Here is a 56,618-nt window from a genome sequence, read left to right as displayed (position 1 = left end):
GCCCTTGAACCATTCGACCACCGCGTCCGCGCCGCCCGCGAGCGGGTGGTGGTAGACGGTGCGCCACACGTCGACCCGCGCGCACAGCGGTTCGAGCAACGCGTAGTACCAGCCGGCGCCATAGCGCATGGTGCGCTCGACGCCCTTGAGCTGGTGGGCCCAAGGGCCGTCAGCAGCGATTTCGCGCAGCAGACGGTGCGCGGGTTCGTCCAGATTGTCCGGCATCTGCACGGCGAGGCTGCCGCCCGGCGCGAGCTTCGTCACGAGCGACGGAAACAGCCGCTCGTGGTCGGGTACCCATTGCAGCACCGCATTGGCGAGGATCAGGTCGTACGGTCCCGGCGCGTCCCACGTGGAAATGTCGCTCACGTCGAACTGCAATTGCGGCAGACGCTTGCGGGCCGCCTCGATCATGTCGGGCGAACTGTCCATGCCGCTGACCGCCGCGCCCGGCAGGCGCGCGGCGAGCGCCTCGGTCGAGTTGCCGGGTCCGCAGCCGATGTCCACCGCGCTCTTCACCTCCGTCGGCGGCACAGCCGCCAGCAGATCCCTGACCGGGCGGGTGCGCTCGTTTTCGAACAACACGTACTGCTTCGCGTGCCAATCCTTCTTCGACGTCATCTGATGCTCCTTGTGTCCGTGGTGGCCGGATCGGTGGGCGGCGATTGCGTCTCTTCGACGGTTCGAACCGGTCCAATGCGCTCATTCTCAGCGCCCCCAAGGGCGGAGTAAAATGAATTTATCATTCCGATTCCTTCATTTTTCTAATGAAAATCGACACGCTCGGCGTTCAGGCGTTCGTCGCCATTGCGGATCGCGGCAGCTTCCAGAGCGCCGCCGATTCATTGCATGTCACGCAAACGGCCATCACGCAGCGTCTGCGCAAGCTCGAAACCTACCTCGGCGTCACACTGATCGAGCGGACCACACGCTCCACGGCGCTCACCGAAATCGGGCGCAGTTTTCTGCCTCAAGCGCGCCGCTTGCTCGGTGAACTGGCCGACGCGCTGGTCGAAATCCGCGAGACCGGCGTGGCGCGTCGCGGCGATGTGTCGATCGCCTGCGTGCCGACGGTGGGCGTGCAATATTTGCCGCGCATTCTGCAGGCGTATTCGGCGCGGTATCCGCATAACCGCATCAGGATTCTCGATCACGCGTCGGCGGCGGTGGAGGCGGCGGTGTTGCGCCGGGAGGTCGAGTTCGGCATCAATATCGCGCGCGAGCATCATCCGGATCTGGCCAGCGTGCCGCTCACGGAGGACCGCTATGTGCTGATCTGCCACGAGCATCATCCGCTGGCCAAGCGGCGCCGCATCGCCTGGCAGCAGCTGCAGGCTTATCCGCTGATCTTTGCGGGCGAGGTGAGCGGCAACCGCGCGTTACTGGACCTCGCGCTGGAAACGAGCGAACTGGCGCTGCGCTCCTTTTACGAGGTGCAGCGCAGTTCGACGGCGGTGGGGCTGGTCGCGCAAGGCGTGGGCGCGGCCGTGGTGCCGGCGCTCGCGCTTCAGAAGGGCGCGTATCCGAAGGTGCGCACCGTCGAGCTCACGCATCCCGCCGTGTCGCGCACGCTCGTTCTCGTGGCGCGCAAGACCGCGCAGTTGTCGCCGGCGGCGCAGGCGCTTTACGACATGATTCTCGAGCAGGCGACGCTAAAAGGCTGAGCGCGGCCAGGTCACTCCGGTGCTTCAAGTCGGAACGTCCTCAGGCTCGGCAAGCGCAAATATGTTGTCGCGTGGCGCAGGTCGCGTTCAGTCACCGTCGCACGGTTCAGAGTGAGCATCTTGGGCAATGCGCCCGCACACACATCGCTGCAAGACTCGGAAGATTGCGCCCGATCACCCATCGCATGCCTACAAGCACTGCGCCCGCAAGCACGTCGCAGCATGATTCAGGTCACGCTCGATCGCCCGCCGCACGCCGGCAGCGTCGCGCGCTCTGGCAGCGCTCAACAGATCGTCGTGCGCATCATTGAGCGAATCGGCAAATAGCGCCTCGCCGAACAGCAAATTCGAAATCGGCCCGACTTGCAGCCACACGGTTTCGATCAACTCCAGCAGCAGCGGCGAGCCGGCCGCCCGGTACAGAACCAGATGGAATGCCTCGTTGGCGTCGAGATAGCCTTTAGTGTCGGCACTGCGCAACGCCTGCGCCATCTGCACATTCAGTTTTTCCAGCGTGGCGATGTCGTGCGCCGTGAGATGCGGCACGCCGAGTTCGGCGGCCTGGCCTTCGAGAATCAGGCGCACGCGCAGTACATCGTCGAACTGTTGTTTCGACAGATGCGGCACCGTCACGCCGCAATTGGGCACGTTGACGAGCGCCGATTCGGCCGCGAGGCGCTGCAAGGCGGACCGCACCGGCATTTCGCCCACGCCGAGCTCGGCGGCGACGTGGCGGATCTTGATGCGCTCGCCGGGCACAAAGCGTCCGATCGTCAGCCACTGCCGCAGCGTGTCGTAGGTCTGGTCCTGCAGCGTGTGATGGCGCGAAGTTTTCATAATGCTCGATGCAAAACCCCTTCAAAAAGGGTGCAAAAAAAGTCGACGCGACTTTAGGTCAGTTCGCCAAGACAGGCGTCGAACGCGGCGACCAGCTTGTCCACGTCTTCTATCGACGTTTCCGGGCAGACCAGGATCATGTTGTGAAACGGCGTGATCAACACGCCACGGTTCAGCAAATAAAGGTGCAAGACGTGTTCCAGTTCGGGATCGAGCTGGCGTCCGGCTTCGCTGCCGTTGCGCGGCGGCGTCGGCATGAACTGGAATTCGTTGCGGGCGCCGACACGCGTCACGCACCACGCAAGTCCGTGCCGCCCAATCGCGTCCCGCAGTCCGCTCTCGATGCGCTCCGCCAGCGCGAACATATGCTCGTATGCCGCGTCGGTCATCACCTCGGCGAGCGTGGCGCGGATCGCGCTCATGGCCAGCATGTTCGCGGTGAGCGTCGTGCCGATGCCGGAGTGTCCCGGCGGCGCACCGCGCTTGGCCTGCTGGGCACGCGCGGCGAATTCGGCGCTAAAGCCATATACAGCGCACGGAAAGCCGCCGCCGACCGGTTTGCCGAGCACGAACAGATCGGGTTCGAGCCCGTGCGCCTTCGTATAACCGCCGGGGCCGCAACTGATCGTGTGCGTTTCGTCGATGGCGAGCAGCGTGCCGAAGCGGCGCATCAGCGCTTGCGCCTCGCGCCAGTAGTCCGCCTCGGGCAGCACCATGCCGATGTTGGTCATCGCGGGTTCGGCGAGCACGCAGGCCACGTCGCCATCTTTTAGCGCGTTTTCCAAGGCGGCCAAGTCGTTGAATTCGATTACGCGCGTGCTGCCGAGCAGGTCGTGCACCTGGCCGATCAAACTGTCGCGCTGTTGCGGCTTGCCGTCGACCAGATCGACGAAGACGTCGTCCACGGTGCCGTGATAGCAGCCGTTGAAAATCACGATCTGCTTGCGCCCGGTCGCCGCGCGCGCCCAGCGCAGCACGAAGCGGTTGGCGTCGCTCGCGGTCATCGCGAACTGCCAGTACGGCAGCCCGAAACGGCGCGCGAGTTCTTCGCCGACCCATGCGGCGTCTTCGCCCGGCAACATGGTCGTCAAACCGCGTTGCGCCTGCGCGGCGAGCGCTCGCGCGACGGGCGCCGGCGAATGGCCGAACATCGCGCCGGTGTCGCCGAGGCAGAAGTCCGCATAGCGGTGACCGTCCACATCGGTGAACGCGGCGCCGCGCGCTTCTTCGACGTATAGCGAGAAGGGTGTCGACCAGTCGTTCATCCAGTGCAGCGGCACGCCGAACAGCAGGTGGCGCGCCGCGCGTTCGGACAACGCGCGCGACTTCGGCATGGCCTCGACGAACGCGCGGCGTTCGCGTTCGACGAGCGCTTGCGCGCGCGCCCAGTTGATGCCGTGACGGGTATTCAATTGCAATTGCACGCTCTCCAATCAGGTTGTCGGCCGCGGCCCACGCTCAGACGAGCAGTTGCAGATGCTCGCGTTCCCACGCGGTAATGCCTTGCGAGAAGGTCTCGAATTCCTTTTCCTTCACCGCGCAATACGCCTGCACGAAGCTGTCGCCGAGCACCTCGGCGAGTTCGCTGCATTTCGATAGCGCCTTGAGCGCGTCTTCGAGACCGCGCGGCAATTCGTACTCGAGGTCGTAGGCGCTTTCGATCATCGGCGTCGACGCTTCCTGCTGCTCCACCATGCCGAGATAACCGCAGGCGAGGGTGGCCGCCATGGCGAGATACGGGTTCACGTCGACGCCCGGCACGCGGTTTTCGAGCCGCCGGCCGTCCGGCCCGGAGTTCGGCACACGGATTCCGCAGGTGCGGTTGTCGTAACCCCAGCGCACGTTGATCGGCGCGGCGGTGAAGCGCGACAGGCGCCGGTAGGAGTTCACGTACGGCGCGAACATGGGCATGGCTTGCGGCATGTACTTCTGCAAGCCGCCGATATAGTTGAAAAACAGCGGGCTGGCCGAGCCGTCCGGCAGCGAAAAAATGTTCTGGCCACTTTCCCGATCGACGATGCTTTGATGAATATGCATCGCGCTGCCCGGTTCGTGCTCCATCGGCTTGGCCATGAAGGTGGCAAAAATGCCGTGACGGAAGGCCGTTTCGCGCACCGCGCGTTTGAACAGGAACACGCGGTCGGCGAGGTCGAGCGCGTCGCCGTGCGAAAAATTGATCTCCATCTGCCCGGCGCCGACTTCATGCACGAGCGTCTCGACGCCGAGCTGCGTCATCTCGCAGAAACGCGACAGGTCCTGGAAGAACGGATCGAATTCGTTGACCGCGTCTATCGAAAACGACTGGCGGCCGGCTTCGTGGCGCCCCGCGCGGCCGAGCGGCGGGCGCAGCGGTTCATGCGGATTCTTGTTCTGCGCGATCAGATAGAACTCCATCTCCGGCGCGACCACCGGGCGCCAGCCGCGCTCTTCGTAAAGCTGCAGCACGCGGCGTAATACCGCGCGCGGCGAGATGCCGATCGGTTTGCCGTCCAGCCCGACGCAGTCGTGAATCACCACGGCCACCTGTTCGATGGCCCACGGCACGAGGCGCACCGTGTTCGGATCGGGAATGCAGACCATGTCGGGATCGCTCGGCCCGACAAAGCGCTCGAAATTCGCGAATTCGCCGTTGACGGTGATCATCAGCAGCGCATTCGACATATGCATCTTGCCTTCCGAGAGAAACAGGTTCTTCGGCACGATCTTGCCGCGCGCGACGCCGGTCATGTCCGGTATCACGCACTCCACTTCATGGATCCGGTGATGTTCGAGGAATTCGCGCAAGCCGCCGTGTAGGTCGCTTTGCAAGGTTGACTCCAGTCGGTTGATGACAGCGGCGCGAGGCGCTTTCGACAACGGAGCGCGATGAGCCGCCTGTTCGGAAAAGCTGGATTTTTTTTGCATTGTGGGATTTGATCAAATCATGCCACGAATTCTGCCTTTGTGAAATGGGATGAAACCCATGCGCGCGGCGCCCGGTTCCACCGTTCCCTGGGTTGCTTTGCCGCAGGCTTTATGCGACGCGGTGTCACTCTCGTGGCGTCGAGCTATGCGGAACAATCGATCGCATGGCACCTTTTCACGTAGCAGCCGGGCACGAAGTCGAATCGCATCGCGGGGCAGTTCCCGGTGACCGCGGGCTTGCCGCTGAGCACGAAATATATCCAGTCCGAGCAATCCGTGGTCGGCAAGGGCTATAGCGAGTTCGTGGTCAACAACATTGCTGAACACGGCGAGAAGGACAAGCTGGTCGACGTTCTTTCGCTTGGCCCGATCAACAAGCCGGCGCGCGGCGCCGAACGGATCGATTGGGAGCCGGTGAAACATCAATGGAAGTCGGCGTGGACCAACGCTACCGCGGTGTCGATCAGCATGGCGCCGACAATGAGCGGCACGTCCAACATCGTGATGATCAACGGCTACCATGAGAAGGACGGCTGGGAGATGTCCGGCCTCGACTGGAACCCCGGCAAGGTCGTGTATCGCGCGATTTTCGGCACGTCCAACCGGGGTAACGGTGGCTACGCGCAGCCGCAACTTCTCCCGAACGGCGACTTGTTGTGCAACAGCATCGGCGGCCCGATTCGGGTTCGCAATCAGTAAGCGGTCGAGTTAGCCGAGGCGCCGCTTTTCACCGTGCCCCTCACGCGCCCATGGCGGCGCATGAGGGCCATTGCTTCAAGCGAAGTCTGTGGAGCGCGACAGTGGTTCCCACTGTTCGATCTCCTCGTTCAGCGCCGCCAGCTTCGTCTTCACCAGGTCGAGCGCATCGTTGCCGAGCAGCAGATGCACCGGCGGATTCTTTGCCGCAACGATTTCCAGCAGCGCCTGCGCCGCTTTGTGCGGATCACCCGCCTGCTTGCCGCTCTTTGCTTCGCGCGCCTCGCGGATCGGGTCGAACAAGGTGTCGTAGTCGGCGACGCTGCGGCTTGCCCGGACCATCGAGCGGCCCGCCCAATCCGTACGGAACGAGCCGGGCGCGACGGCCGTGACCTTGATGCCGAAGCCCGCCACTTCTTTCGCCAGCGCGTCGGTGATGCCTTCGAGCGCGAACTTGCTGCCGCAGTAGTACGCAATACCGGGCATCGTGATGAAGCCGCCCATCGACGTGATGTTGATGATGTGACCCGAGCGGCGCTCGCGCATGACGGGTAGCACGGCCTTGATCATCGCGACCGCGCCGAAGACGTTGACATCGAATTGACGGCGCAGATCGCCGAGCGGCGATTCCTCCAGCGTGCCCTCGTGTCCGTAGCCGGCGTTGTTGACGAGGACGTCGATCGGGCCGACCGTTTGCGTGATCGCGGCGACAGCAGGCGCGATCGCCTCGAAATCCGTGACGTCGAGCACGACGGCATGCGCCCGTTCGGCCGCCAACGCCGTGAACGCATCGCGCGCCGCTTCATTGCGCACCGTGCCGACGACGGTATGGCCCGCGTCGAGTGCCGCCTGTGCGAATGCGCGGCCAAAACCGGAACTGACGCCGGTGATCAGAAACGTTTTGCTCATGGTGATCCACTCCTTTGTTTTGTCCGTCATCACATAGCGCTTTCGGGCGAAAACGCGTGGCATCGACGGAAACCAGCATAGGACTGAATGGTAGGAGCGGCAGGGCTGGGCGCAAATGCCGGTTCGTCTGCGGTGATTGCCTGATTCTATGAGCGGATGGATTTTCCGGCGCAGCGATGGCAAAGTGCAATCTGCTTAGCCATGTCGACGGGGCCCGCAGTGAAGCACAAACACCACGATCCGAGCGCGCGTCAACGCATGGTGGCCTTGCTCGAAAATCTCGCGCCGCTGGAAGGCTACAACCTCACCGCGCTGCCCGACGTGCGCTTTCTGCGCTCGAACCGGCCGCTCAGCCGCACACCGGTGCTGTACGACCCCGGCGTGGTGATCGTGTGCCAGGGGCGCAAGCGGGGCTTTCTCGGCGAGACGGTCTATGTGTACGACGCGCAGCACTACCTGGCCGTCTCGGTGCCGGTGCCGTTCTCCATGGAAACCGAAGCAAGCGAGGCGGAGCCCTTGCTCGCCATCTATTTCCGCCTCGACTTCAAGCTGGCCGCCGATCTGATGCTGCAACTCGACGAGCGGGAGGCCGGCGTGCCGGCCGAGCCGCGCGGCATGATGTCGACGCCGCTTGACGCGAAGCTGAGCGCTTCGGTATTGCGCTTTCTTGAGGCAATGAGCGTGCCGCTCGAGGCCGAGTTGCTCGGCCCGGCACTGGTGCGCGAAATCTACTTCCACGTGCTGACCGGCGAGCAGGGCGGATCGATGCGCGCCGCGCTGACCGCGCAAGGCCAGTTCGCCCGAATCGCCAAGGTGATCCGCAAGATTCACGCATGCTATCGCGAGCCGCTCGACATCGAGCAACTCGCGCTGGAAGCGAACATGAGCGTGCCCAGCTTCCACTCGCATTTCAAGGCGGTGACGCGCACCTCGCCGATGCAATATCTGAAGTCGACGCGGCTTCACCAGGCACGCCTGCTGATGGTGAGAAACGAGGTGACGGCGGCGCTCGCGTGTGTGCAGGTGGGGTATGAAAGCGCCTCGCAATTCAGCCGCGAATTCAAGCGCCTGTTCGGTCGCAGTCCGGTCGAGGAGGCCGACCGGATGCGCAAATCCTTCGCCGTGCCACCGCCTGCGCCGGGGTCGATCTTCGTCGCGTCGCACTGAACGGCGCTGGCCCGGTGCGCACGGCGCAAACTGTGCCTGTCCGTTTCATCGAGCCGTCGATACGCTTTGAACCCATGCTACAGATACTCGGCAAGACCTCATCCATCAACGTCCGCAAAGTGTTGTGGACGTGTGCGGAACTCGCGCTTCCATTCGAACAGGAAGACTGGGGCTCCGGTTTCCGCGCGACCAACGTGCCGGAATTTCTCGCGCTGAATCCTAACGCGATGGTCCCCGTCATCAAGGACGGCGAGTTCGTGTTGTGGGAGTCGAATTCGATCATCCGCTACCTGGCGGGCCGCTATCACGGCGAGTCGTTATATCCCGCCGAACCTGGCGAGCGCGCCCGCTGCGATCAGTGGATCGACTGGCAGGCGAGTGAACTGAACCGTTCATGGAGCTACGCGTTTCTGGCGCTGGTCCGGCATTCGCCGACGCACCAGGATCCGCAGCAGATCGAGCTGTCGTGCGCGAACTGGGCGAGGCATATGGCCATGATCGAAGACCAGTTGCGGAAAACCGGCGCGTTCATCGCGGGGGACGCATTTTCACTCGCGGACATTCCGATCGCGCTGTCCATCAACCGCTGGCTGGAAACGACGTTGCAGCACGGCGAATTGCCCGCGGTCGCGGCGTATATGGCGCGTCTTTCCACGCGCGAAGCCTACCGAACCTATTGCCGCAATGGCACGCCGTAGCGCGTTCGCGCATAGCCGGGACGCTTACAAGAATCCGTATGCGATGCTTACGGACTCCTGCTCATGCAAGCGCTTCTGCGCGGTACGCCCCGACTCGCCTACAATGGCCGCTTTTGCGACACCGATTGAAGGTTCCATGATGCGGGTATCGAAAGTTGCGCTGGCGTTTGTGGCCGCGTGTTTCACTCTGAATGCGAGCGCCGAGATGACGGCCGCCCAGTACAAGAAATGGGCGCATGCCGATAACAACTCGGTCTACGCCGCGTACATTACCGGCACGATCAACGCGTTCGGCTGGGCCAACGGCGAGCTGGTATCGAAGAAGAAGCCGCCGCTCTTCTGCCCGCCACAAAATCTCGCCATTGGCAACCAGAACGTCTATCCGCTGCTCGACGAGTTCTTCAACAATCACCCGGGCATTTCGGACGACTTTCCGATCGGCCTGGCGATTCTTCGTTCGCTCCAGGCCGCGTTTCCCTGCTGAAGTGGATCGTGACGGCGCGGCGGACGCGGCTCAGGCCGCCGTCAGCGCGTCGCGGTGGTAGTTCTTCGCGTAGGCGTTCTCTACGCCCGGCAGAATCTCCACGATGTCGAAGTAGCGGTCCCAGAACGGCGTCTCGCGCAAGGCTTCGACCACCATTTCATACGCGTGATGGCTCGTCGCATTCCACACCCAGATATCGGTGACGCGCGCCGAATAAAACTCGATGTCGTAAAAGCGCATGCTGACTTCGTCGGCGTGACGCTTGAGGATCGGCTCGACGTGTTCGGCCAGCAGACGGAAGCGTTCGTCGACGGCAAAGCCGAGCCATTCGGGCGTCGTTTTGACGAGCATGAATACGGTCAGTACGGGGGCTTTGGCAGATGAAGTCATGAGGCTCGAGTCCTGTTGAATGTCGAAGGGCTAATGGGGTTTTCGCGAAAACAGGATTAGAATACGAGCGAATACTCACATTTGAAACTCGCATTCCGGACATGGCCAGATCAGCTTCCACGCAGCGTCTGAAGCCCCGTAAAGCGCCGCTTCAGCGGCGTTCGGCGCAAACCGTCGAGACCGTGCTCGAAGCGGCGGCTCGCATTCTGGAGACGCGCGGACTCGACGGCTACACCACCAACGCGGTCGCGGAGCGGGCCGGCGTCAGCATCGGCTCGCTTTATCAATACTTTCCGAATCGCGACGCGTTGACCGTTGCGTTGATCGAGCGCGAAACCGCGCAACTGGTGGTGGACGTCGAGGCGGCGTCGTTACTGGAGAACTCGCGTGACAGCGTGCAGGCGATGGTGCGCGCGTCCGTCTCGCATCAGATGCGCAGGCCGGTGCTGGCGCGCATCATCGATGCCGAGGAGCGCCGCTTGCCGGTCGACGAGCGCAATCAACGCATCGCCGACACCATTCATACGGCGCTGGTCAGCGCGCTGACGGAAAAGGCGCAGGTGCCCGAACTGGACGATGTGGATCTGGTCGCGCGCGATCTGCTGGCGATCGTGCGCGGCATGGTCGACCAGGCGGGTGAGCGCGACGAGCGTGACGCCGCCGCGCTGGAAGTGCGTGTGATGCGCGCGGTGGACGGCTACGTGGCGCAGTCGAGGAGGGTGGACGGCGACGCGATTTAGCGGCGCAAGAGACTGAAGCGGGGCCACCCAAGGCCCCGCGCTTCATCAAACCTGCACGAGTTTCGGAATCTGCACGTCCGGATTGACGTCCGCTTCATAATCCACGCCCTCGATTTCGAAGCCGAACAGACGCAGGAAATCCGTCTTGTAGCCGCTGAAATCGGTGAGTTCGTAGATATTGTCGTTGGTCACCTGAGTCCAGAGTTCCTGCACGCGGTTCTGCACCTCGGGATCGAGTTCCTTGTAGTCCGCGCGCAGACGTCCTTCGTCGTCGAGATGCGGCGCCGCGCCGTACATGCTGTCCTTGTACAGGCCGTAGACCTGTTCGATACAGCCTTCGTGCGTGCCTTTCTCCTTCATCACCTTGAAGAGCAGCGACAGATACAGCGGCATCATTGGGATCGCGGAGCTGGCCTGGGTGACGACCGCCTTGAGCACGGAGACGCGCGCGTCGCCGCCCTTGGCCGCCAGCTTCTCGCGAATGCCCAGCACCTTCTGGTCGAGATCCTTCTTGGCCGCGCCGATCGAGCCGTTCCAGTAGATGTCGTGAGTGATCTTCTCGCCGAGGTAGGTGAACGCGGTGGTCTTCGCGCCGTCCGCGAGCACGCCGGCTTCGAACAGGGCGTCGATCCACATCTGCCAGTCTTCGCCGCCCATCACCGCGACGGTGTCGTCGATTTCTTGCTGGGTGGCGGGTTCGAGCACGGTCTCCTTGATGACTTCCTTGTCCGTGTCGATGCCGCGCAGATTCACGGCACGGCCGACCGGCTTGAGCGTCGAGCTGAAGACTTCACCGCTTTTCGGATGCGTGCGCTTGGGCGCGGCAAGGCTGTAGACGACCAGATCGACCTGACCCAGATCGCGCTTGATGACTTCGATGGTGCGCTGCTTGACTGCGTCGGAGAAGGCGTCGCCGTTGATGCTGGTCGCGTACAGGCCTTTTTCCGTGGCGAATTTCTCGAAGGCGGCGGTGTTGTACCAGCCGGCCGTGCCCGCCTTGGTTTCACTGCCGGCGCGCTCGAAGAACACGCCGAGCGTGGCGGCGTCCGAGCCGAACGCCGCGCTGATGCGGGCGGCAAGGCCGTAGCCCGTGGATGCGCCGATCACGAGCACCTTCTTCGGGCCGTTGGCGATGGGGCCGCGTGCCTTGACGTAGTCGATCTGTTCGCGGACGTTGGCCTCGCAGCCGGTCGGATGGGTGGAAACGCAGATGAAGCCACGCACGCGCGGTTTGATGATCATGAAGCACCTCTTGTCGGAATTGGCGACATTATAGTGGGCCGCGATTGTTGCGGGCGCGCCGCGGCGGTTTGGCGGATTGCGAGGCGCTTGCAGCGCGTTCGCTGCAAAAAATCGGCCGCCGCCGCGCATCTTGGTAGGATTGCGCCTTTCCAAGCCGACGGTAAGCTAGTGTGAAGCGCTTCATCCCCTCATTTCTGGCGGCCCTTGAAAAAGGGCTGACTCTCGCGAACCCGCTCGTTGCGCAGGCCCTGTGGCACTTGCGCCATCCTACGCGCCGCGGCGTGCTGAAGGCTTGCGCGGCGCTTCCGCTGCTGTTCGTGCTGTATGTGCTGATCCTGATTCCGTTCACACCGAGCATCGGCGATATCCGCAAGGCCAAGATCGAGCAGCCGGCGCAGATTCTTTCCGCGGACGGCAAGCTGCTGGCCGAATTCAAGCCTTCCAACCGCGAGTGGGTCAAGCTCAAGGACATCTCGCCCAACGTGGTGAATGCGCTGATCGCCACCGAAGATCACCGCTTCTACGAGCATTGGGGCCTCGACTGGCGGCGTACGGCGTCGGCCGCGCTGCATACGTTTTCCGGCGACCGGCAGGGCGGCTCGACCATCACCCAGCAGCTCGCCCGCAATCTGTATCCCGACGAGATCGGCCGCGCGCCGACGCTCACGCGCAAGCTCAAGGAAGCGATCACGGCCTTCAAGATCGAGGCGCTCTACACCAAGGACGAGATTCTCGAAACCTACCTGAATACGGTGCCGTTCCTCTACAACGCCTACGGCATCGAGATGGCCGCGCGCACCTATTTCGACAAATCGGCTTCCGATCTGACTGTGCTGGAAAGCGCCACGCTCACCGGCATGCTCAAGGGCAACAGCTACTACAACCCGGTGCTCAATCCCGAACGCGCGTTGCAGCGGCGCAATACCGTGCTCGGGCAGATGGTCAAGTACGGCAAGCTGACGCCGGCGGCCTACGCGACCTTGAGCCACCGGTCGCTGCGGATCGATTTCGAGCGCCAGACCGAGCCGCCCGGAGCCGCGCCGCATTTCGCGCAGCAATTGCGCAAGTGGCTGGCGTCGTGGGCGGATCGCAACGACTACAACATGTATGCCGACGGCCTGGTGGTGCGCACCACCATCGATTCGCGTCTGCAGACCATGGCGACCCAGGCCGTGACTTTGCAGGGCAATCAGTTGCAGGGCATCGCCAATTCCGCGTGGGGCACCCGCGCGGGCTGCTCGAACGGCAAGGATCTTCTGCAGACCTTCCTGCGCGAAACACCCGACTACCGCGCCGCCAAAGACGCCGGCCTGAGCGATGACGACGCGCTCAAGCGCGTCTCGTCCGACCGCGATCTGGTCAAGTCGGTTTGCGAATCCAAAACACGCGTGCAGGCGGACTTTCTCGCAATGGACCCGCGCAACGGCCAGATCCGGGCGTGGGTGGGCAGCCGCGACTTCAGCCAGGACCCGTTCGACCACGTGCAGCAGGCGCGGCGCCAGCCGGGTTCGACCTTCAAGCCGTTCGTCTACGCGGCGGCCTTCGAGTCGGGCGCGAAACCCGCCGACACCTTTGTCGACAAGCCCGTGGAGATTCCGCTGGCAGGCGGCGAAGTCTGGCGTCCGAGCGACGAGGACGAGCCGAGCGAGCGCAAGATCAGCCTGCGCGACGGCCTCGCGTATTCGCGCAACCGGATCACCGCGCAACTGATGGAAACGGTCGGCCCGAACAAGGTCGCGCGCCTCGCTCGCGCGATGGGCGTGCGCGATAGCGAACTGGACCCGGTGCCGTCGCTCGCGCTCGGCACGAGCCCGGTCACGCTAAAGGAAATGGTCTCGGCCTACGGCACGATCGCCAACCTCGGCGGCTATGTGGAGCCGGTGATGGTGACGCGCATCGAGAACCGCAAAGGCGAAGTGCTGGCCGAGTTCGCGCCGGCGCCGTCCAAACAGGAACTGTCCGCCGACGCCGACCGCGTGCTGATCGACGTCATGCGCGACGTGGTGAACCGCGGCACGGGCTCGAGCATTCGCAGCCGCTTCGGCGTGCGTGGCGACGTCGCGGGCAAGACCGGCACGACGCAGGGCAACGCGGACGGCTGGTTCATTCTGATTCATCCGCAGCTCGTGGCGGGCGCGTGGGTCGGGTTCAACGACAGCCGCGTGACCTTGCGCAGCGACTATTGGGGCCAAGGGGCGCACAGCGCGCTGCCCATCGTGGGCGATTTCTTCCAGCGCGCGCAGCGTTCGAGGCTGGTGGACAGCCGCGTCAAATTCGCGACCGACCAGGAACCGGGCTGGTTCGCCGAACGCTCGGAGCGCTTGCGCGGCTGGTTCCAGAACCTCTTCGCGAAGTCGCCGGCGAAGCAGGAGGCGCCGGTTGTGCCGCGCAGCACGACGCGTCGTGCGCCGGCTACTACGCCGGTCGAGCCGTCAGTTGAGCCGTCGGCGTCGGCTGCGGCCGCGGAGCCGCGAACCTTGCCGCAACCGCCGATGCTGCCGACGCCGGGTTCCGCGCCGGTGGCGGCGAGCGGGGCGGTCGACGGTGAAGCGCGCGGCGGCGGTGAGCCGGCCTTGGCGCCGACGCCCACGCCGGACGATGTGGTCCCGCCGGATGCCGGCAGTCCGGCTAACGCGCTGCCGGAAACGCCGACGGGCGGACGCGGCTCGCCGTGAGCGGTGTGGTCTGGCCGCGCTGCGCGGTTGAGCCGGGTCGGCGCTTTTCGCAGGCGCGGCTGAGCTCGTGCGGCGCTTTTCCATCGACGCGGCTGAGTTCGTGCGGCGCTTTCGCCAGCGCGACAAGACTCGCGGCGCTTTCCGCAGGCGTGGCTGCGCTCGTGCGGTTTCTTTCCATAAGCACGGCTCAACTCGCGCGGCATTTTCCACAAATGCGTCTGAGCGACGCATCTCTTTCCAGAGGCACGGATGCGCGCGCCGCGCTTTCCCACGGATGCGGCGGTCCACGCAATCCGCATTAGCCGCGGCACCAGGCCCCTACGACCTCACCGCCTCGCTCCCGCTCGCCACGTCAGGGTCCGAAAAACCCGCTCCCGCTTCGAGCGAAGCATCGTGATGCAGCAATAGCACGGCCGCGACTCCAACCAGACCGGCGCCCGACAGACACAGCAGACCGGCGCCGAAACCGCCGGTGCTGTCCTTGATCCAGCCCATCGCGTACGGTCCGAAGAAGCCCGCCAGATTGCCGAGCGAGTTGACCGCGGCAATACCGCCCGCCGCCGCCGCGCCTGACAGGAACGCGGCTGGCAAGGTCCAGATCACCGGCAGGCAGCCGAAGATGCCGAACCCGGCGATCGACAGCGCGATCATCTTCTGCACCGGATTGTCGAGCCCGGCCGCCGCCGCGATGCCGGCCGCCGCCACCAGTAGTGCAATCGCCACATGCCGTTTGCGTTCGAGCTTGCGGTCCGAGTGACGTCCCCAGAACACCATGCTGATCACGCCGACGATATACGGCAGCGACGTCACGAAGCCCGTCTGCAGATTGGTGAGCCCGAACGATTTGACGATCTGCGGCAGAAAGAAACTCAGTCCGTAGTTGGTTGCGTTCGCACCGAAGTAGATCAATGCGACGGCAAGCACGCGCGGATTGAAAAGTGCTTCTTTCACGCTGAAAGCATGCACCGCTTCGCGATGCGCGCGCTCCTGCTTCTGGCGCGCGACCAGCCAGCCGCGTTCCTCGGCGGCGAGCCAGGTGGCGTCGGCGGGCTTGTCGGTGAGGTAGTAGAGCACGACGAACGCGAGCACCAGCGCGGGCGCGGCTTCGATCAGATAGACCCATTGCCAGCCGGCCAGTCCGCCGAAACCGTCCATCGACAGCAAGGCGCCGGAAATTGGGCCGCCGATCACGGTGGACAGCGGAATCGCCGCCATGAAATAGCCGACCACGCGACCGCGATACGCCGCTGGAAACCACAGCGTGAGCAGGAAGATGATGCCGGGAAAGAAGCCTGCCTCGGCCACACCGAGCAGAATGCGCAGTCCGTAAAACACGTGCGCGGCGGAGAGTCCCGTGAAGCGCGCAATATCTGGGATATACGCCATCGCGCCCGCGAGAATGCCCCACGTGAACATGATCCGCGCGATCCAGCGGCGCGCGCCGAATTTCTCCAGCAGCAGATTGGAGGGGACTTCAAAGAAAAAATATGCGATGAAGAAAATCCCGGCGCCAAAACCGAAAGCGCTCGCGGACAGGCCGAGCGCCTTGTTCATCTGCAGTGCAGCAAAGCCGACGTTGACGCGGTCGAGATAGGCAATGAAATAACACAGGATCAGGAACGGCACGAGCCGAACCGTTACACGTTTCATAGTGCGTGCTTCGAGCTCCATCGATGTCTCCTCCGGTTCAGCGTCCGGCTGGTTTAAATGGTGTTGTTACAGACTAGACGCTGAAATCCGATTCCGGAAGATTTTTGCGCTGTCACGATGCAAGTGATGCAGCGTGCTCAGGTCCACGGAACGTGAACCTTGTCCAGGTTGCGGTCGAGCTGATAAGCCGCGCTGATCAGCGCGAGATGCGTCAAGGCCTGCGGAAAATTGCCGAGCGCCTCGCCGCTGGTGGCCACTTCCTCGGAAAACAGGCCGACGTGATTCGCATACGCGAGCATCTTCTCGAACACGAGGCGGCCTTCATCGACGCGTCCGGCCCGCGCCAGCGCTTCCGCATACCAGAACGAACAGGCGCTGAAGCCGCCTTCGACGCCGAGCAGTCCGTCGAGTTTCGTGCCGCGCGTGTAGCGGAAGATCAGCGGGTCCACTTTCAGTTCGCTGCCGATCGCGTCGAGCGTGCCGAGCCAGCGCGGATCGGTTGGGCCGATGAAGCGCACGAGCGGCATCATCAGCGCGGACGCATCGAGCCGCTGCGAATCCGGCGTCTGCACGAACGCGTTCAGTTCGTCGTTCCAGAAGTGCTCGTGGATATCAGCGTGGATCGCGTCGCGCGTGTCGAACCAGCGCTTGAGCGGCGCGGGCAGCGAACGCTTTTCCGCGAGACGCAGCGCGCGGTCCACGGTGACCCAGCACATCAGCCGCGAATGGAGCAGGGGCCGCAGGCCGTTGCGGAACTCCCAGATGCCGTGGTCCGGTTCGCGCCAGTGCTCGACCACATAGTCGACGGTGCGCGTGACGTCGCGCCAGCCGTCGTGCGAGATCGCGGCGCCGTACTTGTTGTACAGATAGATCGCGTCGAGCAGCGCGCCGTACACGTCGAGCTGGATCTGGTCGCGCGCGGCGTTGCCGATGAGCGGCACGCCCGCCACGCCGTTTTCGTTCGATAGCGCCGCGATTTCGGTTTCTTCAGGCGGCACTTTGCCGTCGACGGTGTACATGACGCTCAGCGAGCCGTCCGAGTCGCAATGACGGCTGCGCCCGGCAATCCACGTCATGAAATGCCGCGCTTCGCCGGTATAGCCGAGGCGCAGCAGCGCGTATACGGAGAACGCGGCGTCGCGAATCCAAGTGAAGCGGTAGTCCCAGCGGCGCGAACCGTCGAGCGCTTCGGCGAGGCCGAAAGTCGGCGCGGCGACGATCGCGCCATGCTCGCTGGAACTGAGCAGCTTCAAGGTCAACGCCGAGCGCATCACGACTTCGCGGTAGCGGCCGCGATACGTGGATTGCGCTGACCAGCTTCTCCAGAAACGGATCGTATCGGTCAGCGCCGCTTCGCAATCGAACGACTTTTTTCGCAAGCCTTCGGCATCGCCGAAAGCGAAGCCGGCCGACTCGCCATTGCGCAGTTCGAATTCGGCGTGCGCCGCGCCGTCGTCGAGCGTGAGCGGCAGGGTGCTGTTCAGGCGCAATTGCATGCTGCCTTCAATGCCAGCGTCTGCGGCGGCGTGGAATTCCACCGCGCCTTCCTTATCGATGTGAGCCGTGTGCGAGCCGCGCGCATAGTCGAACTGCGGCTCGCAATGCATCCTGAACGCCATGCGCCCATGCACGACCCGCACGACGCGGATCACGCAGTTGGGCAGCGGCGCGTCGGCGCTGGCGCCGCTGCCGTCCTCGGGCACCGGCATGAAGTCCATCAGTTCGCACACGCCTTCGGGCGTCATGAAACGCGTCAGCAAAACGTTGGTGTCGGGCAGATACATCTGCTTGACGTTGGCGGTGTCGAACGTAGGTTCGATCGAGAAAGCGCCGCCGCGCGACGGCTCGAGCAGTCCGGCGAAAATGGCCGGCGAGTCGATACGCGGAAAGCACATGAAGTCGATCGAGCCGCGCAGCGAGACGAGCGCCGTAGTTTTCATGTTGCCGATCATGCCGCGCGCGTCGGTCGGCAGTGCCGGTCTCGGTGGGATAGGTCGGTGATCGGGCATGTCTGCACACTCCGTGAAGCGAGCCGCGATGCGCTCACACGAAACCCTTTAGCAACGACTGTGCCGCGCCGTTCGTGCGGACTGTACGGCGCATGAAGAACGCCGTCGAATGTTAAGATGCGGGCGGAATTCATGGAGCAATCGATGCGCGAAAGCAAGCGCCAGCAGGTCGTGGACAAGGCCACTGAACTCTTCTCGAAGCACGGCTTTCACCCTGTCGGCGTGGACTGGATCATCGACGATTCGGGCGTCGCCAGAATGACCTTGTACCGGCACTTCGCGGGCAAGGACGATCTCGTCAGGGAAGTGCTGGAACAGCGCTACGACTACATCATCGAAAGCATGGGGCAGCGTGTTCAAAGTGTGGGCGAACCGCTTGCGCGCGTGAAAGCGATATTCGACTGGTACGAAGCCTGGTTCCGCACGCCGGAGTTCGCCGGTTGCCTGTTCGAGCGCGCGCTCGCCGAATTCGGCACGTCCTACCCGAAGGTCTCCGAAGTCGCGATCCGTTACCGCGAAAAAATGGTGGACTGGATCGACGAGATCCTGCGCGACAGCGTGCCGCCCGACACGGCGCGGCATTTCGCCAGCGTGTGCATGATGCTGCTTGACGGCGCGACGGTCGAAGCGCGCGCGTTCAACGATCCGTCTTCAGCAAAGCGCGCCTGGCAGGCGGTCGAATTGATGCTGAGCCGGAGCAAGGTGGCTTCGACCTGAGCGATTGTTTAGGCGCCAGCAACAGTGTTTTCAGATGGTGAGGCTGATCTCTTACGCGTGATTGCGGATAATTTCATGATTGGTTAATCCGCAAAAATGTGCAGGTGATACATGTTCAATACTGTCGCAGGCCGCATGCCCGAACGGGAGGGCGCAACCGGCGCGCCCGTGGCGCGAAACGCTTTGTCGAGACGGGCGCGCGCCTTCATTGCGGCCGTGGCGGCGTGCGCGAGCCTCGTGGGCTGCGCCAGCTCCAGCGACGTGGTCGCCACCAGCAAAGCCAATACTTATACGGTCGCGGCAAGCGCAACCGGCGGACGCCTCGCCTGGGCCCGCGCGCATGAGCACGCCATGAACGAGGCGCGCGATTACTGCGAGCGTCGCGGTATGCAGACCAGCGTGACGACGGAAACCGTCAGCGGCGTCCAAGGGCTGACGGAGCACGGGTCGTCCATGAGTTTCGAATGTCATCCGAAGTTCTAGCGCCGAGCCCGATCGGCCAGCCGAGTGCGGTAAATTCTGGATCGCCTTTGATTTTCAAACTTTGAAAACGGAAAGAAAGATTCGCGGCCGCGTTATTCGCGACCCATTGCCACAGTAAAAATTAACAACTGCGGCGCACTGACCCGATACAGTGCAAGTGAAAATTAACCGCAGAGCAACTCGCTCGATTAAAATCCCGCTTGATCATTCCCGCCGAAAAAAACGTATCGAACATTCTAGTTTAAGACCGCCGCGAATATCATCGTTTATGAATGCCGGCGCGCTGAATGAAGGCAATCGCAAGCACTCGCAGGCAATCCGGCATTTCAATAGTCCGCGTGCCGAAGCTCAATAAAAAGGATTCGATTGTGATCACGGCGTCGAAACGACAGAAACATGCGGTTATCGCCTCGCGTTACGCCGCATGGACACGGCGCGCGCTGCTCGCCAGCTTTACCGTCGCGGCGCTGGGCGCCGTTCCGTGCGAAGCGGCTTATATCGTCGTCGACACCGGGCACACGCCGCAGCGGCCGGGCGCGACCGGCGCAAGCGGTCGTGTCGAATATCTCTACAACCTGGATCTGAGCGCGGCTGTCGCGCAAGACCTGCAAGCGTATGGCGATCACGTCGCGCGCACCTCCGCCGACGGCAAGGAGATCGCGCTGCAGGATCGCTCGACGCATTCGCCCGGCGCCGATCTGTTCGTGTCGATTCACCATGACTCGCTGCAGCAGGCATGGATCGATGCGGGGCGTCGCCGCGACTATCGCGGCTACGCGATCTTCGTGTCGCAACTGAATCCGCATTACGAAGAGAGCCTGCGCTGCGCGAAGGCCATCGGCGAACAGATGCTGGCCGCAGGGGAAAAGCCCTCGCTGTATCACGCCACGCCGATCAAAGGGGAGAACCGGCCATTGCTGGATCAGCGCCTTGGCATTCATCGTTTCGACGATCTGATTGTGCTGAAAATCGCGCCGATGCCCGCCGTGCTCGTCGAAGCCGGCGTGATCGCGAACCCCGACGAGGAAACCCGGCTGCGCAATCCGGCGACCATCGCGCGTATCGCGCAAGCAATCAGCAAGGGCATCGAGGCTTGCCGCTGACGCGCGTCGAGTCCGCGCGCGGCGGCGAGGACGAAACGCGTAAAAGTCCAGAACGGCTTTCGGTTACGGCACGTACAGATAACGCACGAGGTGGAAAAACACCGGCGCGGCAAAACAGATCGAGTCGACGCGGTCGAGCGCGCCGCCGTGCCCCGCGATCATCGCGCCCCAGTCTTTCGCACCGAGCGAGCGCTTGACGGCCGAGAGCACCAGTCCGCCGACAAAAAAAACCCGCCAGCACGATCGCAAGCGACATCAGAAACGCCGCACCGAAACTGAACGGCGGCGGCTGGCGGCAGCCGGTGTGAGCGCCAATGCGACGGAGCCGGCAAGCAGGCAACTCGGGCGTGAAAAGCCCCGCGCTCACCTGCATGCCGCTCACGCGTCCGTGTCAATCCCGATTCAGTTCTTGTCGAACGTAACAAGATTCTTGTCTTTCGTATCAGCCACGAAGATCGCCAGCAGCTTCGCCGGTTCGGTATCGCTCGCGTTTTCGCTGACCGTGTGATGCACGCCGGGCTTCTCGGTCCAGTGCTCGCCGGCATGGTAGACGCGTTCTTCGCCGTTGTTCACGCGGCTGCGGATCGCGCCCGACAGCACATAGCCGACCACGAACGCCTGACCGTGCCGATGCGACGGCGACTTGGCGCCTGGCGCATAGTCGACGACGAGCGCCGTGATCGTCTTGCCGGGCACGTTGGCGATCGCCTCGGCGAACGCAGGCGTGATCGTCTCGTGCTGCGCGGTTGTGTCAGCGGCGAATGCGGACTGCGAGGTCCCCAGAATAGAAAGGCTGGCGAGTGTGGCCGCCGCGATCAGTGTGCGAATTTTCATGCTGTAACTCCTGACAAGAGATCCTGGGTTTCCTTGCTCGAATCCGACGACGCCCAGCCCGACGCCACCGCGTCGAGTTCGGCACGGGCGCGCCGAAGCGCTTCGGTACGCGCTTCGGGATCGGCAAACTGCAGCGGCTGAGCATCGACAAAGGTCGGATCAGCGACGCCGAGAAAGCCGAACGCAGCCTTCAGCGAAGGCGTGAGCGCATCCATGCCTGCGTAAGGCGAGCCCGGACGCAAATCCGCGCCGCGGCTCGTGATGAAGAGCACCTTCTGACGTGACAGCTGACCAACCACGCGGCCGTCGTCCGCATTCACATAGGTCAGGCCCGTACGCGTGACGCTGTCGATAAACGCCTTGAACGCGGAGGGCATCGACCAGTTGTACATGGGCATGGCGAAGACGAACGCGTCGGCGGCGAGCAGGCGTTGGCACAGCGCATCCGAGCCGGCCAGCGTCGCCTTCATGGCAGGCGTGCGATCCTGCGCGGCCGTGTAGGTGGCAATGGCGAAAGCCTCGGTGACGTGCGACGGCGTGTCGATCGTCACATCCAGATAATCGACTTCGAACTGCCCGCCTTCTTCGCGCAGGCGTTCCAGAAAATAGCGGCTCAACGCGCGGGAGTTGGATCGCTCGCGTTTGGCGCTGGCGTCGACGTGCATGATCTTCATGGTTTCCGTCCTTCCATTTGTGATTTAGCGTGAGGGCAGATTAAACGCTCGAGTGGCTTTGTGAAATGACCGGTTTTGGCTAATTCAAGGTGACCACTTTTCACGCTGTCGGTAGCCGCGAAGAGGCGCGATTGTGCGCGTGACTGAAACAGTCATATGCCGAAATCGATCTTTGACAATATCTGACTTTGCAGATAAAGTTCAAGCCATCGAACAGGAGGCATGAATGAACCATTACACGCCGGAAAATTTCAGCCTGACGCAGAGCGTGGGTTTCTCGATCAACAAAGCACGTAACTTGCTGATTACTGAAATGGACACTGCGCTGAAGGATCTGGACATCACCAGTCAGCAGATGGGCATTCTGCTGTCCGTGCACTGGAACGTCGCGACCACGCCGTTCGAACTGTCGCGGCTGCTCGGCATCGACACCGGCCTGATGACGCGCATGCTCGACAAGCTGGAAGCCAGGGGGTTGCTGGAACGCTCACGCAGCATCGAAGACCGCCGCGTCGTCAACCTCGAGTTGACAAAAGAGGGCAACGCGATCGCCGTGCAGCTTCCTTCGATCGCTCCGGTGGTGCTGAACCGGCGCCTGAAGAGGTTTACGAAAGCCGAGTTCGAGGAGTTTCGCCGTCTGCTGAACAAGTTTCTCGCCGAGTAGGCGAGGCCAGCCAAACATGTCGCGGACGCTCGCGGCGTTTTTTTCAACCATATATCTGACAAGTCAGAAAATGAAACCACAGTTAATTCCACGGATAGCCGGCTCGCGGGTCGCGAAGGCTGGTGTGACGGTGATCGTCGCGGCCGTGCTCTCCGCTTGCGCGAATTACGCCGGTATCTCGAGCGACAAGCAGATGGCGCAGCCGCAGACTTACGCGACTCAACAAAGCATTCCGCAGGACAATGGTCATTGGCCCGCCGCCGATTGGGCCGACCAGTTCGGCGACGCGCAGCTGAAGGCCTTGCTTGCCGAAGCGCTGAAAGGCAATCCATCGGTCGAGCAGGCCCGCGCCCGCGTCGCAGCGGCCGCCGCGTACAGCGACACGGCGAAGGCGAGCACCCTGCCGAAAGTCGGCGCGGACTATTCGTTGACGCGCCAGCAGTATTCGGGCACGGCGCTCGTGCCGCCGCCGTACGGCGGTTCGTGGCAAACGGAGAACAAGGGCTTGCTGTCCGCGTCCTACGATCTCGATCTGTGGGGCAAGAATCGCGAAGCGCTGAAGGCTTCGCTGTCGCAGTTGCAGGCGACCCAGGCGGACGAGGAAGTCGTCAAGCTGTCCCTCACGTCGGCCACCGCGCGCGACTACAACCAGCTTGCGCGGCTCTATGCATTGCGTGACATCGCGCAGGAAGAAGTCACGCAGCGCGAACAGATCGATCGCATTACGGCCGGCCGCATTGCAACGGGCCTCGACACGCAAGTCGAACGCAAGACGGCGCAGGCGAATCTCGCCACGAGCCGCGGGACGCTCGCGTCAATCGACGGCAGCATCCTCACGACGCGCTATCAGTTGGCCGCCTTGCTCGGCGCCGGACCGGACCGCGGTCTCGCCATCGCTCGGCCGACGCTCGGCGTAGGCGACGAAGTGCGTCTGCCCGACAACCTGCCGGCCGATCTGGTGAGCCGCCGCCCGGACCTGGTCGCGGCGAAATGGCGCGTCGACGCGCTCACGCACGACGTGAAAGAGGCCAAGGCCGAGTTCTATCCCGACATCAACCTGAGCGCCGCGATCGGTCTCGACGCATTCGGTTTCGGCCGTTTCCTGACGGCGGCGAGCCGCACGGCGTCGGTCGGCCCAGCGATCCATCTGCCGATTTTCGACGGCGGTCAATTGCGCGCGCAATTGAAAGGGCGTTACGCCGATTTCGACTACGCCGTCGCCACGTATAACCAGACGCTCGTCACCGCCTTGTCCGAAGTGGCGACGCAACTCGCGCAAATCCGTTCGACGGACGAGCAACTCACCGACGCGCAAGCCGCCCAGGAAGCTGCCCGCGGCGCGGATCAACTGGCGCTCACGCAATACAAGGCCGGCCTCACGAATCAGTTGACCGTGCTGAACGCCGACACCACCGCGCTCGCCGCGGACCAGCAGGTCGCGAATCTGAAGATGAACCGGCGCGACCAGCAGATCGCGTTGGCCGCGGCGCTCGGCGGCGGTTATGTCGACAACGCCGATTCTGTCGCCAGCAGCGGCGCCGCCGTTCCAGCAGCATCCGCCAACCCCGTCGTCGCCGCCGCTCGCTAAAGCGCCATCGCGACACTTTGCCAATCAGTCAGGACTCCCATCATGAGCGATACGATCGACACCAAGCGCGCGACGGCGGACGCGGACCAACCCGTGCAAGCCCAGACCCCCACGAAGCGCAAACTACTGCTCTCCCTGCTCGCGGCCAGCGTCGTGCTGGCCGGCGCGGGCTACGGCGCGTACTACTTCACGACCGGCCGCTACTATCAGTCCACCGACGACGCATACGTGAGCGGCAACCTCGTGCAACTGACACCGCAAGTGAGCGGCACGGTGGTCGCGGTCAACGCGGACGACACGCAGATCGTCAAGCAGGGCGCGCCCATCGTCACCCTGGATAACGCCGACGCGAAGGTCGCACTGTCCAACGCGGAAGCGACGCTCGGCCAGACCGTGCGGCAGGTGAGCGGCCTGTACGTGAACAACGATTTCTATGCGGCGACCATCGCGCAACGTCAATCGGATCTGGCCCGCGCCAACGACGACCTGAAACGTCGTCAGGCGGTGGCCGAAACAGGCGCGGTGTCCGGCGAGGACATCGCCCACGCTCGCGACGCCGTCAGCTCCGCGCAGGCCGCGCTCGACGCCGCCCGTCAGCAGGCCGAGGCCAACCATGCGCTGACCGACCGCACGTCGATCGAACAGCATCCGAACGTGCAGGCCGCCGCCTCGAAAGTGCGCGACGCCTACCTGAGTTACGCGCGCAACACCTTGCCCGCGCCGGTGACCGGCTATGTCGCGCGCCGTTCGGTGCAGGTCGGCCAACGCGTCGCGCCGGGTAACCCGTTGATGGCGATCGTGCCGCTCGACGGCGTGTGGGTCGACGCGAACTTCAAGGAAGGCCAACTGAGGCACATGCGCATCGGCCAACCCGTCACGCTCACAGCGGACGTGTACGGCTCCAGCGTCAAGTATCACGGCCGGGTGGTGGGCTTTTCGGCAGGCACGGGCGCGGCGTTCGCCACGCTGCCCGCGCAGAACGCCACCGGCAACTGGATCAAGGTCGTGCAGCGTCTGCCGGCGCGGATCCAGCTCGATCAAAATGAATTGAATGCGCATCCGTTGCGGATCGGCCTGTCGATGCAGGTCGATGTCGACACCCACGAGGAAACCGGCGCTCAACTCGGCGCGGCGGTCAACACCTCGTACCACACGGACGTATTCGCGCAATACGGCGACGAAGCCGACGCGGAGATCGCGCGGATCATCGCGCAGAACATGCCGGCGAAGCACGAGATGGCCGCGAGCACCGCGCAGAAAAACGCCGCACGCAAGGCAGGCTGAACCCGCGGCCACCGAGCGTTTTTTTGCGTATTTAACTGATAAGTCAGATTATTTTACCGTTCCCGACAGGTGATGAAATGAATGGATCGACGAAGCCCACCACGCTGCCGCCGCTGACTGGCGGCAAGCTGGTGCTGGCGACGCTTGCCGTGGCGCTCGCCACGTTTATGAACGTGCTGGATTCATCGATTGCGAACGTGGCGATTCCGACCATCGCCGGCAATCTCGGCGTCTCGGTGGACGAGGGCACGTGGGTGATCACGCTGTTCGCCGCCGCCAACGCCATCGCGATTCCGTTGACCGGTTGGCTCGTGCAGCGCGTCGGGCAGATCAAGTTGTTCGTGTGGGCGATTCTGTTGTTCGTGCTGTCGTCATGGTTGTGCGGGATTGCACCCAATCTGCCGGTGTTGCTCGCTGCGCGGATTCTGCAGGGCGCGGTGGCCGGTCCGTTGATTCCGCTGTCGCAAGCGATTTTGCTCGGCTCGTATCCGAAGGAAAAATCTTCGACCGCGCTCGCCTTGTGGGCGATGACCGCGACGGTCGGTCCGATTGCGGGCCCGGCGCTCGGCGGCTGGATCACCGACAGCTACTCATGGTCATGGATCTTCTACATCAACATTCCGGTGGGCCTGTTCGCGGCCGGCGTGACGTGGGCGATCTATCGCACCCGCGAAACCCCGACGAAGCGTTTGCCGATCGACAAGGTCGGCCTGCTCTCGCTGATCGCATGGGTTGGCTCGTTGCAGATCATGCTCGACAAGGGCAAGGATCTCGACTGGTTCAACTCGCCGGTGATCGTCGCCCTGACTGTGTTCGCGGCGATCAGCTTCGCGTTCTTCGTGATCTGGGAGTTGACTGAAAAGAACCCGATCGTCGACTTGCGGTTGTTCGGAAAGCGCAACTTCCTCGGCGGCACGGTTGCGATTTCAGTGGCGTACGCGGTGTTTTTCTCCAACCTCGTGCTGTTGCCGCAGTGGATGCAAGAGTATCTGAACTACCGTTCCGTCGATGCCGGTCTGGCCACCGCGCCACTTGGCATCTTCGCCGTGATTCTCGCGCCGGTCATGGCGAAGATCATGCCGAAGTCGGATGCGCGGGTCCTGGCGACGCTGGCTTTCGTCGGTTTTGCCGGCGTGTTCTTCATGCGCTCGAACTACACCACGGGTGTGGATACATGGACGCTGGTTTTGCCGACGCTGTTGCAAGGTATCCCGACGGCCCTTTTCTTTGTGCCGCTGACCGCGATCATTTTGTCCGGCCTTGCGCCCGACCGGATTCCGGCCGCGGCGGGCCTGTCGAATTTCGCGCGGGTGTTCGCCGGCGCGGTGGGAACCTCGCTGGCTTCGACGGGATGGAACGACCGGACGATCCTGCATCATTCGCAACTCGCCGAGCAGACGAGCGTGAACAATCCGACATACACGTCGGCGCTGGATGCGCTGCAAAGTTCGCTGGGAGGCAGTCACGCCCAGGCGATGGCATTCTTCGAACGTTCGATGAATGCCCAGGCGGCCATGCTGGGACTGAACGATATTTTCTGGCTGTCGGCGGTGCTCTTCGTACTGATCATCCCGCTGATCTGGGTGACGAAGCCGGACCGCGCCAGTTCGGCGGCGGCGGCGGGAGCAGGTGGCCATTGAGGGCGGCGCAGGCGGCGAGCGGCATGGTTACCCGTATTTACTATTGCCCGTTCGCCGCCTACGATAGATTGAGGTTTCCGGCTGACGACGCACGTGATCGCCGTAGCCGAGATTCGATAACCGGCTGACAGTCCGGCTTATAAACTGACTTGCAACGGCTTCAAGGCGAACCGACGCAAGCTTTCCGACAGGCATCGTTGAAGCATGAGCGCACCGGCTCATCGCGATGACCCGAGCGGAAGACCCGGCTGCAGCGCGCAACGCTGGTTGCCAGAAAAAATACTGCGCGGTTCGAGGTCTTCCGTTGTTCCTGTGCGTCTTACGGCACCAACATCTTGCGGGAGAGCGCCATGATTCGCGCTGAACGTCGGATCGTATTCGCGGCCATCGCGGTGTTCGTCGCGCTGGGCGGCATGGCGATGGTCATTCACGGTGTGTTGTTCGACACGCGCAATTCCACGCTCTATGGCGGGGTGTTACTGGTGCTCGGCGTCGCAGTGCTGGCGCTGATGCTGACGCCGCGACCAACGGATAAGTCGTGAAGTGAGGCTCGCAACGGCCGATTGAAATATGGCCGCGCCAACCGATGTGGCGCGCCACCGGCTTTCCGGTTCGGCGCGCCCTGAGTCCTGCAGCGGCCGGCACGCAAAGCGCCGGCCGTCTTGCGCAAGCAGTTATTCCGCCGCTGCGCCGTGACTGCATCCAGCGTGATGGACGTGACCTGCCTTGCTGTCGTCCCATGCCGAGCCGAGAATGATCTTGCAGAAATTCAGCCGCTTGTAATTGGGATCTTTCATCTCGAGGACATCGGCTTTGACGTTGCCGAACGTGGTTTCGGGTTTGCTGATCGTGCCTTGCGCAAACGCATCGATGATCAGGTTCTTGAAGTCCTGCTCGCGCGGATGCGCGGCCACCACGCTGACGCGTTGCGCGTCGTCGAACTCGTGATACCGCATGCCGAGCACGTCCATTTCCACGCCCGCGGTCACCAGCGAGACGACCGGCTTCAGATGCTCGGGCACACCCGGCGTGGTGTGAAGCGCGATCGACAACCAGACCTGTTCGATGTCGTACTCGTTGACGCCGTGGCTCTTGAGAAAGTCGCGCGCGGCATTGGCGCCGTCAACTTCGAAGCGATCTGTTTTGCTGCTGTAGTCCGGCGTGAGGCCCATGTCATGAAACATCGCGCCGATGTACAGCAACTCGGGGTCGTACGCGAGGTTGCGGCGCGCTCCCGTCAACGCACCCCACAGGAACACGCGGCGCGAGTGATTGAAAAGCAGATCGTTCTCGGTGTCGCGGACCAGATCGGTTGCTGCCCTCGCGAGACGGCTGTCTGGAATGTGAATGCCGGCAATGGTCGTACTCATCGAATTTCTCCTGGACAAAGATAGTGCCTCGTGAGGCGATGGACTTCGTGTCGTTCGGGCAATGCCCGGACAGCGTTCTGGATTCGCTGTGAGCACCGCCCGGTGATGTCCAAGTATCCGTCGGAGTCGCCTCTAGGTGAGGCGCAATCGACCGGTAAAGCGTGCCAGTGATACGCCGTTTTCTGCCATCCGCGCCCGTTGCGCAGTAGCCGGTGCTTGACGAGGCGCTTGTGGCGCAACCGCCGGGTTTGATTTCGCTAGTTCACTGGCGAATATGGATCGATGGATTTGTTCGTGGCGAGAAGCGTGAGAGGCGCCGATAATCCAGTGAGCCGCGCGAGAATTCTGGTATCGATATGTCGGCACAGACTAAAGGCTTGCTGACACAGAAGATGAGTATCGACCCTGATGCCTGTATTCAATCCAGTCTCTTCAGGTATTCCCACGGGTAAATCCCCTGCGCGTGCCCATCGCTGAACACGATCTGCACGCCGTAGCCCATCGGTTGCATGTCGACGATCGCGACGCGCGGCGAATCGAGTCGCGCCTCGCCCGAATGCGCCAGGCGACGGCATGTCGAGCAAGGGCAGCGTTCTCTCAACGTTGTGTTGTTGATCGATTGCGTGCGTCCGTCATCCCACGTGAGGGACAATCGCCCGCTCGCGGCGTGGACCGTGATCCGCCGAGGGGCGTTCATCGCCGTGCGCTTTCGATTTGAGTCGAGGCGATCCGCGCCGCCTTGCGGACTTCCGGATCGGGATCCGTCGCGGCTGCCTGCAAGGCCGGCAGCGACGCTGCGTCGCCCAGTTCGCCCAGCGACAAGGCCGCTTCCTTGCGCAAATTGCTGATCGCGTGTGTCAGTAGCGACGCGACCGCCGTGCTCGTGCTCGCGTCGCGTAACTTGCCCAAAGCGCGGACCGCTTGCAGCCGGACTTGCCAGTAGTTGTCGGCAAGAGCGTCGATTAGCGCATCTCTTGCGGCCGTCGCGCGCAGTTTGCCGAGCGTGGCCGCCGCTTCTTCACGGACCTGCCACGCGGCATCGCGTAAGGCGCCGAGCAACGCGACAACGGTGTCTTCGGTCGACGCAGCGCCGATCCCCAATGCGCCGATCGCCGCGCGCCGCACGGCGGCATTCGGATCCTGCGCGGCGATGCTGGTGAGGGGTCCAAGCGCGCGCTCGCTTTTCAGCCAGCCGAGCACGCTCACGGCCTCCAGTCGCACGAGGTCTTCGCTCGCTGTCAGCGCGTCCAGCGCGGGGTCGAGTGCGCCCGCATAGCGTAACTCGCGTAGCCCGCGAAGCACCGCCTGGCGCACGAACGGATCATGATGCGTGGTCCAGGCTACGAGCAGCGAACCCGATTGCGAGTCCTTCAAACCGGACAGGCTCTGCGCGGCCGCCTCGCGGACTTCATCATCAGGATCCGCCAGCGCCTCGCAGAGCGCCGCTACCGCATCGGCGCGTTCCCACGCACCGAGCACCTGAGCGGCCTGCGCGCGAACTTCCGACGACGTGTCCTGACGCAACGCGGCGGCGATCGGTTCGAGCACGGTTTCGTCCTCGAGATCGGCGAGCGCGAGCAGGGCGATGCGGCGCACCGCGGCGTCCGCGGATGTCAAACGCGGCAGCAGTTCGGCGGCTTCCGGATCGAGAGAGTCGGGGTCGAAGGTCAGCGGAAGCGAAATATCGGTCATGAGTGAAGTGATGTATGGAGTGGAACGGATCGGGCCATTACGCCGCTCGGGCAGGCAAAGTCGTCATGCCGCCGCCGCTTCGCGCAGCAATGCGAGGCAGCGCCGCTTGATCTCGACGAATCGCGCTTCGGTCGTGGTCTCGTCGTCGCGCGGACGCGGCAACGTCACGCGCAGATCGGCGACGATGCGCGCGGGCCGCTGCGAGAGCACGAGAATGCGGTCGGCGAGAAACAGCGCTTCGTCGATATCGTGCGTGACGAACAGCACGGTCGTGGGGACCTGCGTCCACACGTCGAGCAGCAAGGCCTGCATCATGCGGCGCGTTTGCGCGTCGAGCGCGCCGAACGGTTCGTCCATCAACAGCACGCGCGGCCGGTTGATCAGCGCGCGTGCGATTTCCACGCGCTGCTGCATGCCGCCCGACAACTGTGCCGGATAGCGTGTGCCAAATCCGCTCAGGCCAACCAGATCGAGCAGGTCGCTCGCTTGGCGGCGCCGCTCGTCGGCGGCGAGGCCCTTCATCTTCAGGCCGAACGCGACGTTGTCGATCACGCGCTTCCACGGAAACAGTGTGTGCTGCTGAAACACGAGGCCGCGTTCCGGATGCGGACGCAGCACTTGTTCACCGTCGACGGCGATCTCTCCCGCGCTGGCCGACACATGACCGGCGAGCGCGGCCAGCAGGGTGGATTTTCCGCATCCCGACGGTCCCAGCACGCAGACGAATTCGCCCGGTTCGACGCTGAAGTCCAGTTGATCGAGCGCGGTGAAACGCTGCTCACGCAAGCCCACTTCGACGCTCAGAGCCCGCACGTCGATGCGGCCCGCCGGTTTCGATTGCAATTGCGTACTCATCGCTGCGACGCCTCCATGCGGTACCACGGTATCAGCGCGAGGCCGGCACGCCTCACCAGCAGACTGCTGCCCATGCCCAACGCGCCGATCAGCAGCATGCCGACGACGATGTCCGCGTAGTTCTGCAACGTGTACGACTCCCATGTGAAATAGCCGATCCCGTATTGACCCGCGATCATCTCGGCGCTCACCAGACAGAACCAGGCGGTGCCCATGCCGATCGACAGCCCCGTGACGATGGCGGGTGCGGCGCCCGGCAGGATCACTTCGCTGAACAGCGCGCCGCCTCGCGTGCCGAGCGAACGCGCCGTCGCGACCAGCCGTGGATCGACGCCTTCCACGCCGTGAATCGTGTTGAGCAAAATCGGAAACAGCGCGCCGATAAAAGTGATGAACATCATGCTCATCTCCGATGAAGGAAACATCAGGATGGCGAGCGGGATCCACGCGACCGCGGGAATCGGCCGCAATACTTCGAGCGGCGGCAGCAAGGTGTCTTCGAACGCGCGATAGCGGCCGATAGCGAGCCCGAGTCCAATGCCGACGACGCTCGCCGCAACAAAGCCAACCAGCACGCGCGTGAGGCTCGACAACAGATGCATCGGCAGCTTCGGCGAGTGGAGCAGGGCCCACGCCGCCGGCACGACATCGCTCGGCGCCGGCACATTGGCGAAGGTCACGAAGCCCAACGAGACATGATGTTCGGCGAGCACTTGCCAGATCCCCACGCACGCCAGGACGGCGGCGATCCTGGCCAACGCGCGGATAAGGCGGGCTGGTCTCCAGATCTGCTGACCGGCAGCGGCGCGCCGGATGCTTGCGGTTTGCGCTGCTTCAAGAATGGCTGACATCGACGACTCTCCTGAGTGAGGCAGGCCGCGGCTCGGCGCTCAGCGCGCCGCGACGGCTTGTGTCGCGTCGGTTTTGGCGGCCGCGAAATCCACGACATTGCCGTTCACCTGTTTCGCGTAGCTATCCGCGTTTTCTTTCAGGAGGAATCCGGCGAGGTTGCCCTTGGCGTCCTTCACGTACCAGGCCTGATTGGCAAAGAGTTTGAGTCCGCTCGAATGATCCTGGATGTAGACGACGCGCACTTTCTTGCCGCCTCGTTCGAGCGTATTGACCGCGGCGAACGCTTCCTGGGCCGACGCGTAGTCGCGCACCTTGCCTTCGCCATCGACCCAGACCTGCGTGACGCTGCGCAGATCGGTGATGCGCTTGCCGGTTTGCGCGTCATCGGCGACGAGCGGTTGCTTCGCGTAGTTCTTGAGCGCCGCGTCGTAGTTCAGGCCGGATTGCTTGAACGCTTCGCGGATATAGCGATCGTCGATGAAGGTGTTCACATCCAGATCGACGTCGGTCTTCTTCAGCAGCTTGAGCGTGCTGATGGCCGTGACCGTCGCCTGGCGGTATTCGGGCTTCCACGTCAGATCACGCGTTTGCAGACCGAGCGGCCCGTGGAACAGATAATTGACTTCGGCGTCGATGCCGGTCACTTTCTGGATCAGCTGACTGTACTTCTCCGGATCTTGCGCGAACAGCTGGTTGGCTTCGATCACCGCGCGCAGATACGCGACCACCACCTCCGGATAGCGCTTCGCGTAGTCCGCATCGACCAGCGTGCCGTGGAAGGTCGGCGCATGCGTCTGCGCGCCGTCGTAAATCTTGCGCGCAAAGCCGCGGAACGGGAACAGTTCGGCGAACGGCACGAAGTCGGCATGGGCGTCGATCTTATGCGCTTTTAGCGCGCTGCCTGCCACTTCCGGCGACTGCGTGATGATGTTCACGTCGGTGTCGGGATTCCAGCCTTGTGCCTTCACGGCCCGCAACAGCATGCCGTGCGCTGCCGAGGCGAACGGCACCGAGATCGTCTTGCCTTTCAGGTCGGCGACCGAGCGGATCGGCGAGTCGTCCGGCACGACAATGCCGTTGCCGCTACCCTCGATGCTGCCTGAGAGCACGGTAATGAACACGCTCTTCTTACCCGCCTTCTGGAAGGCCGTGCCGTTCAATGAACCAGGAAAGTCCGCCATCGATCCGAAATCGAGCTTGCCCGCGACCATCTCATTGGTGATCGGCGCGCCGGACGTGAAGTCTTTCCATTGCACGTCGTATTTGACGTCCTTGTACTTGCCGTCGTGCGGCAGATACTTGTCGAGCAGATTCAGTTCGCGGATCAGCAGGCCGCCGGTGGCGCAATTGATCGTCGTGTCCTGAGTGCCGATCGCAATGCGGATGGTCTCGGCACGCGCCGCGCCGGCGGTGAACGCCAGCAGGCCGCTCGCGAGGAGCGTCGTGGCAAGCAGATGACGGATATTCATGAGTTAAACCCCGGTTGATAAGCGGCCGTGTTTCAAAGTGGATGGTTCGTCGCGATGCTTCGTCGTTACCGCAGCAGATAGGGAATCTCGACCCTGACCACATCGGTCGGGCAATCTTTTTCGCAAGGCATGCAGTACCAGCATTCGTCGAACTTCATATAGGCCTTGCCTTTGCTCAGATCGATCGCGAGCAGGTCTAGCGGGCAGACATCCACGCAGACCGTGCAGCCTTTGTCGGCAATGCACTTGTCCTCGTCGATCGTGACGGGTGCGGCGCTGCGCTGGAAAATGTTGTGCGGTGTCGTCGGCATGGTGGCTCCTCAGGCGTCGGCAAGCGCGGGCTCGGCGATGCGCAAGTTCTGATAGGCGTGACTGTCGTGAGCGTCGAGTGGCACCACGTAGGGTTCGACGGCGCGTTTTTCGCTGCGCATGCGACCCGTTGCGTCCTTGCGCAGATGCGTGTGGCAAAACCAGTCCGCGTCGTTGCGCTGCGGATAGTCGACTCGATGGTGGTACAGCCCCCAGCGGCTCTCTGTGCGATACAGCGATGCGTGCGCGGCCATTTCGGCGCAATCGCGAATCGCCCGCACTTCGGCAGCGCGCATCAGTTCGTGCGGATTGTCGGCCTTGATCCGGCCGATGTCGTCGGCAATTTCGGCAAAGCGCTGCTGGCCGATTTCCATCTTGCGCGTGACTTTCGGCGGTTGCAGATAGTCGTTCACCATGCGGCGCAGCTTGTATTCGACTTGCGGCGGCGCGAGACCGGTGTCCCGTTCGAGTGGGGCGTAGATGCGTGAGCGCTCAGCTTCGATCTGCTCGTCGTCCAGCGCGGCATGCTCGCGGCCCTCGATGTATTGCGCGGCGTTGTGGCCGGCGAACCAGCCATAGGTAAACGCGCCGAGCATGTAGTTGTGCGGCACGGCCGCCATGTCGCCGGCAGCATAGAGACCCGCAACCGTAGTTTCCGCGCGCGCGTTCACGTACACGCCGGATGCACTATGACCGCTGCAAAAGCCGATCTCGGAGATGTGCATCTCGATCATCTGCTCGCGATAGTCCGTGCCGCGTCCCGCATGAAAACGTCCGCGGCTCGGCCGCTCGTTCGTATGCAGAATCTGCTCGATGGTCTGAATGGTTTCTTCCGCGAGATGGTCGAGCTTCAGAAACACGGGGCCATTGCCGCTCTGCAGTTCCTGATAGAACTCCCACATCATCTGCCCGCTCCAGTAATCGCATTCGATAAAGCGTTCACCCTTGCCGTTGGCCGTAAAACCGCCGAGCGGTCCCGTCACGTAGGCGCAGGCCGGGCCGTTGTAGTCCTTGATCAGCGGGTTGATCTGGAAGCACTCAAGATTCGCCAGCGCGGCGCCGGCGTGATAGGCCATCGCGTAGCCGTCGCCGGCGTTGGTGGGGTTCTCGTAAGTGCCCATCAGATATCCCGACGACGGCAAGCCGAGCCGGCCCGCCGCGCCGCAGCAGAGGATCACCGCCTTGGCGCGCACCACGTAGAAATCGGCCGTGCGGCAATCGAAGCCCAGCACGCCGCAGGCGCGCCCTTGCGCATCGGTCAACACGCGAGTGACAACGATCCGATTGGTGATCGCAATGCGCGCGCGTTTGAGCTGCCGGTACAGCACTTTCTTGATGTCGTGGCCTTCCGGCATCGGCAGGACATAAGAGCCCATGTGATGCACTTTCTTGACGGCATAGTCGCCGGTGCCGTCTTTTTCGAACTTCACGCCCCAGCGGTCCAGTTCCTCGATGGTCTTGAAGCTGTGCCTCGCGTAAGCGTAGACGGCCGACTGATCGACGATGCCGTCGTTTGCGATGGTGATTTCGCGCGTGTACTGCTCGGGTGTCGCGTGACCGGGGATGATGGCGTTGTTCAGGCCATCCATGCCCATCGAAATCGCGCCGCTGCGCTTGACGTTGGCCTTTTCCAGCAGCAGTACCTTGAGGTTCGGGTTCTGTTCCTTGGCCTTGACGGCAGCCATAGGGCCGGCCGTGCCGCCGCCCACGACGACCAGGTCGTACTCGATCACATGTGTATTCATTTCGTCTTCCTTGTGCTCTTCTTCTCTTTCTGACGATCGATGCGAAAGCGGTACTGGAATGCATCGCCGCGGAAATAGAGGTATTCGTAGTCGATCGGCGTGCCGTCCGCGCTATGGGTGAGACGTTCGATCCGCAGCACCGGGCTGCCTTCCTCGACGTTCAATGCTTCGACGATGTCTTCGTCGGCGAGAATGGCGTCGATGGAAACGTCCGCGTGGCCGAGCGGCACGGCGCAATCGTTCTCGAGAATCAGAAAGATGTCGCGCGTGACGAGGTCGGCATTGGCGAGGCGCTTGCCTAATGCTTCGGGCACCCATGTGATTTCCAGCGACACCGGTTCGCGATTGAGCAGACGCACCCGATGGATCTCGGCCACTTTCGCGCCTTCGGGCAACTCAAGGCGCTGAGCGATCTGGGCGGTGGCCGGAATGAAACGGATGTGCTTGAGCTGGTTGACGATTTCATAGCCCATCGACGACATCGCTTCGGCGAAGCCCTGCAGCGCGCTGACGTTCTGGAATGCTTTCGGCTTGGAAACGAAGGTGCCCTTGCCGTGCAGTTTGAAAACGAGGCCTTCCTTCTGCAGATCGCCGAGTGCTTGCCGCACGGTGATGCGGCTGACGTCGAACATCGCGCACAGATCGTTTTCGGAGGGCATCTGCGAATGGGCCGCATACGTGCCGTTGAGAATGCGCGCGCGCAACTCCGTCTTGATCTGCTCGTAGAGCGGAGCAGCGGCAAGCGGCAGCACGTTGGCGAGGTCGGGTTTCGTCATGGTTTTGCGGGGTTGTCTGTACTTGTTATGACAAGTTGAATCACAGTCTAGTGATGGAGTCGTGCCGGGCGAACGAAGATTTTGTGCTTTGTATTTCTTCTGGGGCGCATTTGGGATGGATGCCGGCGCGCATCCGCGCGGCACGGCGCCCCGGAGTGGGAATGACCCGCGAATCGGCCGCAAGCAGCCGCGGCGAAGCGCGATTAAACTGGCTCGACCTATTCGCAATGGAGAGCGGCACATGTCACGTCAGCTTCGCCTCGGCGCCTTCATGCGTCCCACGACGATTCATACCGGCGCATGGCGCTATCCCGGCGCCTATCCGGACGCCAACTTCAATTTCGGCCATCTGAAGCGTTTTGCGCAGACGCTCGAACGCGGCCGCTTCGACGCGTTCTTCATGGCCGACCATCTCGCGGTGCTCAATATGCCGCTGGATGCGCTCAAGCATAGCCACACGGTCACTTCGTTCGAGCCGCTGACGCTGTTGCCCGCGCTGGCGGCGGTAACCGAAAGGCTAGGGCTGGTCGCCACCGCGTCCACCACGTTCGACGCGCCTTATCACGTCGCCCGGCGTTTCGCCTCGCTCGATCACATCAGCGGCGGCCGCGCGGGATGGAATCTCGTGACGACGTCGAACCCGGACGCCGCGCTCAATTTCGGCCTCGACGAGCATGTCGAGCATGACGAACGCTATCGGCGTGCCCGCGAGTTCTTCGATGTGGTCACCGGCCTGTGGGACAGTTGGGCCGACGACGCCTTTATCCGCGATACGGCAACCGGTACCTACTTCGATCCGCAGAAACTGCATGTGCTGAATTACAAGAGCGACAACTTCTCCGTGCGCGGACCGTTGAATATCGCGCGCCCCGTTCAGGGCTGGCCGGTCATCGTGCAGGCCGGTTCATCCGAAGCGGGGCGGCAGATCGCGGCTGAAACCGCCGAGGTGGTGTTCACCGCGCAAAGCAATCTGGCTGACGGAAAGCGCTTCTACGCCGATGTGAAAAGGCCGCATGGAGAAACTCGGTCGGCAGCGCGATCACATGAAGATCTTGCCGGCCGCCTTCGTCGTGGTGGGCGATACGCTGGACGAGGCGCAGGAGACGCGCGCGCGACTCGACACGTTCGTGCACTACGAGAGCGGCCTCGCTTCGTTGTCGATTGCATTGGGGCACGATGTGTCCGGCTTCGATCCGAACGGTCCATTGCCGGAAATCCCCGAAACCAATGCGAGCCGTACGGCACGGCAAAGAGTGGTCGAATGGGCGCAGCGTGATGGCCTGACGATTCGCCAGCTCGCGCAGCGCATTGGCGGCTACTCGGGACTTGAGATGGTCGGCACGGCTGCGATGATCGCGGATCAGATGGAGCAGTGGTTGGTGGAGGAGGGCTCGGACGGGTTCAATGTGATGTTCTCGCACCTTCCCGCCGGCCTCGATGACTTCGTCGATAAAGTCATTCCTGAATTGCAGAAGCGAGGGCTGTTCCGGCGCGAGTATGAAGGCGTGACGCTGCGCGAGAATCTCGGTTTGCCGCGGCCTGAAAACCGGTTTTTTCCCGCGTGATGTGAGCCGCTCCTGGCAACGCGGGCATTCCAGCGCCGGCGATATGACTTTCGCCGCTTAGCACCTGAGAATTGCTTCGTTTGTTCTGTCCGGCAGCGTTGGTAGAGTGAGTGGCTCACGCGCAAGAAAGAACGTCGATCGACGTCTTGCGCGGATCATCAAGAACAACAGGAAACCACCGCTATGAATTTCAGAGTGCTTGGGGCAGTCCTTGCCGGAAGTTTGCTCGTCATGTCTACCGCCGCGCACGCGGATCGCCTCGACGACATCAAGAAAGCGGGCGTGTTGCGCGTTGCCGCGTTCGACAGCAATCCGCCGTTTGGCTTCGTCGATCCGAAGAACAACCAGATCGTCGGGCTCGACATCGACTATGCGCGTGCTCTCGCGACCCGGCTCGGCGTCAAGCTCGATATCCAGCCGACCAATCCTGCCAACCGTATCGCCTTCCTGAAGTCGGGCAAGGTGGATCTGGTGTTCGCCAACTTCACGATTACCGACGATCGCAAGAAGGAGGTGGATTTCAGCACCCCGTATTTTGCGTCCGGCACGCAGTTCATCGCGAAGAAGGGCACGCTCACGTCGCCGCAGCAATTGAACAGCTTGCGTATCGGCGCGGACAAAGGCACGACCAATGAGCAGCAGGTGCGCGCGCAATTCCCGGGCGCCACGATCGTCGCTTACGACGACACGCCGTTCGCTTTCGCCGCGCTGCGCACGGGCAATGTGCAGGCGATTACGCAAGACGGGCCGAAGCTCGTCGCGTTGCTGGCTAAAGTGCCGGACAAGGCGAACTACGAGATCCCGCCGTTCACCATCTCCAACGACTACGAAGGTGTGGGTGTGCCGAAGGGCGAGACGCGACTGCTGAATGTCGTCAACGAGACGTTGAAGGATCTGGAGGCCAAAGGCACGGCCGGCAAGATTTACGACACCTGGTTCGGCCCGACAAGTGCCGCGCCGTTGCCACGTTTGTTCAAGATCGGCGACGCGCAAAAGAGCTGACGTACGTCGCTTTCTAAGCGCCTGAATACGGCCCGGTCATGACTCGAAACGCGCGGCCGGGCCGTCTTGCTGATAGAGGACCGCGGTTTTTCGAATGCATTTCATGAATCTCTGGCTGGAGCCTCGCTATCTCGACTGGCTCGCACATGGCTTTGTCATCACCCTGGTTCTGTCGGCTTGCGTAAGCGTATGCGCCACGTTGCTAGGCTTCGGGCTGGCGATGGCTCAAATCTCCCAACATCGCACGGTCGCCGTTGCGGCACGCCTCTATGTGCTCGTGTTTCGCAATTCGCCGCTGCTGGTGCAGTTGCTATTCTGGTACTTCGGCGCGGCGACGCTGCTGCCCCAGCTGTGGATGACGTGGCTGAACGCGCCGCATCTGTTGAGCGTTGGGCCTCTTGTCTTGCGCTGGCCGAGCTTCGAGCTGTTCGCGGGCTGGCTCGGCTTGACCTGCTACAGCACCGCCTTTATCGCCGAAGAGTTTCGCGCCGGCATTCGCGGCGTGGGCGTCGCGCAATATCAGGCGGGCGCCGCCTTGGGCATGACGCGTTACGCCACCTTACGTCATGTGATCTTGCCGCAAGCGGTGCGTATCGCCACGCCGCCGCTCGCGGGGCAATACATGAATATCGTGAAGAACTCGTCGCTGACAATGGCGATCGGCGTGGCCGAGCTGTCGTATATGTCGCGTCAGGTCGACACGGAGAGCTTCAGGACTTTTCAGGCCTTCGGTACGGCAACCGTGCTGTATGTCCTCACCATCGCGTTGATCGAAATTGCATTGGTGATCTGGCAACGCACGGGTGCGCGTGCGTTGCAAAGGGGGCATGCATGAGTGCGCTCGAATGGCTGCCGACGCTGCGATATCTGCTGCTAGGTGCGTTCCCCAATGGGCCGCTTGGTGGCGCGGCGTTGACTGTGGTGCTGTCGGTGGTGTCGGCGCTGCTGTCCGCTGCGGTAGGTCTGGCAGGCGGCGTGGCGCTCTCGATGACGCGCGGCGTCACGCATCTGCTTCTGCTCGGAATCGTCGCGTTTTTCCGGGCGATTCCGGTGCTGATGCTGATTTTCTGGGCGTTCTTCCTGATGCCGATTCTGCTGCATGTCGACGTGCCGGGTCTGGCGGCGGTGGTGTGCGCGCTGTCGTTGATCGGTGGCGCGTATCTGTCGCATTCGGTACATGCGGGCATCGTCTCGATCGGAGCGGGCCAGCAGAACGCGGCGCTGTCACTCGGGCTGACGCGTTGGCAAGCGTTACGCTATGTGGTGCTGCCGCAGGCGGTACGCGTGATGATGCCGTCGTTCGTCAATCAGTGGGTGTCGCTCATTAAAGAGACTTCGCTCGCGTATATCGTCGGGGTGCCGGAATTCACCTTTCTCGCCAATCAGGTCAACAGCCGTCTGATGATTTACCCCGCGCAGATTTTCGTGTTCGTCGGGATCGTGTATCTGGTTTTGTGCTCTGCGCTGCAATGGATTGCGTCTCGTGTGTTGTTGCGCGCGCCAGCCGTTCACGTCACTGGCACCGACACGGAAACCGAGGCCGGCACGGCGCGCAGCAAAGAGCGTAGCGTGGCGATGCCCTGACGCGCTGAGTTTGTGCATGGACCGGGGCACGGCTCGTTGGCGTGACCTGTGCGCCGATCCGAGACGTTCAGTGCTGCCCGACAGTCCCGTTCAATCCGTCCAGCAACTGCGCGCGCAGTTCATTAACGACAGGTCGCGCCTGTCGCGCGGCCTCGCTGTGTCGATGGCGGCAACGCAAGTCCCGCCACGCGCCAGGTCTTCAGCGGATCGCGTCGTGGTGGCGCTTCGCGATGCCGTCGAACGGTTGATGCGGAGTCCTCGAGCGACAGTGAATCGTCGGTAGCCATGGCGGTGTGGTCGGCTTACTTGCCTGCGTCGGCCGCGATAATTGGCTGCGCGGGCTTTGCATCGATCAACGCGTCGATGATCTGGTTCAGGTTCGTGTCCGGTTTAACCAGTTGCTCCTGCGTGAGAATAGGCGCAGCGGCCTTGAGCGCGGCGAGTTGTCTGGCGCCCGGTTGCGGGTGGCTGAAGTCGTTGCGGCTCAACTGCAGTTTCGCCACCGGCAGCGATACCTTCGATTCCTCGGCGACGATTTTCGCGGTCTCTTCAGGATGGGCCGCGATCCACAGGCGCGCCTTTTCGTAAACCGTCAGGACGTGCGCCAGCGTATCGGGATGCGCGCTGATGAAGTCTTCGCGCGCGTCGAGTAAGCCCCACGTATTGAAGTCGACGTTGCGGTACAGGAGGCGCGCGCCGTCGTCGATCTGCGCGGCGGCCAATGTGCGGATCGAGACCGGCCCACGCGTCCACCTGACCGTTGGCGAGCGCGACACGTCCATCGGGATGTTGCAGATTCACGATCTCGACGTCGTCGCGGGAAAGTCCGGCGGTATGCAGCGCACGCAGCGTAAATAGAAAAGGATCTGTGCCTTTGGTGGCGGCGATCTTTTTGCCCTTCAGATCAGCGAGTGTGCGGATCGGCGACGTTCGGCCGTCCGCCGATTCAGACGTGGTTGCCGCTTGCTGTGCACGCGGGTCATTCCGCGCCCGCGATGTCGATCTATCGTGAAGAGTTGCCGGTCGGCGAGGGCGTCGATCTCGCCGGGTTGAGCGCCGCCGAGGCCGAGCGTAACGCGCGGGTTGCCACGCGCGACGATGTCGTCGTCTCGCTCGTGGGCCTCGATGCGTTCAACTGGAAGCTCGCGCGTTTTACGCTGAGATCGGCGCCGCTGCGCGCGATCGAGGGTGTCGTCGGCTATGAAATCGCCTATCTGGCTGCGCCGGGGCTGGCGCGTCTGCGGGAGCTAACCGCGCATGCTGTGCCGACCACGCCGTTGAGCAGCACGCATGCCTGACGCCGGTTCGGTACGGCGATGCGCGCGGGCCCGAACGTTGCTGCGTCTACGGCAGCCGCCGCGTGCTTTTAGCGCGCCGCGTATGCTCATCCGCGCTTTGGAGATCCGTCATGACCGACCCGCAACGTCCCACGCCACCTTTTCCAAACCAGCAGCAGGACCAGACGCCGGGGCTAACCGCGCCCATGAAGCCGCAACCGGATCACGGCGAGCAATCGTATAAGGGCTCAGGGCGTCTTGCCGGCAAGGCCGCCATCATTACCGGCGGCGACAGTGGAATCGGCCGCGCTGTCGCCATTGCGTTCGCGCGTGAGGGCGCGGACGTGCTGATCGCCTACCTCAACGAAGACGACGATGCGCGCGAAACCGCGCGCTGGGTGGAGGATGCCGGCCGCAAGGCGTTGCTGCTGCGTGGCGACATCACGAACCCAGCGCACTGCAAGGAGATCGTCGAGCGAGCCGTCGAGGCGTTCGGGCGCCTCGACGTGCTGGTCAACAATGCGGCCTATCAGATGAGCTATCCGTCGCTCGAAGACATCAGCGATGAAGAATGGGACAAGACTTTCGATACCAACATCGGCGCGATGTTCAGGATTACGCGGGCGGCGGTGAAGTATATGAAGCCAGGGGCGTCGATCGTGAATACGTCGTCGATCAATGCGGATCATCCCAATCCGGGGTTGATCGCCTACGCGACCACCAAAGGTGCGATTCAGAATTTCACCGGCGGTCTTGCTCAATTGCTGGCGGAGAAGGGCATACGGGCGAATTGTGTCGCGCCCGGGCCGATCTGGACGCCTTTGATTCCGTCGACCATGCCGCGCGAGAAAGTCGAGAAATTCGGCGAGCAGGTGCCGATGAAACGCCCGGGCCAGCCGGCCGAACTGGCCGCCGCCTACGTGATGCTCGCCTCCGATGAAGCGAGCTATATCTCGGGCGCAACGATCGCGGTGACGGGCGGAGCGCCCATCATCTAAGATCACACGCGCGTACCCACGTTGCGTCAGCTTTCCGAGGTTGACCTGCGAACCGCCGCTGTTTCCGTGAACTTCAAATCGCGGCGCACGTCCCGTCTCCTGGCTGATGACGGGCGGCGAGAAGAGGGTGAGGACGTAGCAGCAGGGCGCCCGCTTTCCACCAGTTGACGAGACAGCGCTTCAAGCTTTTTGCGAAGGAGTTCGCTCGCCGCGATTTGTTCGTCGAGCGCAATGTCCCGTGATGCCAGTTCTCCTTCGACGCTCGCGCAACGTGTCATCGACGTCGACAACTGGGTTTTCGCCGCAGCGAGCGCATCGCGCAGCTGATCTCGTTCTGCCTGATGCGTGGCCTGCGCCTCGGCCATCCGATCGATAGCGGCCTGCAGTTCCTGGCGCGTCTGGCGCGCGGCCGTCCGCTCGCTGTCGATCTCCAGGAGCGCCCGCTTTTCAGTCGCGGCGAGGCGCTGTTCGCTCTGATTGTGCATGACGCGTAGCTTGCTCAACTCCTCGGCGAATTCCCGTCTGGCTTCCGACAGCGCCGTGGCGGCGGCCGCACTTTCGTTTCTGGACTGCGCGAGCTGATCAGCGAGCATGGTTTTGGCGGTTTCCAGTTCGACCAGGCGCGCGAGCAGCTTCGCGTTTTCAATGCGGACGTCTGCCGCGTCGCGGGACGTCTGCTCGGCGGCGGCGATCGCAGTGTCGCGTTCCGCAGCCAATCCTCGTGCATGTTCGCGTGCCTCGGCTGTTTCGCGCTGCGCGTCTTGCCTGAAGACTTCCAGCGCCGCATTGGCCGCGTCGCCCGATAGCCGCCAAAGCGTCGCCGCCAGTTCGCCGGCGGCGCTCGCGACTTCTGGCGGCAAATCTGGTTGCCCGACGTCGACCCGCGTCTTGTCCCTGACTTCCGTCCAGAAGTCCCGCAAGGCTTTCGCCGGAGCGCTCATGCTGCCTTTGCGAACAAGTTGATAGAGCTTGTTCGCTGTCGGCGTTTCTCCGTAACGGAAGAACATCAGCGCGCAAACCTCACGATAAAGCTCCTGCGTGTCCGGGACGCGCTCACGCAACGCTTCGATGTCGGCTTCAAGAGTCATGGGAATCCTTGGGCGGCTGTATCATCCGAATGTGTTGATAATACAACGTATAACGTTGAATACACAATTTACTCGTATCCGCTACACGACATTAGTACTATAATGTCGCGTATGATGTGCCGAATGCTTTTCGCGCAAGAATCTCGTCTTTGGAACCTTCAAAACCGTGCCTGATGCTCAACTCGTCACCGTTCAGCCCGTCGAATCGCTAGTCGTTCCCGAAATTCTCGACGGTCGTGACGGCACCAACCGTGGCGCAGCCGGTGGCTCACAGCTGTCGGCCACCAACGATCTGGACGCCGTCCGCGCGTGGCTGTCGAACTACGCCGACACCAAGACGACGTTCGACAACTACCGCAAGGAAGCCGAGCGGCTGCTGCTGTGGGCGGTCGTGCAACTCGGCAAGCCGCTGTCGTCGCTGACACATGAGGATCTGCTGCGGTTCAAGGGGTTTCTCGTCGATCCGCAGCCGGCGGCGCGCTGGGTTTCGGCCACCGGCGGCAAATTTCCCCGCGGCGACGAGCGCTGGCGTCCGTTCAATGGGCCGCTGTCGCCGGCCAGCCAGCGTCAGGCGCTGATCATCCTGAACGCGATGTTCACGTGGCTGGTCAACGCCGGCTATCTGCGCGGCAATCCCATGGCGCTGCTTCGACAGCGCGCCAAACGCTCCGCGCCCCGAGTGACGCGCTATCTGTCGACGTCGCTATGGGATGAAGTGAAGGTGTTTGTCGAGCAACTGCCGCGCGAGTCTGCCGATGAGCGGGCGTATTACGCCCGTAGCCGCTGGCTGACGACGCTTTTCTATCTTCAGGGCATGCGGATATCTGAAGTCGCCGGCGGGAAAATGGGCGACTTTTCCCGCCGGCTAGGCGCTGACGGCAAAGATCAGTGGTGGCTTGAAACGCTCGGCAAGGGGAACAAGGAGCGCATCGTCCCCGCCTCGCCTGAGCTGATTCAGGAAATGCGGCTTTACCGAACTGAAAATGGTTTGGCGCCTCTGCCCACCCGGAGCGAAGAAACACCGTTGGTCATTCCATTCAGAGGCCGGAACCGGAATCTGTCCCGCTCCGCCATTCACGACGCGATCAAGAGCATTTTTGGCAATGCCGCCAGTTGGTTGCGCTCCAAAGGCGCCGAGTTCGCCGATCGAGCGGACGAACTGGAAAGAGCATCGGCGCACTGGCTTCGACATACCGCGGGTTCGCATCAAGCAGACGGCGGTGTGGATCTGCGGACGATCCGTGACAATCTGGGCCACGTGTCACTCAACACGACCAGTCTTTACCTCCATACCGAAGACGATGCGCGCCATCGCGAAACAGTCGATCGCCACCGCATGAACTGGGACGATTCCAAACCTGAGGGGAAGTGAATCCGGCCGGCCCTGACCGCCCTGCAGCGGGTGCCAGAGCCGTCCCATCTCACTTGCGCTTAAGTTGCGAAATATCCCGCACCGCGCCGCGATCAGCCGAGGTCGCCAGCGCGGCGTAGGCCTGCAACGCTTGCGACACCACGCGTTCACGATTCACCGGCAGCCAGGCCTTGTCGCCGCGTGCCTCCATGGCTTCGCGACGGCGCGCCAGTTCCGCGTCCGACACCACCAGGTGCATCTTGCGGTTGGGAATGTCGATCTCGATCACATCGCCCTCTTCCACCAGGCCGATGTTGCCGCCTTCCGCAGCTTCCGGCGACGCGTGCCCGATCACCAGCCCGGACGAACCACCCGAGAAGCGGCCGTCGGTAAACAGCGCGCAGGTCTTACCCAATCCCTTGGACTTCAGATACGACGTGGGGTAAAGCATTTCCTGCATGCCGGGGCCGCCCTTGGGACCTTCGTAACGGATCACGACCACGTCGCCCGCCACGACCTTGTCGCCCAGAATGGCTTCGACGGCGTCGTCCTGGCTTTCGAAGACGCGAGCGCGTCCGGAGAAGATCCACTGCGATTCGTCGACACCGGCGGTCTTGACGATGCAGCCCTTGTCCGCGAGGTTGCCGTAAAGCACGGCGAGGCCGCCGTCTTTCGAATACGCGTTCTGCTTGCTACGGATGCAGCCGGTCTTGCGGTCGGTATCCAGCGACGCGAACGTGGCTTCCTGGCTGAACGCGACGGTGGTCGGAATGCCGCCCGGCGCCGCGCGGAAGAATTTCTGCGCTTCTTCGCCCGCGTCGCCGGCCACGTCCCACTTGGCGATGGCGTTGCCCAGCGTGCCGCTATGCACGTTGCCGCACGACAGGTCGAGCAGCTCCGCGCGGGCCAGCTCGCCGAGAATGCCGAGAATGCCGCCGGCACGATGCACGTCTTCGATATGGTATTTGTCGGTGGCGGGCGCCGCTTTGCACAGGCACGGCACCTTGCGCGAGATGCGATCGATGTCGGACATCGTGAAATCGACGCCGGCTTCCTGCGCCGCTGCCAGCAGGTGCAGCACGGTATTGGTCGAACCGCCCATGGCCACGTCGAGCGCCATGGCGTTCTCGAACGCCTGCTTGCTCGCGATGCTGCGCGGCAGGACCGACACGTCTTCTTCCTGATAGTAGCGGCGGCACAGGTCCACCACCAGGCGGCCGGCCTGCTCGAACAGGCCCTTGCGCCATGCATGCGTGGCGACGATCGTGCCGTTGCCGGGGAGCGCCAGGCCGATCGCTTCGGTCAGGCAGTTCATCGAGTTCGCGGTGAACATGCCCGAGCAGGAACCGCACGTCGGGCAGGCGCTGCGCTCGACCTCGGCCACTTCGGCGTCGCTGATCTTCGGGTCGGCCGCCTTGATCATCGCGTCGATCAGGTCGATCTTGGCGATCACCTGGCCGTCCGTCGGCGATTTGACCTTGCCCGCTTCCATCGGACCGCCGGAAACGAACACGACGGGGATGTTCAGGCGCATGGCGGCCATCAGCATGCCCGGCGTGATCTTGTCGCAATTGGAGATGCAGACCATGGCGTCGGCGCAGTGCGCGTTGACCATGTACTCCACCGAGTCGGCGATCAGTTCGCGCGAGGGCAGCGAATACAGCATGCCGCCGTGACCCATGGCGATGCCGTCGTCCACGGCAATGGTGTTGAATTCCTTGGCGACGCCGCCGGCCGCTTCGATTTCCTTCGCGACCAACGCGCCGAGGTCGCGCAGATGCACATGGCCCGGCACGAACTGCGTGAACGAGTTCACCACCGCAATAATGGGCTTGCCGAAATCTCCGTCCTTCATTCCGGTGGCGCGCCACAAGGCGCGTGCGCCGGCCATGTTGCGGCCATGGGTCGAAGTTTTCGATCGATAGTCAGGCATCTGTGTCCTCAGGTATTGGGGTCGTCGACATTGGAATTGTGCCCAGGCCGCCACATGCACCATCGCGAACGGCGACCGGCGCGGCGATTGCCGCAGGGTGGCCCGCAATGGCGCGCGCGTGCGCGTGCGGCTGGGAAGGTACGAATAGTGCGAGAGGACGCTTAAGACGTCCAATATATTTTTCCGGTGCAATTAAGTCGGAAAAGATATTAATGGACGGTCGGCGCAGGCGAGGAAGTGGCGGTTGCGTGAACGTTCCGCCGGGCGGCGCATCAGCGGAAACCGTATTCAGGGTTGCCACGATCGAAAATGGATTCGCTCCACTGACGAGGCACGACATCTTCGAAGCGGATCAGCTCCAGCAGGCCGCCCTGTTCGTCCCACGCGGCTTCGCCACAGGGCCAGGTGTGCTGAAGATCGAACAGCAGTCTGACGCGCGGCGCGTAATGCGCGGGCGGTCCTGACGGAGCGGTCCATGTCCACGCAAGCAATCGCGTGCCGTGCGCGTTCATGAGTTCGATGCGGCCCGGCTTTTCGCTGAGGCCCTCTTCACGAAAGCTGCGCGCATCGTGCTCGACAGTGCGCGCGATGAACTGCAAGCCGAGATCCCGGACGCTATGGCGGGACTGGGCGTGCGCGAACGGGCCGTCGACGGCGACCTTGCCCGACACGAGACGCAGCCGGCCGCCCAGATGGCCGAACATGCTTTTCGGGTCCGTGGTTTCGTCGTAAAGGATCTCCTGGCCCGCATGAGCGCCATCAGGCAGCCATTTTGCGTAGACTTTTCGAGGGCTGTGCTGGTAGCGGATAAGCATGTGATCGGGGCGCTCCGGCCATCTTCCGGATATGCGCTCCTGACGGAACATGCTGTATTCGTAGGCGTCTTCGGCAATCATGTCGGACTTCGCGTACTCGACGAAGGCCTCAGGCTTCATCGCGTCCATCAGGGCAAGGATCTGATCGTCGGTCAGGGACAGAATCGAGTGGTTTTCGATCCGCGTGCGCAATGACGCTGCCTGTTCGCGAGCCGGGAGACACCGGAACTGCTCGATATCCGCATTCACGGTATCCGACGTGGCAACATCCGCGCATCCCGCCGCTGCGCCGGATGAAGCCGGCGCAATCGGGCTGGTCGATTGGGCGAACGCACCCATTGAGACGATCAGGCACGTCAAGGCGAGCCCATGCAACAACGTCCGCGCGATTGTCCGCCATCCCGCAGCAGGCAGCGTGTGCCGGCGTACCGGATGATTGGAGATGCCAAATCCGCAAAACGTCATGGGTTTAATCCGTGGCTCGTTTACCGGCGTTTGAAGGGTTGCCCTAGCATGCTGCATGCGTCGATCGCCATGGGTCGCAATTGCGCCTCAGAGAGTTGACCGGTCAGCGCGCAGCCCGTTCCCTGGCTCCCCCAGTAGAACGTGCTGCGATTGCCGTCACGAAACAGGCGGAATGCTGTCGCATCCTTTGGAACCGCTGCGACGTACATCGTGAGCCGGGCGCCTGCCGTGTTCTGATACATGAATTGCGCGGCAGGCCCGGACTCGCCGGGCAGCAGGCGGCCGCCCATCAGCGAATACCCATATTCCCGAAGCGAAGCCACCGTCAACTGTCGATCGAGGCGCCGTGACAACCAGTTGACCAGTTGATCGCGTTGCAGCGCCGCGACCTCCACGGGGTGACGTTGCTCGGGCGCGTACACCGCGAAAGCGATGTCGGCGCGCTCCGCGAACACGGGTGGAGCGGCCGCGAAATTCGCCGACACCCAACCGGATGACGAGCCGAGCGCCACGCCTATCGCCATGCAGGAGGCTGCGAGGCCAGCCTGCCGCCACCACGGCGTGAAGCGGCGGCGCACGATGATGCAGCGCGCGTCGTCTCGCGGATCCCTGAACAATGCTGCCAGCGCGGCTTTTTGCGCGCGGTAGTCGCCCACGCGTTCGGCCGCTCCCAGGTCGGTTGCCAGCCAATGGAGCGCGGCTGCGCGCTCCGACGCGGAGAGTTCATTGTCGGCAAACGCCGATAGCGGCCGCAGATCGGTACCACCCAAGCCTTGAGTCCTCCGGTCACGGTCGTCGTTCATGGCTAGTTTGCAGGTTGCAACTGCCCTGCCCTGATGCCTCTTGATGACGGAATGCCGTCCGTCGCAGATCCACGCACACGCGCGGTGAATCGGAGCCCGCGGCATAACCCCTACTTTCTAGCCGGGAATGACGTTCCGGCACAGAACGGGCTCGAAATATCCGGCGCCAATACCGTGAGTAAACGTCCGCATGGTGCGCTCTATTCCAATCGTATGAAGTGAGCGTTTGCCGTTGCGTATCTGTTTATCGCGCAAAGGTCCGCCCGCCGCTCAGGCGAGTCAATTTCGCCAAGCCTACTCAGCATGAAGGTTTACGCGAAAGATGGAATAGGCGCTCGCACCGGATCGTTTAGACAGCATGTCCGAACCAACGGCAGACTTCGATGAACATTCGACAGCAGCACTTCATTCGGCCTGTCGGCACAACGCTGCTGATGGCATCCATGGCGTTGGTCGCCGGCTGCGGAGGCGGTGGTGGTAGCGGCAGCAGCACGTCGATGGTTTCGATCGCCGGCACCGCGGCAACCGGCAAGGCACTTGCGAACGCGACGATCAACATCGACTGCGTGCGGGGCTCGATGTCGGTTGCGGCGGATGCGAACGGAAACTACCACGCGACGCTCGGCGCAGTGATGCCCTGCCTGATCGCCGCAACCTCGGGCGTGACGATGCTGCATTCCGTTGCATTCGCCGGCGGCACGTACAACGTCACGCCGGAGACGGATCTGCTGGTGTCGTATCTGGCGGCGCAACTCGGCACGAATGAAACCGGACTGATCGCCGGCTTCGGGGTGAACACACAGTTCCAGCAGACGCTCGCGAATCAGACCGACGTGCTGACCGCGCAGGCCGCGGTCGTCCAGAATCTACAGCAAACGTATGGTGTTACGCTGTCCGCACCCAATTTCCTGACCACCACGTTCGCTGCCGGTCAGCCTGGCGAGGACAGTGATCTCGAAGCCCTCCTCGCTCGCGGCGCCATCGACGCCAACGGTGAACCGGCCGCCGCCGCCGTCGCGCTGATGGCCACGGCGGGAGCGGCACATCCGATTGCGGTATCACCGAATAACAGCACGGGTGGGACCGGGGTCGGCGGCATTGGAAGCTCGGGCGGCATGATGTGACCCGACAGGTCGAGCCACATGACGCCCGCGAGTCAGAGCAATTCCATGGTGACGTCCCCCGCTAAATGGCTGCGGCTGGAGCTGGAAGAACGCGCGCGAAACAGAGTCGTGAACTCTTCCGCCGGCAGAGGTCGCGAAAAAAGATAGCCCTGTCCCGCCTGGCAAGACCATTCCCGAAGGAGCCGCGCCTGCTCATCCGTTTCAATCCCCTCGGCCGTGACAGACAAGCCAAGAGACTGCGCCATGGAGATGACGGCTCGAACGATTGCGTCGTCCTCGGCACTCGTGCCGATGCCCTGAACGAAGGAGCGGTCGATCTTCAGCACATCCAGCGGCAGCTTGCGAAGATAGCTTAGCGACGAGTAACCCGTACCGAAGTCGTCGATTGCGATCGTTACGCCAAACTCTTTCAGCTTACGGAGCGTCTCGATGCTCTTTGCCGTATCCCGCATGATCAGACCTTCCGTCACCTCCAGTTTCAGCGCCGCTGCGCCGATCTGAGCACTGGACAGCGCCGCCGCCACGTCGGCAACGAGGTTGGGATCATCGAACTGCCGGGGCGAGAGATTGACACTGATCTGCAGGGGCGGCTCGGTTGGGAACTCCTGCTGCCAGCGGGCGACTTGCTGGCAAGCCTCTTCGAGTACGTATCGTCCGAGCGGAATGATCAGGCCGCTTTCTTCTGCAATCGCAATGAACTCGGATGGCGGCAACAAACCTCGCGTGGGGTGCTGCCACCTCACGAGCGCTTCCATTTCACTGAACCCTGCTGCCTGAAGCTGCATGATGGGCTGAAAATACACGCGTAGTTCACGATGCTCGATCGCGTAACGCAGGTCCGTCTCGATCTCCAGCTTCTTGACGGCTTCGGTGTGCATGTCTTCTTCGAACACCACATAGCGGCCCTTGCCGCCGTTCTTGGCCCGGTACATCGCAACGTCGGCGTCCCGCAACAACGTTTCAGCATCGCCGCGGCCACCGCCGGCGCGCGCGAATGCGAGCCCGACGCTCGCGCTGACGATGTACTGCTTGTTGTCGAGATCGAATGGTTGACTGAATTGAGCAAGGATGTTGTCCGCGACCAGAGTGCCTTCGCTGGTTGCTTCGCTGCCGAGGTGTTCCAGCAGGATGACGAACTCGTCTCCGCCCAATCGCGCGACGGTATCGGAGGGACGAACGCAGCCTTCGAGGCGCTTGGCCGCTGCGATCAGCAGCCGGTCTCCCACGTGATGCCCAAGGCTGTCATTGACGCGCTTGAAGTTATCCAGGTCGATGAAAACGACGCCGATCATCGCATTGCGCCGACGCGCGCGAACTTCGGCCTGGCCAATCCGATCGAGCAGCAGTGCGCGGTTCGGTAACGCGGTGAGCGTATCGTAGAACGCCCGTCGCGCGAGTTGCTCCTCGAAGTTCTTTCTTTCGGTGATGTCGCTCGCTGTCGCCACGATCGCACCGACCGCCGGTTCGTCGAGCAGATTCGTCAAAGTAAGCTGAATATAGCGCCAGTTATCGCCCTCGCCTCGCGTGCGAATCTCGATCGACTTCGTGGATCGAGCCGTCGACGCCACGGTTTGCAACAGATCCGCCAGCGCGGGACGATCAGTGGGATGAATCGGACCGAGCAGACTGGTGCCGACGAGCTGACCCATGTTCCGCAACGGATCCGGTCTTCGCGTCGGCGCCTCGTAAGTCACTGTCCCATTGACGTCGGAAACGAGTATCGCGTCCGACGTGTTCGCGACAAGCGCCTGCAGCCGCTGTTCGCTCGTGCGTAGTGCATCCTGGGCCGCCGCGTCCGCGTTCTTGCGAATACGCCGCAGCATCTGCAGAAACAGCAGCGTCAGCCCCACCCCGATCGCCAGAACCACCGGGGTCGATATCAGAACGATCCGTTGCACGGCAACGAGCCGGTTGAGTTGCGTCGTCGCATCGTCGCGATGCTGTGCCGCGGCTGCAAGGACCTGGTGCTCGATATCGTCGAAGAGCGGATCGGCGGAATCCTCGTCGATCTCATTGGCTTTGGCGATGTCGTGATCGTCGACGGCCTTGAACATCGGCTTCGCGAACGATCGATACTTCGCGTGCTTCTCCAGCAGGCCGAGCAGCATCGTGCTGCTGCCGGGTTCAAGCACCATCGCCTTCTTCAGCGAAGCATCCAGTGCCGCGCCGGCTTCGCTGTGCTCCCGCAGAACTTCCGGACGTGGGTCGAGGAAGTACTTGCGTTCGGCCGACTCCTCCCATGCGACGCTATAGCGGGCTTCCTCGAAAGCGTTATCCGCCTCGTTGGCGGCTTGCGCGGCGAAACCGGCGCTCAAGCTTTCATAGGCTCCCCAGAAGGCCAGAAGCGGCACGCTCAGCAGAACGAGGATCAGTCCAAATACTGCGGTGCGCCGCGCCGGCGGTACATTCAATGCCGACTGCTCCAATGGGTCTGCCCCTGAATTGCCTCGCCACAGGTAACGACGCCTTTGGGTATCTTTCTTTCTGGTCACGATTGCTCCAATGTGGAACGTCACGTCGACGGGTTGATCTGTTCGAGCAGGCTGGGCGGAAGGCCATCAGAGGTGCCGGTCTTCTGGGAGAAGACGCGCGCATCCTGAAGTCGTGGCCCTGAGCGTGACTCAATTCATTCCTTGACTCCGAATCGCGTCGATGACGAACGACGCTGATTCCGGCCCGCGTTTTATCGGACCACCGCTTGTTTACGGCACACGCCGGATTTTCTGGAGGTCTCGCGCTGTCGTTCCACGCCGGGAACATGGTTTTGCCGTAGACGGATTTTGTTCGCCGGCTTTTCGCACGATCATAGACACCATTCCCGCTCGCGAAAGCGAGCCGACAATCGTAGCGAGGAGACAGTATGCAAGCGGCCATTCCGACGCCAACGGGCTGTAGTGAGCAAGCAGAAGCCGCCCGATTCCGCTGGGTGATTCTATTTTTCGCGTGGGCCGGGCTCATGTTGAGCACGGTCTGCCGCCTCGCCTGGGGAACGCTGGCACTTCCCGCCGGACAGTCGCTCGGGCTTCCCATTGCCGCCCTCGGTGTGTTTGTCACGGCGTTCTACGCGGGCTACGTTCTCTCCAATGTCGTGGGTGGTGTCACGACCGATCGGATCGGTGGCCGCACAACCCTGTCGGTCTCCCTTTTCGGCCTCGCAGTCGCGACGTTCTGCTTCGGGTACACCCCCTCATTAGCTGTGGGGCTCGTATTGCAATGCATCATGGGGCTCACCGCGGGCGCCGACTACGCGGCCGGCGTGAAACTCGTTTCGACATGGTTTACCCGGCACGAACGCGGCAGAGCCGTCGGTCTGCTGATGAGCGCGTCGTCCATCGCGGTCATCGTAACCAACGCGGTTCTGCCTGGCGTCGTCACCCAGCTTGGCTGGCGCAACACCTATCACGGACTCGGTATTTGCGCGCTGATACTGGCAATCCTGACTGCGGTGATCGTCCGCAACCATTCCATCCATTCCGACGTCCATCTGTCGGGACGCACCTCGGAAAAGTTGCGTCTGAGGACCCTCCTCACGCGCAACTTCGTTTTGCTTGCGCTCGCAGGCTGCGGCGGGTTCTGGGGCACACTTGGCTTTGCGTCATGGGCGATTTCGCTCATGGTCAAAGGACATCACCTCGTTCCGGTGCAAGCAGGGTTCATTGTGGCGATCGCAGGGGTTGCAGGGCTCGTCAGCAAACCGTCGATCGGCTGGCTCTCCGACCAACTGGGCGGACGCCGCAAAGCATTGACAGTCGCGTCGTTTCTCTTCTTCTTTGTGGTTCTGCTGGCGTTCGGCCAGCTTTCAGATATCGATGCATTTCGTCTCGCGGCTCCGTTCGTCGGTATCGGCGCATTCGTCTACAGCCCGCTGCTGGTGACGCTGGTTGCCGAACAGAGCGGCATCAATCGGGCTGGCTCTGCCGCCGGCATCGCGAATGCGGTCTGGCAGTCGGGCTCGGCGATGTCGCCGGCTGTCGTAGGTCTCGTGTTTCAGGCTAGCCACTCATTTCAGATGGCCTTTGCCGCGCTCGCAGTGGGCCCGCTGCTGGGCGCGATCTGCATGCTGTTTGTGAAAGAGCACGTCAGCCGATAATCATCCGGCGACCTGCGCCATGCCGCGACAAACATCGCCCGCATGGCGCTTCAAGTTGCAATAGCCATGTTTCAACTTCCGACCAGCACGCCTGGGCAAAAGCGCCACCATCATCAAGAGAGGACTGGAATGAACCACATTACCCATACTTTCGATACGCCGTGGAGATCGCATCAGATTGAAGGATCACGCGGCTACGAATTCATCTTCAACATTCTGGGCACCGAATACACCGATGCCTACAACATCGATATTGCGAAGGTGGCTCCAGGCGGATATTCGCCATTGCATATTGATCAGGATAACCACGCGTTTTACATCCTCGACGGCGAAGGCGAAATTGACATCGCCGATAAGTGTTTTCAGGTCAAACCAGGATCAGTCGTGCGGATTCCGCGCGGCGTGGTGCATGCGATCCGAAATATTGGCGAGGGCTGGTTGATGTTGCTTAGCATTTATGACCCGCCTCGCATCCGCAAGCAGCAGGCGGTGGAAACCACCTGAGGTCGATCGTTTGAAGGGGCTGGCGATTGGGCGTGGCGCCCAGACAGGCCGCTGCGGTCTTCAGTCTGCAGCGGCCACCGTCTCTAGAAGTAGTGGCGCAGGCCGATTGCCGCGACGCCCTGCGCGGAACTCGAGCTAAGTGACATTCCGAATAGCTGAGCCTGACGCCCACCCGTCGCATGCTGGAAGACGTAGGTCACGTAGATATCCGTGGCCTTGCTGAATTTGTAGTCGTAGATCACGCCATATGTGCTGCGAATGCTTGCGTAGAAGACATTTTTCGGACCATTGTTCTTGTCGAGGAACGTGTATTCCGCTCCGACAACCTGGAACGGCGTGATGTTGTACCGGACACCGACATCGAAGATGTCGGCCACGTCGCCGGTAAGCGTCCACCTCGAATTGGTGTAGAGCGCATTGAAGATGAAATCGCCGAAAGATGCCGTGCCGCCTACGCCTAGCGTACGCAGCGTGCTCGGCGTCAGATTGTCCTTCCGTGTCGTGTAGACGGCGCCCAAAAGCGCACCGGTCGTCGTCCATGTCGCTCCATAGCTTTGCGTGCTATTGGGCGATCCGATTCCGGGCGCATCGCCGAACCCGTACATCGCGCCGAAGTGGAGCGACTCCACAGGGCTCCACGTCGCCTTCACTGAGCTGTCGACTTCACCTCCACCAATGCGATCAAGCGAGGGATTGCTGCCGTTGTTCCCAAAGAAGTTGGCGTTGATTGCGGGGTGAAATTCCAGCGATGTGCCGTACCAGGAATTCGCCGTGGTCTGCAGGTAGTCCAGCATGAAATCGGGCTGTCGTCCGAATAGCACCTGCACCTTGTCGTTTGCCAGTCCGACATAGGCGTAGCGCCCGAATATTCTCTGAGCAGTCGCTGTGCTCTGCCCCAGCACGCCGTTATTCAACGAAAACCCGCTTTCGAGCCTGAATACCGCCCTGAGCCCCCCGCCAAGATCCTCACGGCCTTGAAGACCCCATCGGTCTCCACGCATCATGCTGCTGGCCTCCTGCACACTATGGTGACCACCTTGATTCGTGGTGTATTGAATCCCAACGTCAAGGATTCCGTACAATGTAACGGAACTCTGCGCGTGCGAGATGGGTGTGGCCGTTGCAACAACAGCTGCAACGCCTGGATAGAACCATGACTTCACTTTTGTCCCCTTGTACCGATGAGTTTCACAAAATCGCTGCTTGCGTGACGGCACGTTCTATTGATTGAGTTGGCCGTACCATGCTCCGTGCAATGACTCAAAAGTGCCCAGCCATTATTCAGCGCACAAGGCTCCGGACTGGAACACCACATTCCGAATCTGGTCATCCGGGTTTTCACGGTGTTAGCGAGAACGTGCCTATGGGATTCGGTAAAAGATTTCTTGCACCGCAGGACGCCAGTGCGCGGATCAGCCGGCGTTCAGATTTCGCGTGGAGACGAGGCGCGACGTTTCACTCGTGGAGCGCCGAAGCGAATGGATTCCCCTCTCGGGGAAGGAGGTCAGCGCAGCGAGATCTACCGCGTTTCGCTGCTGAAATGAGTGGCCAGAAAGTCCACGAATGACCGTACTTTGGGTGACAGCGTTCGGTGCCGTGGAAAGACCGCGTTGATCTCCCGCTCGCCTCTTTCCCAATCCGGCATCACGCGCACCAATCTGCCATCTGCTATGTCTTGATGACACAGATAGTCAGGCAACCAGGCCAATCCCGATCCAGACAACAAGACTGTCCGGAGTGTGCTCGTGTCATTGGCAAAGAAGCGCGGATGGACGCCGACGGTCGACAACTCCTCGGCTCGACGCAAGCGCCACTCGGACGGGCCGTCGGCAATGTCGAGGAGAAAATGGGCGGGAAGATCTTCCGGCGACTCAGGTGTGCCGCTCTTGCGGAGATAAG

Annotated in this window: 51 protein-coding genes and 3 pseudogenes (1 of these 54 running past the window's edge); 25 read left to right on the top strand and 29 right to left on the bottom strand. The window is 62.5% G+C overall.

Going from position 1 to position 56,618, the window contains the following annotated elements; translation table 11 throughout:
* Positions 1–621: the 5' portion of a trans-aconitate 2-methyltransferase gene (gene tam, locus P0D80_RS37505; protein WP_408176902.1), read on the bottom strand. 156 nt of this gene lie to the left of the window's left edge; the window shows 621 of its 777 coding nt (coding positions 1–621); it begins with the start codon at positions 619–621; the stop codon falls past the left edge of the window.
* A gap of 146 nt (positions 622–767) precedes the next feature.
* Here tam and P0D80_RS37500 point away from each other — a divergent pair, with 146 nt between their 5' ends.
* A complete protein-coding gene (locus tag P0D80_RS37500) occupies positions 768–1,664 on the top strand; it encodes a LysR family transcriptional regulator (protein WP_408291351.1) in 897 nt (298 codons plus the stop codon).
* 189 nt (positions 1,665–1,853) lie between these two features.
* Here the strand turns inward: P0D80_RS37500 and P0D80_RS37495 are convergent, their stop codons facing one another.
* Genes P0D80_RS37495 through P0D80_RS37485 form a run of 3 tightly spaced genes read right to left on the bottom strand, consistent with a single transcriptional unit; the run spans position 1,854 to position 5,309 of the window.
* The gene (locus tag P0D80_RS37495; protein WP_408291349.1) at positions 1,854–2,501 is read right to left on the bottom strand and encodes a GntR family transcriptional regulator; all 648 of its coding nucleotides are present in this window, start codon (positions 2,499–2,501) and stop codon (positions 1,854–1,856) included.
* Positions 2,502–2,554: 53 nt separating this feature from the next.
* Positions 2,555–3,913 carry an aspartate aminotransferase family protein gene (locus P0D80_RS37490; protein WP_408291365.1) on the bottom strand — a complete coding sequence of 453 codons (1,359 nt, stop codon included), beginning with the start codon at positions 3,911–3,913 and terminating at the stop codon, positions 2,555–2,557.
* Positions 3,914–3,959: 46 nt separating this feature from the next.
* Positions 3,960–5,309: a glutamine synthetase family protein gene (locus P0D80_RS37485; RefSeq protein ID WP_408291347.1), complete on the bottom strand. Its 1,350-nt coding sequence runs from the start codon at positions 5,307–5,309 to the stop codon at positions 3,960–3,962.
* 321 nt (positions 5,310–5,630) lie between these two features.
* On the opposite strand from P0D80_RS37485, the gene P0D80_RS37480 reads away from it, so the two are divergent.
* Entirely contained in the window at positions 5,631–6,104 is a 474-nt protein-coding gene (locus tag P0D80_RS37480) for a hypothetical protein (protein ID WP_408291345.1), read from the top strand.
* A gap of 75 nt (positions 6,105–6,179) precedes the next feature.
* Here P0D80_RS37480 and P0D80_RS37475 read toward each other — a convergent pair whose 3' ends face one another.
* Positions 6,180–7,010 carry an oxidoreductase gene (locus P0D80_RS37475; protein ID WP_408291343.1) on the bottom strand — a complete coding sequence of 277 codons (831 nt, stop codon included), beginning with the start codon at positions 7,008–7,010 and terminating at the stop codon, positions 6,180–6,182.
* Positions 7,011–7,229: 219 nt separating this feature from the next.
* Here P0D80_RS37475 and P0D80_RS37470 point away from each other — a divergent pair, with 219 nt between their 5' ends.
* From P0D80_RS37470 to P0D80_RS37460, 3 genes are all read left to right on the top strand, one after another.
* On the top strand, positions 7,230–8,177 hold the full coding sequence (locus P0D80_RS37470) for an AraC family transcriptional regulator (RefSeq protein ID WP_408291340.1): 948 nt from the start codon (positions 7,230–7,232) through the stop codon (positions 8,175–8,177).
* A 74-nt stretch (positions 8,178–8,251) separates the two neighbouring features.
* The gene (locus P0D80_RS37465) at positions 8,252–8,875 is read left to right on the top strand and encodes a glutathione S-transferase family protein (protein WP_408291338.1); all 624 of its coding nucleotides are present in this window, start codon (positions 8,252–8,254) and stop codon (positions 8,873–8,875) included.
* A gap of 136 nt (positions 8,876–9,011) precedes the next feature.
* The gene (locus P0D80_RS37460) at positions 9,012–9,359 is read left to right on the top strand and encodes a hypothetical protein (protein ID WP_408246832.1); all 348 of its coding nucleotides are present in this window, start codon (positions 9,012–9,014) and stop codon (positions 9,357–9,359) included.
* 30 nt (positions 9,360–9,389) lie between these two features.
* Here the strand turns inward: P0D80_RS37460 and P0D80_RS37455 are convergent, their stop codons facing one another.
* Positions 9,390–9,749: a darcynin family protein gene (locus tag P0D80_RS37455; RefSeq protein WP_408291336.1), complete on the bottom strand. Its 360-nt coding sequence runs from the start codon at positions 9,747–9,749 to the stop codon at positions 9,390–9,392.
* 101 nt (positions 9,750–9,850) lie between these two features.
* On the opposite strand from P0D80_RS37455, the gene P0D80_RS37450 reads away from it, so the two are divergent.
* Entirely contained in the window at positions 9,851–10,489 is a 639-nt protein-coding gene (locus P0D80_RS37450; protein WP_132374603.1) for a TetR/AcrR family transcriptional regulator, read from the top strand.
* 45 nt (positions 10,490–10,534) lie between these two features.
* Here P0D80_RS37450 and fabV read toward each other — a convergent pair whose 3' ends face one another.
* Positions 10,535–11,731, bottom strand: coding sequence for an enoyl-ACP reductase FabV (gene fabV / locus P0D80_RS37445; protein ID WP_408291333.1), 1,197 nt, complete (start codon positions 11,729–11,731; stop codon positions 10,535–10,537).
* 170 nt (positions 11,732–11,901) lie between these two features.
* Between fabV and P0D80_RS37440 the strand changes: the two genes are divergently transcribed.
* Entirely contained in the window at positions 11,902–14,406 is a 2,505-nt protein-coding gene (locus P0D80_RS37440) for a penicillin-binding protein 1A (protein ID WP_408291331.1), read from the top strand.
* A 318-nt stretch (positions 14,407–14,724) separates the two neighbouring features.
* On the opposite strand, the gene P0D80_RS37435 is transcribed toward P0D80_RS37440, so the two are convergent.
* Both P0D80_RS37435 and P0D80_RS37430 read right to left on the bottom strand, forming a co-directional pair.
* On the bottom strand, positions 14,725–16,077 hold the full coding sequence (locus tag P0D80_RS37435) for an MFS transporter (RefSeq protein ID WP_132374600.1): 1,353 nt from the start codon (positions 16,075–16,077) through the stop codon (positions 14,725–14,727).
* Between the two features lie 116 nt (positions 16,078–16,193).
* Positions 16,194–18,065, bottom strand: a complete 1,872-nt coding sequence (locus P0D80_RS37430; protein WP_408291328.1) for a glycoside hydrolase family 15 protein — start codon at positions 18,063–18,065, stop codon at positions 16,194–16,196.
* Positions 18,066–18,209: 144 nt separating this feature from the next.
* Between P0D80_RS37430 and P0D80_RS37425 the strand changes: the two genes are divergently transcribed.
* From P0D80_RS37425 to P0D80_RS37415, 3 genes are all read left to right on the top strand, one after another.
* Positions 18,210–18,782 (top strand): TetR/AcrR family transcriptional regulator, encoded by a 573-nt coding sequence (locus P0D80_RS37425; RefSeq protein WP_408291326.1) that lies wholly within the window; start codon positions 18,210–18,212, stop codon positions 18,780–18,782.
* A 111-nt stretch (positions 18,783–18,893) separates the two neighbouring features.
* Positions 18,894–19,265, top strand: a complete 372-nt coding sequence (locus P0D80_RS37420) for a hypothetical protein (RefSeq protein WP_408291324.1) — start codon at positions 18,894–18,896, stop codon at positions 19,263–19,265.
* 287 nt (positions 19,266–19,552) lie between these two features.
* Positions 19,553–20,368 carry an N-acetylmuramoyl-L-alanine amidase family protein gene (locus P0D80_RS37415; RefSeq protein WP_408291322.1) on the top strand — a complete coding sequence of 272 codons (816 nt, stop codon included), beginning with the start codon at positions 19,553–19,555 and terminating at the stop codon, positions 20,366–20,368.
* A gap of 63 nt (positions 20,369–20,431) precedes the next feature.
* Here P0D80_RS37415 and P0D80_RS37410 read toward each other — a convergent pair.
* From P0D80_RS37410 to P0D80_RS37400, 3 genes and pseudogenes are all read right to left on the bottom strand, one after another.
* A pseudogene (locus tag P0D80_RS37410) lies at positions 20,432–20,651 on the bottom strand (phosphatidate cytidylyltransferase); the annotation flags it as partial.
* A gap of 119 nt (positions 20,652–20,770) precedes the next feature.
* Positions 20,771–21,202, bottom strand: a complete 432-nt coding sequence (locus P0D80_RS37405; protein ID WP_408176880.1) for a cupin domain-containing protein — start codon at positions 21,200–21,202, stop codon at positions 20,771–20,773.
* Positions 21,199–21,876, bottom strand: coding sequence for an FMN-dependent NADH-azoreductase (locus P0D80_RS37400; protein ID WP_408291319.1), 678 nt, complete (start codon positions 21,874–21,876; stop codon positions 21,199–21,201). Before P0D80_RS37400 ends, P0D80_RS37405 begins: the two co-directional genes overlap by 4 nt.
* Before the next feature lie 226 nt (positions 21,877–22,102).
* Between P0D80_RS37400 and P0D80_RS37395 the strand changes: the two genes are divergently transcribed.
* The 5 genes from P0D80_RS37395 (at position 22,103) to P0D80_RS37375 (ending at position 27,594) form a co-directional block, all read left to right on the top strand.
* Positions 22,103–22,540, top strand: coding sequence for a MarR family winged helix-turn-helix transcriptional regulator (locus P0D80_RS37395; RefSeq protein ID WP_408176879.1), 438 nt, complete (start codon positions 22,103–22,105; stop codon positions 22,538–22,540).
* 70 nt (positions 22,541–22,610) lie between these two features.
* Positions 22,611–24,128: an efflux transporter outer membrane subunit gene (locus P0D80_RS37390; protein WP_408291316.1), complete on the top strand. Its 1,518-nt coding sequence runs from the start codon at positions 22,611–22,613 to the stop codon at positions 24,126–24,128.
* Between the two features lie 42 nt (positions 24,129–24,170).
* A complete protein-coding gene (locus P0D80_RS37385) occupies positions 24,171–25,412 on the top strand; it encodes an HlyD family secretion protein (RefSeq protein WP_408291314.1) in 1,242 nt (413 codons plus the stop codon).
* 77 nt (positions 25,413–25,489) lie between these two features.
* Positions 25,490–27,052 carry a DHA2 family efflux MFS transporter permease subunit gene (locus P0D80_RS37380; protein ID WP_408291311.1) on the top strand — a complete coding sequence of 521 codons (1,563 nt, stop codon included), beginning with the start codon at positions 25,490–25,492 and terminating at the stop codon, positions 27,050–27,052.
* Positions 27,053–27,402: 350 nt separating this feature from the next.
* Positions 27,403–27,594, top strand: coding sequence for a DUF2964 family protein (locus tag P0D80_RS37375; RefSeq protein ID WP_132374589.1), 192 nt, complete (start codon positions 27,403–27,405; stop codon positions 27,592–27,594).
* Between the two features lie 132 nt (positions 27,595–27,726).
* Here P0D80_RS37375 and P0D80_RS37370 read toward each other — a convergent pair whose 3' ends face one another.
* From P0D80_RS37370 to P0D80_RS37330, 9 genes are all read right to left on the bottom strand, one after another.
* Positions 27,727–28,422 (bottom strand): HD domain-containing protein, encoded by a 696-nt coding sequence (locus tag P0D80_RS37370; RefSeq protein WP_408176874.1) that lies wholly within the window; start codon positions 28,420–28,422, stop codon positions 27,727–27,729.
* 418 nt (positions 28,423–28,840) lie between these two features.
* Positions 28,841–29,119, bottom strand: a complete 279-nt coding sequence (locus P0D80_RS37365) for a DUF971 domain-containing protein (RefSeq protein WP_408291308.1) — start codon at positions 29,117–29,119, stop codon at positions 28,841–28,843.
* Positions 29,116–30,114 carry a HEAT repeat domain-containing protein gene (locus P0D80_RS37360; RefSeq protein ID WP_408291306.1) on the bottom strand — a complete coding sequence of 333 codons (999 nt, stop codon included), beginning with the start codon at positions 30,112–30,114 and terminating at the stop codon, positions 29,116–29,118. Before P0D80_RS37360 ends, P0D80_RS37365 begins: the two co-directional genes overlap by 4 nt.
* 63 nt (positions 30,115–30,177) lie before the next feature.
* The gene (locus tag P0D80_RS37355) at positions 30,178–30,969 is read right to left on the bottom strand and encodes an ABC transporter ATP-binding protein (RefSeq protein ID WP_408176870.1); all 792 of its coding nucleotides are present in this window, start codon (positions 30,967–30,969) and stop codon (positions 30,178–30,180) included.
* Positions 30,966–31,820, bottom strand: coding sequence for an ABC transporter permease (locus tag P0D80_RS37350; protein WP_408176869.1), 855 nt, complete (start codon positions 31,818–31,820; stop codon positions 30,966–30,968). Before P0D80_RS37350 ends, P0D80_RS37355 begins: the two co-directional genes overlap by 4 nt.
* 39 nt (positions 31,821–31,859) lie before the next feature.
* On the bottom strand, positions 31,860–33,290 hold the full coding sequence (locus P0D80_RS37345) for an ABC transporter substrate-binding protein (protein WP_408291303.1): 1,431 nt from the start codon (positions 33,288–33,290) through the stop codon (positions 31,860–31,862).
* 65 nt (positions 33,291–33,355) lie between these two features.
* Positions 33,356–33,601 carry a 4Fe-4S dicluster domain-containing protein gene (locus tag P0D80_RS37340; protein ID WP_408291301.1) on the bottom strand — a complete coding sequence of 82 codons (246 nt, stop codon included), beginning with the start codon at positions 33,599–33,601 and terminating at the stop codon, positions 33,356–33,358.
* A gap of 9 nt (positions 33,602–33,610) precedes the next feature.
* On the bottom strand, positions 33,611–35,344 hold the full coding sequence (locus P0D80_RS37335; RefSeq protein ID WP_408291299.1) for a fumarate reductase/succinate dehydrogenase flavoprotein subunit: 1,734 nt from the start codon (positions 35,342–35,344) through the stop codon (positions 33,611–33,613).
* Entirely contained in the window at positions 35,341–36,120 is a 780-nt protein-coding gene (locus P0D80_RS37330; RefSeq protein WP_408291297.1) for a GntR family transcriptional regulator, read from the bottom strand. The genes P0D80_RS37335 and P0D80_RS37330 overlap by 4 nt, the downstream gene beginning before the upstream one ends.
* 241 nt (positions 36,121–36,361) lie before the next feature.
* Between P0D80_RS37330 and P0D80_RS37325 the strand changes: the two are divergent.
* The 4 genes and pseudogenes from P0D80_RS37325 (at position 36,362) to P0D80_RS37310 (ending at position 40,271) form a co-directional block, all read left to right on the top strand.
* Positions 36,362–37,685 (top strand): annotated as a pseudogene (locus tag P0D80_RS37325) (LLM class flavin-dependent oxidoreductase).
* Positions 37,686–37,868: 183 nt separating this feature from the next.
* Positions 37,869–38,687: an ABC transporter substrate-binding protein gene (locus P0D80_RS37320; RefSeq protein WP_408291295.1), complete on the top strand. Its 819-nt coding sequence runs from the start codon at positions 37,869–37,871 to the stop codon at positions 38,685–38,687.
* 103 nt (positions 38,688–38,790) lie between these two features.
* Positions 38,791–39,522, top strand: a complete 732-nt coding sequence (locus P0D80_RS37315; RefSeq protein ID WP_408291293.1) for an amino acid ABC transporter permease — start codon at positions 38,791–38,793, stop codon at positions 39,520–39,522.
* A complete protein-coding gene (locus tag P0D80_RS37310) occupies positions 39,519–40,271 on the top strand; it encodes an amino acid ABC transporter permease (protein WP_408291291.1) in 753 nt (250 codons plus the stop codon). Before P0D80_RS37315 ends, P0D80_RS37310 begins: the two co-directional genes overlap by 4 nt.
* A 302-nt stretch (positions 40,272–40,573) precedes the next feature.
* On the opposite strand, the pseudogene P0D80_RS37305 reads toward P0D80_RS37310, so the two are convergent.
* Positions 40,574–41,204 (bottom strand): annotated as a pseudogene (locus P0D80_RS37305) (aliphatic sulfonate ABC transporter substrate-binding protein); the annotation flags it as partial.
* Between P0D80_RS37305 and P0D80_RS37300 the strand changes: the two are divergent.
* Together P0D80_RS37300 and P0D80_RS37295 are read left to right on the top strand one after the other, a co-directional pair.
* Positions 41,183–41,569 (top strand): DUF4865 family protein, encoded by a 387-nt coding sequence (locus P0D80_RS37300; RefSeq protein WP_408291289.1) that lies wholly within the window; start codon positions 41,183–41,185, stop codon positions 41,567–41,569. The pseudogene P0D80_RS37305 and the gene P0D80_RS37300 overlap by 22 nt on opposite strands.
* 110 nt (positions 41,570–41,679) lie before the next feature.
* Positions 41,680–42,546: an SDR family oxidoreductase gene (locus tag P0D80_RS37295; RefSeq protein WP_408291287.1), complete on the top strand. Its 867-nt coding sequence runs from the start codon at positions 41,680–41,682 to the stop codon at positions 42,544–42,546.
* A 26-nt stretch (positions 42,547–42,572) separates the two neighbouring features.
* Here P0D80_RS37295 and P0D80_RS37290 read toward each other — a convergent pair whose 3' ends face one another.
* Entirely contained in the window at positions 42,573–43,634 is a 1,062-nt protein-coding gene (locus tag P0D80_RS37290; protein WP_408291285.1) for a DNA-binding protein, read from the bottom strand.
* Positions 43,635–43,800: 166 nt separating this feature from the next.
* On the opposite strand from P0D80_RS37290, the gene P0D80_RS37285 reads away from it, so the two are divergent.
* On the top strand, positions 43,801–45,006 hold the full coding sequence (locus P0D80_RS37285; protein WP_408291283.1) for a tyrosine-type recombinase/integrase: 1,206 nt from the start codon (positions 43,801–43,803) through the stop codon (positions 45,004–45,006).
* 49 nt (positions 45,007–45,055) lie between these two features.
* Here P0D80_RS37285 and ilvD read toward each other — a convergent pair whose 3' ends face one another.
* From ilvD to P0D80_RS37270, 3 genes are all read right to left on the bottom strand, one after another.
* Positions 45,056–46,918 carry a dihydroxy-acid dehydratase gene (gene ilvD / locus P0D80_RS37280; RefSeq protein ID WP_408291281.1) on the bottom strand — a complete coding sequence of 621 codons (1,863 nt, stop codon included), beginning with the start codon at positions 46,916–46,918 and terminating at the stop codon, positions 45,056–45,058.
* A gap of 272 nt (positions 46,919–47,190) precedes the next feature.
* The gene (locus P0D80_RS37275; protein ID WP_408291279.1) at positions 47,191–48,198 is read right to left on the bottom strand and encodes a DUF1571 domain-containing protein; all 1,008 of its coding nucleotides are present in this window, start codon (positions 48,196–48,198) and stop codon (positions 47,191–47,193) included.
* A 20-nt stretch (positions 48,199–48,218) separates the two neighbouring features.
* Positions 48,219–49,001, bottom strand: a complete 783-nt coding sequence (locus tag P0D80_RS37270; RefSeq protein WP_408291277.1) for an anti-sigma factor family protein — start codon at positions 48,999–49,001, stop codon at positions 48,219–48,221.
* A gap of 383 nt (positions 49,002–49,384) precedes the next feature.
* Here P0D80_RS37270 and P0D80_RS37265 point away from each other — a divergent pair, with 383 nt between their 5' ends.
* Positions 49,385–50,125, top strand: a complete 741-nt coding sequence (locus P0D80_RS37265; protein WP_408176851.1) for a hypothetical protein — start codon at positions 49,385–49,387, stop codon at positions 50,123–50,125.
* Between the two features lie 32 nt (positions 50,126–50,157).
* Here the strand turns inward: P0D80_RS37265 and P0D80_RS37260 are convergent, their stop codons facing one another.
* Entirely contained in the window at positions 50,158–52,536 is a 2,379-nt protein-coding gene (locus tag P0D80_RS37260) for a putative bifunctional diguanylate cyclase/phosphodiesterase (RefSeq protein ID WP_408291274.1), read from the bottom strand.
* Positions 52,537–52,985: 449 nt separating this feature from the next.
* On the opposite strand from P0D80_RS37260, the gene P0D80_RS37255 reads away from it, so the two are divergent.
* Positions 52,986–54,215 (top strand): MFS transporter, encoded by a 1,230-nt coding sequence (locus tag P0D80_RS37255; RefSeq protein ID WP_408291272.1) that lies wholly within the window; start codon positions 52,986–52,988, stop codon positions 54,213–54,215.
* Between the two features lie 129 nt (positions 54,216–54,344).
* Positions 54,345–54,719: a cupin domain-containing protein gene (locus P0D80_RS37250; protein WP_408176847.1), complete on the top strand. Its 375-nt coding sequence runs from the start codon at positions 54,345–54,347 to the stop codon at positions 54,717–54,719.
* A gap of 83 nt (positions 54,720–54,802) precedes the next feature.
* Here the strand turns inward: P0D80_RS37250 and P0D80_RS37245 are convergent, their stop codons facing one another.
* Positions 54,803–55,882 carry a porin gene (locus tag P0D80_RS37245; RefSeq protein WP_408291270.1) on the bottom strand — a complete coding sequence of 360 codons (1,080 nt, stop codon included), beginning with the start codon at positions 55,880–55,882 and terminating at the stop codon, positions 54,803–54,805.
* 356 nt (positions 55,883–56,238) lie between these two features.
* On the bottom strand, positions 56,239–56,618 hold a 380-nt coding region (locus P0D80_RS37240; protein WP_408291267.1), incomplete at its 5' end, for a substrate binding domain-containing protein.

The sequence above is a fragment of the Paraburkholderia sp. RL17-373-BIF-A genome, from assembly GCF_046030175.1.
Classification (GTDB): domain Bacteria; phylum Pseudomonadota; class Gammaproteobacteria; order Burkholderiales; family Burkholderiaceae; genus Paraburkholderia.
The sequence above is the reverse complement of the archived record's forward strand: the minus strand, read 5'-3'. Positions and strand labels throughout refer to the sequence as shown.

Excerpts from the sequence above, each read along its gene's own strand:
- P0D80_RS37350 (WP_408176869.1), bottom strand. The coding sequence starts at position 31,820 with ATGTCAGCCATTCTTGAAGCAGCGCAAACCGCAAGCATCCGGCGCGCC.
- P0D80_RS37330 (WP_408291297.1), bottom strand. The coding sequence starts at position 36,120 with ATGACGAAACCCGACCTCGCCAACGTGCTGCCGCTTGCCGCTGCTCCG.
- P0D80_RS37475 (WP_408291343.1), bottom strand. The coding sequence starts at position 7,010 with ATGAGCAAAACGTTTCTGATCACCGGCGTCAGTTCCGGTTTTGGCCGC.
- P0D80_RS37355 (WP_408176870.1), bottom strand. The coding sequence starts at position 30,969 with ATGAGTACGCAATTGCAATCGAAACCGGCGGGCCGCATCGACGTGCGG.
- P0D80_RS37415 (WP_408291322.1), top strand. The coding sequence starts at position 19,553 with ATGAAGGCAATCGCAAGCACTCGCAGGCAATCCGGCATTTCAATAGTC.
- P0D80_RS37360 (WP_408291306.1), bottom strand. The coding sequence starts at position 30,114 with ATGACCGATATTTCGCTTCCGCTGACCTTCGACCCCGACTCTCTCGAT.
- P0D80_RS37320 (WP_408291295.1), top strand. The coding sequence starts at position 37,869 with ATGAATTTCAGAGTGCTTGGGGCAGTCCTTGCCGGAAGTTTGCTCGTC.
- P0D80_RS37270 (WP_408291277.1), bottom strand. The coding sequence starts at position 49,001 with ATGAACGACGACCGTGACCGGAGGACTCAAGGCTTGGGTGGTACCGAT.
- P0D80_RS37420 (WP_408291324.1), top strand. The coding sequence starts at position 18,894 with ATGTTCAATACTGTCGCAGGCCGCATGCCCGAACGGGAGGGCGCAACC.
- P0D80_RS37365 (WP_408291308.1), bottom strand. The coding sequence starts at position 29,119 with ATGAACGCCCCTCGGCGGATCACGGTCCACGCCGCGAGCGGGCGATTG.
- P0D80_RS37500 (WP_408291351.1), top strand. The coding sequence starts at position 768 with ATGAAAATCGACACGCTCGGCGTTCAGGCGTTCGTCGCCATTGCGGAT.
- P0D80_RS37315 (WP_408291293.1), top strand. The coding sequence starts at position 38,791 with ATGAATCTCTGGCTGGAGCCTCGCTATCTCGACTGGCTCGCACATGGC.
- P0D80_RS37380 (WP_408291311.1), top strand. The coding sequence starts at position 25,490 with ATGAATGGATCGACGAAGCCCACCACGCTGCCGCCGCTGACTGGCGGC.
- P0D80_RS37450 (WP_132374603.1), top strand. The coding sequence starts at position 9,851 with ATGGCCAGATCAGCTTCCACGCAGCGTCTGAAGCCCCGTAAAGCGCCG.
- ilvD (WP_408291281.1), bottom strand. The coding sequence starts at position 46,918 with ATGCCTGACTATCGATCGAAAACTTCGACCCATGGCCGCAACATGGCC.
- P0D80_RS37310 (WP_408291291.1), top strand. The coding sequence starts at position 39,519 with ATGAGTGCGCTCGAATGGCTGCCGACGCTGCGATATCTGCTGCTAGGT.
- P0D80_RS37385 (WP_408291314.1), top strand. The coding sequence starts at position 24,171 with ATGAGCGATACGATCGACACCAAGCGCGCGACGGCGGACGCGGACCAA.
- P0D80_RS37455 (WP_408291336.1), bottom strand. The coding sequence starts at position 9,749 with ATGACTTCATCTGCCAAAGCCCCCGTACTGACCGTATTCATGCTCGTC.
- P0D80_RS37495 (WP_408291349.1), bottom strand. The coding sequence starts at position 2,501 with ATGAAAACTTCGCGCCATCACACGCTGCAGGACCAGACCTACGACACG.
- P0D80_RS37375 (WP_132374589.1), top strand. The coding sequence starts at position 27,403 with ATGATTCGCGCTGAACGTCGGATCGTATTCGCGGCCATCGCGGTGTTC.
- P0D80_RS37255 (WP_408291272.1), top strand. The coding sequence starts at position 52,986 with ATGCAAGCGGCCATTCCGACGCCAACGGGCTGTAGTGAGCAAGCAGAA.
- P0D80_RS37290 (WP_408291285.1), bottom strand. The coding sequence starts at position 43,634 with ATGACTCTTGAAGCCGACATCGAAGCGTTGCGTGAGCGCGTCCCGGAC.
- P0D80_RS37340 (WP_408291301.1), bottom strand. The coding sequence starts at position 33,601 with ATGCCGACGACACCGCACAACATTTTCCAGCGCAGCGCCGCACCCGTC.
- P0D80_RS37335 (WP_408291299.1), bottom strand. The coding sequence starts at position 35,344 with ATGAATACACATGTGATCGAGTACGACCTGGTCGTCGTGGGCGGCGGC.
- P0D80_RS37370 (WP_408176874.1), bottom strand. The coding sequence starts at position 28,422 with ATGAGTACGACCATTGCCGGCATTCACATTCCAGACAGCCGTCTCGCG.
- P0D80_RS37275 (WP_408291279.1), bottom strand. The coding sequence starts at position 48,198 with ATGACGTTTTGCGGATTTGGCATCTCCAATCATCCGGTACGCCGGCAC.
- P0D80_RS37250 (WP_408176847.1), top strand. The coding sequence starts at position 54,345 with ATGAACCACATTACCCATACTTTCGATACGCCGTGGAGATCGCATCAG.
- P0D80_RS37400 (WP_408291319.1), bottom strand. The coding sequence starts at position 21,876 with ATGAAGATCATGCACGTCGACGCCAGCGCCAAACGCGAGCGATCCAAC.
- P0D80_RS37345 (WP_408291303.1), bottom strand. The coding sequence starts at position 33,290 with ATGAATATCCGTCATCTGCTTGCCACGACGCTCCTCGCGAGCGGCCTG.
- P0D80_RS37430 (WP_408291328.1), bottom strand. The coding sequence starts at position 18,065 with ATGCCCGATCACCGACCTATCCCACCGAGACCGGCACTGCCGACCGAC.
- P0D80_RS37295 (WP_408291287.1), top strand. The coding sequence starts at position 41,680 with ATGACCGACCCGCAACGTCCCACGCCACCTTTTCCAAACCAGCAGCAG.
- P0D80_RS37425 (WP_408291326.1), top strand. The coding sequence starts at position 18,210 with ATGCGCGAAAGCAAGCGCCAGCAGGTCGTGGACAAGGCCACTGAACTC.
- P0D80_RS37265 (WP_408176851.1), top strand. The coding sequence starts at position 49,385 with ATGAACATTCGACAGCAGCACTTCATTCGGCCTGTCGGCACAACGCTG.
- P0D80_RS37460 (WP_408246832.1), top strand. The coding sequence starts at position 9,012 with ATGATGCGGGTATCGAAAGTTGCGCTGGCGTTTGTGGCCGCGTGTTTC.
- P0D80_RS37395 (WP_408176879.1), top strand. The coding sequence starts at position 22,103 with ATGAACCATTACACGCCGGAAAATTTCAGCCTGACGCAGAGCGTGGGT.
- P0D80_RS37405 (WP_408176880.1), bottom strand. The coding sequence starts at position 21,202 with ATGAAAATTCGCACACTGATCGCGGCGGCCACACTCGCCAGCCTTTCT.
- fabV (WP_408291333.1), bottom strand. The coding sequence starts at position 11,731 with ATGATCATCAAACCGCGCGTGCGTGGCTTCATCTGCGTTTCCACCCAT.
- P0D80_RS37465 (WP_408291338.1), top strand. The coding sequence starts at position 8,252 with ATGCTACAGATACTCGGCAAGACCTCATCCATCAACGTCCGCAAAGTG.
- P0D80_RS37435 (WP_132374600.1), bottom strand. The coding sequence starts at position 16,077 with ATGGAGCTCGAAGCACGCACTATGAAACGTGTAACGGTTCGGCTCGTG.
- P0D80_RS37390 (WP_408291316.1), top strand. The coding sequence starts at position 22,611 with ATGAAACCACAGTTAATTCCACGGATAGCCGGCTCGCGGGTCGCGAAG.